The following is a 57,671-nucleotide window of genomic DNA, read 5'->3' as shown; positions in this document are numbered from 1 at the left end:
ACGGGTAATACTAATATCATAATATAACGTTGAGCCCATATATTTTTCCAATTAATTTTTCTTCTATTCCAGATTGAAGATTCCATAATTATATCTCCTTTCATTTGCAATATTGTTAGCATGAAAATAGATTAATTCTGTTTTTATTAATAGTCATACCTTGTTAAGCATGATTGGTAAATAAACATTGTTTTCTATAACCTCTGCCACAGACTGTGCTAATTTTCATGTTTGTTCCTCTAATGATTCTCTTACACCACCATATCTGCCATCTATAGTAGGACTAATTCCAACTTTGGGATAGTCTTCAACAAAACGTTTTTCGCCAATGTCAATTGTGTATTTATCATTTTTATTTTGCAAGTCATAACACCCTCTTTCATAAGGTATTTGAGATATTTGATGTTAGATTTGCTTGCGCTGCTAAGGAACTACATGAAAAATCTTTCTCGATCCACTTTTTTTAAATCTCATTCTCTTTAACTGCCCGAGATGTGTGTCACTCTCACGAAACGTTTTATATTTAACTTAAACACAACATTTGTTTTTCTATTTAAAATTATAATCAATCATTTTTTAAAAGTCAAGCATATTTTATAATTTGTTATTAAAAAATTCTATCTTGCAGTTTTGTCATAACGCTATTTATATAAATAATTAACTTTTGTTTTGATGAATTGCCCAAAAGCATAAAATTTATTGTTGAGAATTATTGCTTAAATTATAAAATTCAAAAAAATTCAAACGCCTTTTATTTTTTTACAGCATAAACATAACTGTCTATGACTTCCCCTATTTTATCTAATATTAGCTCGGTCGCACCATTTTTTAAATCTTTTTTTCTCATCTTTTGGTACTGATAGGGAAAATACTGACTAATAAGCCAAGGTGGAATTTTAACATTCTCTAAATTTCCAATAAGAGAATAAACAGCACTTTTCACACTCTCGTTTTCAAAATAGTATCTCCATCTGTCAAGATAGCTATATAGAAGCTTTAACTTAATTAATTTATCATTTTCATCAAAATATTTACTCCAGTGATCTTTGCATGTTAGCATAGTATTCAATAAAACTTCTCTAAACCTTGACAGTTTCTCCTTTTCATTGCAATAAATTTCTTCTTCAATATGACTAAGGGCTACTAATGCCTCACGCAACGCAAATGTTAGAGCAGGACCAACCTTTAAAATTACAATACCACATTCGACCATTCTTTTTAAGTTTTCCTTTGTCTGATAATCTGTAGAATGCCCTTCAAATACTATATTGTACTTTCCCAAAAGCTCTTTTAGCGGCCTTACTTTTTCCATATCAAAATCAACAATTTCATCGCTCCCAAATTCGACTCCAAAATTTGCAACAACGGCAACTACATAATCGAATATATGTTCAATTCCTTCCTTTTTAAATGCTTCTTTGAAATATTCTAAACTTCTTTCTAATTCCTCTTTAGTAGTAATTGTTTGACAGATAGAAGACTCTCCGCCGGGAGGTGGTACATCAGCTCCTATCACATAAACAGGTCTTGTAATATGAGTATTGTTTATAGAAATCTTCTCAAAACACTCCTCCGCAATCCTGCAGAGCACAGCAGTTCTTTTAGCAATTATTTCATCATCTATGCTGTTTTCACCTTTTAAAGGCATACTTGTGTCAATGTGAATTTTGGTAAAACCTGCTTTTATGTATTCTTTTATCATTTGCTTAGCATACTCCATTGCAATTTCTGGTTCCTGGTCACGCCACACAAATGGTCCAAGATGGTCCCCACCAAGAATTATTCTGTCAGGTGGAAAATCAACTTTTTGAGCAATTTTGATAACCTTTTTTTTAAACTGAGATGGTGTAAGCCCAGAATATCCACCAAATTGATTTACCTGGTTTGCGGTAGACTCAATAATAATTGGTAGATTTGTATCCTTCATTCTTTTCAAAACTGCTTCTAAGACTATTTCATTTGAAGAACAAACTGAAATAATACCCTTAAATCCTTTTTCCCTATTTTTAAATAAATCTAACAATAGATTTTGAGGACTCATCTAAAATTCGCCTCTTTTTTATCTATTCATCACTTCTTTTAATCTTTCATAGATTTCTAAATATTGCTCATAATATCTCGAATAAAGCTTATAATTATCAAAGGATGGTGAATAAATTGCCTTTGACTTCACTATTTCTTTTATAGTCTTAAAGATATCTTTAAATATTCCTATACCGTATCCTGCTAATACTGCTGCACCGAGTGTTGTTGCATTATCCGATATTGGCACCTCAATGATTTTGCCAGTTACATCAGATTTTATCTGACACCACAGTTTGCTATTTGCTGCTCCTCCAACAGCATAAAGCCTATTAATTTTAACGCCACTCTCTTCTGCAACTTCTAAATTATGTCTCAGCGCATATGCACACCCTTCCATAATGGACCTTACAAAATGAGCCTTCGTTTTTTTATAACTCACTCCATAGAAAATACCCTTTGCGTTTCTGTCCCAGATAGGAGACCTCTCCCCTGCCATATATGGCAAGAATATAAGGCCTTCTGCTCCACAAGGAATCCGTTCTGCTTTTTCATCCATGATAGCAAATGGACTTTTATTTTCTCTTTTCGCAGTTTCTGTTTCTTCATAACCAAACTGCTCATAAAACCATCTTAAGCTTCCACCACCAACAGTTCCACCTTGCAAAAGCCATCTTCCCGGTACAACATGGTATGATAAGATAAGCTTTGGATTTGAAACTGGTCTGTCAAGACATATACTCATGCCACCTGCTTGCCCACCTTGTTCTTGCGTTTGCCCCACTTCAACAACACCAGCACCTAAGGTGCAGCAAGCTGCATCTAACCCTCCTGCAACAACAGGTGTGCCTTCCTTTAAACCTGTTATCTCTGCAGCTTCTTTTGATACATACCCTACTACCTGGTGACATGGATAGATTTGTGGTAAAAGTTCAAGGTCAATGCTAAACATATCAGCAGCTTTTTCATCATAGCAGCCTTTTTCCATATTGAAGAAATGATATCCATACCCTTGCGATAAGTCCTGAGAAAAAGAATCTGTAAGTTTAAAAACAATAAAGCTGTTGCTCTGTAAAAACTTATAGGTATTTTTATAAACATCAGGTTTGTTTTCTTTGAACCATAAAATCTTGAGTGTTGAATATGTGGGATTGAGAGGATTTTTGCTCACATCAAAAATGTATTTCTCATCAATTTTTTCTCGAATTTTTTCCAAAATATAAGAAGAACGAGTGTCCATCCAAATTGGTGTATTAGATAAGACATTCCCATTTTTGTCAACAGGAATGCAGGACCAACTCTGCCCTGCAATTCCTATTGATTTTATTTCATCTGGTCTGATATTACTTTTTGCAAACATCTCATTAATTGCGTTGACAACAGCATCCCACCACTCATTGGGATCTTGTTCTACAAACCCTTCTTGAGGAAAGTAAATATTATATGGTTTTGAAGTATCAAAAATGACATTCCCTTCTCTATCAAATACGCTTAGTTTGCAGGCAGAGGTTCCAATATCTATACCCAAAAGCAATTCTCTCATACCCACTTACTCCTTTTTAGTCTCTAAACGATTTTAAATAAAGCTCTTCAAGATCCTTTTCGTCAGGAATTCTTGGATTTACCCTGTTATCAGGAAATTCTATTGCATGTTTTACCAAATCCTTAACGTCTTCTTTCTTTATTCCAAAATCCTCCATTGTGTAATACAGGTTGATTGATTTTAAAAATGAAACAATTTCCTGTTTCAAAGCATAGGCTGCTTCTTTGTCAGATACTTTCTCAAGCTCAGGATTAAAAATTCTTGCCACTTTTGCAAACCTTTCTATAGCCCAGTCCACTGTATAATCTAAAAATGCAGGGTAAACCACTGCCAAGCTCTGACCATGACTTACATGCGGGAAATGACCGCCAATTGCCTGACCTAAGGCATGTGGAATTGTCGTCCCAACATTTGCCAAACAACATCCTGCTAAAGTATCTGCCCAGGCCATCTTTGTTCTTGCCACAAGGTCACCTGGATTGTCATAAGCTTTTTTCAAATATTTAATAACAATTTCAATTGCCTCAAGTGCCAACATATCTACATATGGCTGATTATTTACATTTATGTATGACTCAAAGCAATGTGTAAACACATCAAACCCTGTTGATGCAGTGACAGCAGGAGGAACAGTTAAAGTAAGCTCTGGATCTACAATTGCAACCTTGCATATTATATTGTCACTTGCAATTGCTGATTTGCATTTTTCTTCTGTGTTTGTCAACACAGAGACTCTTGATGTTTGCGTGCCTGTTCCTGCTGTTGTTGGAACTCCAATTATAGGCAGTGTTTTTTCTGTAGGTTCTTTTTTAAAATAAAGATAATCCCATGCAGTTCCTTCATGGGTTGCTGCAACTGCTATTGCTTTTGCTGTGTCAATTGCACTTCCCCCACCAATGCCTATTACAAAATCAACTTTCTCTTTTTTTGCAACCTCTGCACCTTCTTGGATTGAGTCAAGCGTGGGATTTGGAATAACATGATCAAATACAATGGTTTCAATACATTCGGAATGAAGGCTATCTAACATCTCTTGACACTGCTGAGACAAAAACTTTTCTACATTCGGATCAACAACAACTAAAACCTTTTTCCCAAAACGTTTCGCCCAAATACCAAGCTCTTTTCGTCTGCCCACTCCAAATATTATTCTGGTGGGCTGATAGTAATTAAAACTTTTGATCATTTTATATTCCTCCTTATATAATTTTTTGAATATATTAACTTAAAATAATTACTTTGCCTTTCACATTCTCCGGACTTTTAAATAACTCAAATGCTTCTTTGATATCTTTTAGATGAAAGGTTTTGTATATCAACTTATTGCTGAACTTCAAGCGTTTATCTGAAAAATACTGTGAGGTCAACTCCCATTCAATGCCTGGAAAAGGGGCACTATATGACATCCAAGAACCTGTAAGATGAAACTCTTTTCTATTAATTTTTTCAAATAGATGAGGTGAGAAAACAACATCCTTTGTAGGTGTACCAATAAGACAAACACAACCTTTATTTGAAACAAATTCGAAAGAGAATTTTATTGTCTCAGTACTACCTGCTGTTTCAAATACATATCCAAAACCTCTGCCTTTTGTGAGTTCACTTATCTTTTCTGTAAACTTTTCTTCAGTTGCATTTACCACAAAATCTGCTCCAAACTCTTCTGCAAGTTTTAATCTTTCATCTTTGATATCAACAACACAGATGCGTCTTGCTCCCATTATTCTTGCCCACTGTAACGTAAAAATCCCAATTGTTCCAGCACCTAAAACTAAAACATCTTCGCCACCTTTAAAATCAACACACCTAAGTCCATGTAAAGCTACAGTTGATGGTTCAAAAAAGACAGCCTGTTCAAAAGGGATACTTTCATCAAATTTTATAGCATTTCTTGCAGGAATCGCTATGTATTCGGCAAAACTCCCTTGCCTTCTTGATCCAATAAAACTGTAGTTTTTGCATTGCGAATACCAACCCTTTTGACAATCACTGCACTTAAAACATGGCAATAACGGAGCACCCACCACTCTGTCGCCAATTTTAAGATTTTTAACGTTTTTGCCAACCTCTACAATTTCACCAGAAAATTCATGTCCTAATATGATAGGATAAAAATGTGCCGCATCACCCAATACTCTTGGAATGTCAGACCCACATATGCCACTTGCCCTCACTTTTACAAGAACCTCATCCTCAGTTATTTTAGGAACTTCAACCTCTTCATATCTGATATCACCTTTTGCGTGTAAAACTGCCGCTTTCATTTTTAAAACATTCGCTCCTTTTTGTTGACTTTTTCATAAATTTTATTGTGAAATACTAATACTATTAATTGTGTTCTTTACATATGCCTTTATCTCATCAATTGAACTGTCCATAATTGGCCTTATATCTGGTTTAGATAAATTTTCTAATGATTTTTTTATTGCATTTATCTGTGTTAGCATTACTTCTGTGCCAAAATTCAACTTTTTAATTCCACTTTGAATAGACTTCCTTAACTGTTCAGCTGTAAGCCCGCTGCAACCATGCATAACAAGTTTTGATTTAATTGAATTAGAAATTTCATTGATAAGATCATACCTTAAGGAGGGCGTTCCCTCATAAAGTCCATGCTTTGTCCCAACACTAACCGCTAAAAAATCAACCTCAGTCTCTTCTGAAAACTTCTTGGCATCCTCTACTTTTGTGTATACAATAGCACTTGTGGGGCCATCTTCTTCCTTCCCATATATAGCATTTATTTCGCCCTCAACTGTAATCCCATATCTGTGAGCTTTTTTTACAACTTCGTAAGTTTTCTTAATATTTTCATCAAAAGAGAGTGATGAACCATCAAACATTACTGAAGAAAAACCTAAATTAATTGCTTTTTCAACAAGCTCAATATTCTTTGCATGGTCTAAATGAATGACAAACGGAGTATGCAGCTTTTCAGCTTTTGATTTTGCTAAGTTGAACATTACCTCAAGTCCATATTTTAAAGCAGTTTTTTGAGAAATCATTAAAACAACAGGAGTTTGAAGCTCATCAGCAGCAGCTACAATTCCATACAATTGTTCGACATTTACAAAGTTGAAAGAACAAATTGCTGTTTTTACAAAACCATAGTCAAAAGCATCTTTCAAAGAGATAATAGCCACTTCTTTTCACTTCCTTTTTTAATGAATAATCAATAACTAAACGTTTTACTTTTAATAAATACAAAACGATAAACGTTTAGCTTTATATTAGAATAACATTAAACAAATATATCTGTCAATACCCAAAAAGGATTTTAAAAAAACCAGCCTCATTTGATTAAATCCAAAAGGAACAGAATTATTAGCCTATTTTTTTGATTGAATTCTTTATCAAAACTTGTGCATTCAACTTTTTTTGCAAAGGAAAATCACTTTTATCCCCTTTTAATCTCTTCAATAGCAATCTTGCAACAGACTCTCCTATCTCTTCCATTGGCTGGACCACAAGAGATAATGATGGCTTTACTATCCTTGCCATTTCTAAATTATCAAAGCCTATAACTGACAGCTCATCAGGGACTTTTATATCTTTTTCATTTATAGCAATAATAGCACCAAGAGTCATCTCATAATTTGTAACAAAAACAGCAGAAGGAGGATTTTGGATTTCAAGTAATTCAATCATTTTTTTATAACCTGATTCCATATTATGAAATTCTCCAAACTTTATATATTCTTCATTTAGAGGTATGTTAAAATTAGTATGAGCTTGCACATAGCCATTCAACCTTTCTTGAGCAGTATAGATATTCTGCGGCCCACATATTATTCCAATTTTTTTGTGCCCCATTAAAATCAACTTTTCAACTGCTTGATATGAAACTTCAAAATTGTTCACAAGTATTGTATCACACTCAAAGTCTTCAATTGGTCTGTCCACTGCTACAATTGGAATGTCCCTTTTTATAATCTTTTTAATATCGCTTCCTTTCAAATATGTGGGAACAACCACTAATGCATCAACTCTTTTTTTATAAAGAAAATCTAACCTTTCCTTTTCTAACTTTTTATCATCTCTGTAATCACATACAACAACACTATAACCAGTTTCAAGCAAGACATTTTCTAACGAAGATACAATTGTATTAAAGAAAACTTCAAAAACAGGAATCAAAACTCCAATTGTCATTGTCTTGTTAGTTCTGAGTCCTCTTGCAATTTCATTCACTTCAAAATCCAACGCTTTTATTGCCTCTTCAATAAGAATCCTATTTTTTTCTAACACATTACCACCATTGAGATACTTTGATATAGTTGCTATTGAAAGTCCTGTATACCTTGCTATATCTTTTATTGTAGCTGGAATCTTAACCACCCCTCTCGTACTGAATTTTCGGCCATATTCTTTATTGTTTATTTTACCATCTTGTCTTTACTCTTTTCAATAATGAGGCAAGTTGTACTTTGTAAAAAAGAGACTTGTCAAGAATTTTGTATTTCCAATTTATAACGTAAGTTGTAAAGTTGGGTTATGTTATCAATGCATTTTCTAATACTGGGAACTCCATTTTTCCATTTTGTACGGCGTAAGTTCTCTCGCTGTAAGTAAATATTAATTTCTAAGACTTCAACAGACTGAAAGTATCCACCTGAATTTACTCTAATCTTTTCAATCATGCTGTTTACACTTTCAACGGCGTTTGTGATAAGAATATGCTTTCTTAATTCCTCGGGGTATTTCATATGGGCAAGATAAAACTCTGCTTTTTCTGATATTGCTTTAATAAATCGAGGATATTTTGCAAAGTATTCATCACAAAGTTCTTTAAATTTCAATACAGCTTCATCAAAATCAGAAGAAGAGATTTTGATTTTGTCCAAACTCTTGTTAAAAGCTGAAGCATCATCTTTTGTCATATGTTTTCTGACATTACGTTGGAGGTGGACAAAAGCAAGCTAAAGGTCAGCAAGAGGGTAAGAAAGTTTGACAGCATCTATAATACCAGGAAAGTCATCGCTTATAACAATTAAAACTTCTTTAAGACCTCTTATAATTAAGTCGTCAAAAACTTTCATCCAATCAGCCTTGTTTTCTTTGCCGAAGAAAGTGTAGACACCGAAAATGTCTTTTTTACCTTCTAAGTCGATACCAAGGCTGGCATAGCAAGTAGCTTGTTTAACTTTAGAATTGTCCTTAACTTCACTTCTGAATAACCGTCGATGATAAGAGCAAAAGCACTTGTAGGCAATTCTCTTTGTTTGAATAATTGAAGTTCATTTTTGAGGTCTTCTTTGATTTTTAGGATTTCGTTTTCGGAATAAGGAAGATTTAAGTTTTTCAAAGTTTGAACAAGGGAATGCTCAAGAATAACCATTGACATACTTGCGACATAAGAAGGTCGGTGTACGAACTATCAACTCTTTTGTAGCGGTCAGGGAGGATAGAAGGTCGGAAATTACCAGTACGTGTGCGAGGGACAGAGATTTCGAGACGTTAGGCAGGTGTTGCAAGTTTTACTTCAATAAAAACCATTGCCTTTGTCATTGTCATTTTTAGCAAGGTACACTGATCTTTCCGATAACATAAAGCAATCGAGCAAGTTTTACTTTCAGTTGCTTTAGAGCTGTGCGGTTAGGGTCATCTTTGGAGCAATACATATTTAATACTTGCTCTACAGCCATGTTTTTAGCAGTTTCGTAAATTTCGTTTTTATTCATTCTCAGTGACCCCCTTTGATGATTATTTCAATACTAATTATACAGTGGACACAATTTTATTTTAACTCCCGTTTTAGGTATTAACATTGAAGGATATAAGGATGTTTTAGGGATATGGATTGGAGAGAGTGAAAGCTCCAAGTTTTGGTTGGGTGTTTTAAATGACTTAAAAACAAGAGGAGTAGAAGAGGTACTACTGTTTTGTGTTGACGGCTTGACAGGTTTAAAGGAAGCAATAGAAGCAGTGTTCCCTAAAAGCGATGTTCAAAGGTGTATTATTCATCAACTAAGAAATTAATTCAAGTATGTTTCATACAAGCATATAAAAGAATTTTCAAAGGATTTTAAGAAAGTGTATCAGGCAACTAATGAAGAAGAAGCGCTGGAGAATTTTTATCAGGTAAGAGAAAAGTGTGGGAAACAGTATCCTTATGCGTTCAGAAGCTGGGAAAACAACTGGGAGCTACTAACATCGTTTTTTAAGTTTCCCCCGCAGAATAAGGAAGATAATTTATACCACAAACATCATAGAAGGAATTCACAGACAGTTTAGGAAAGTGACAAAGACAAAATCAGTGTTTCCAAATGATATAGCATTAGAGAAGATGCTTTATCTTGCAACAAAAAATGTTGTAAGAAAGTGGACACAGAGGTACAGAAATTGGGATATAATATTAAATCAGCTTTTGATAATGTATCCTGAGCGTTTGAGAGAGTATATAAAGTAGATAGCGATTACCAGTTCGCATTTTAAACTGCTTCCATGGAAGCAGTTTAAAACAACAAATAAAAAACAGAGTATTATAACCCAGTATTAAATTTTGTCCAGGATTTTAAAAATTTATGCATAAAAATTTTTAAAATGGTAATACTAAAAAATAGAAGGTAGACAAGCTTATCCTTGAATGATTTCTTACCAAGAAGGTTGGTTTAATTTAAATACACAAAATTATTTACAGACCCTATTGTAAAGCTGCAATATATTGTAACTACATTTTTAAGAATAGGTACTCCGTTTTTCCACTTGCCCCGACGCAAGTTTTCTCTTTGTAAATAGATGTTTATTTCTAAAACTTCTACAGACTGAAAATAACCCCCTGAGTTTATTCTTATTTTTTCAATTATACTGTTAACACTTTCTACTGCATTGGTAGTATAGATATGCTTTCTTAAATCTTCTGGATACTTCATATGTGCAAGATAAAACTCCGCTTTTTCATAAATTCCCTTTATAAAACGGGGATATTTTGAGGAATACTGATTACAAAGGAGTTTGAACTTTGAAACAGCTTCGTCAAAATCAGAAGAGGAAACTCTTATTTTATCTAATTCTTTGTTAAATCCAGATGCATCCTCTTTTGCCATATGCTTTTTGACGTTACGCTGAAGGTGAACAAAACACAGCTGATGATCAGCATAGGGGTAAGCGAGTTTAACAGCGTCAATGATTCCAGGGAAATCATCGCTTACAACTATTAAGACTTTTTTGAGTCCTCTTGTAATTAAATCATCGAACACTTTCATCCAATCGGCTTTGTTTTCTTTGCCGAAGAAAGTGTAGAGCTCAAAGATGTCTTTTTTGCCCTCTAAATCAATGCCAAGTACAATATAACAGGTAGCTTGTTTAACTTTGGAGTTATCTTTAATTTCGCAGTGATAGCCGTCAATAATGAGGGCAAGAGCACAGCCATCGAAGTTCTTTTTCTTTAAAGAGTTGAAGTTCATTTTTGAGGTCGTTTTTGATTTTTGTAATTTCCTCTTCAGAATAAGGCAAATTCATGCTTTTAAGAGTTTGGATTAAAGAACTTTCAGAATAGCCGTTGGCAACCAAGAACATAAGGAGGTTGGTATAAGAGCTGTCGACTCTTTTGTATGGCTCAGGGAGGATGGAAGGTCTAAAAGAAGCTGAGCGTGTGCGAGGAACGGAGAGCTCAAGGTTGCCAACAGAAGTTGCAAGTTTTCTCTCATAAAAGCCATTGCCTTTGTCATTTTGGTTTTTTGCAAGATAAACTGATCTTTCTGAGAGCATGATGCATTAAAGTAAGTTTTCTAAAAGTTGTTTTAGAGCTGGACGAGTGGGGTCGTCCTTGGAACAATACATATTTAACACTTGTTCTATAGCCATATTTTTAGCAGTCTCAAAAATTTCTTTTTTCTCCATAATCGTGAACCCCCTTTGTTGATTATTTCAATGCTAATTATACAGTGGACACAATTTTATTTTAACTCCCGAGAAACTTAAAGCTCAGCAGAGAGAAGAATTGGAAGTAATGTTTTTATATGCACCGGAATTAAGGATAGCTCACAGGTTGAAAGAGGAATTTAACAAAGTATTAGAAAGTAAGACATCTGATGAAGCAAAAGAGAAGCTCAAGAAATGGATAGAGATGGCAGAATCAAGTAATGTAGAAGAATTCCAAAGGTGTGTGCAGGTATTTAGGAATTGGTTTTCAGAAATAGTGGAATCATTTGAGGTACCATATACAAATAGTTTGACAGAAGGATTTAACAACAAGATAAAGGTATTAAAGAGGAAAGCATATGGATTTAGGAATTTCGAGAGGTTTAGGAAGAGGATACTGTATAGTTGTACACATTAAGAATATTGGAGAAGCAAATATTTAAGAGTTCCCCTTTTTAATAGGGGATAGAAGGTGTTGATGAATTTTTGTAATCAAATAGTTATAATTGCTATTGTTGTAATTAAATACATACTCAATAAAATTGAAAGGTGGGCATTCAGAACACCCACCCCAACTCTTGACAAAGAGCCATTTTATAAAAGGATCTTATTCAACTATAAACGGCAAGAGCGCCAAGATTCTTGCGCGCTTGATAGCTCGTGTTAGCTGTCTTTGATGTCTTGCGCAGTTGCCAGTTGTTCTTCTTGGCATTATTTTGCCTCTTTCTGTGAGGAATTTCTTGAGCCTGTTCACATCCTTGTAATCTATCTCATATATTCTCTCAACACAGAATGAACAAACTCTCTTTTTCTTTTTCTGTCTCGAGCTAACTCTTTCCACTGTTTGAGTAGCTTGAGCTTGCTGCTGATTTTGATTGTTGTTCAAACCTTTTCCCTCCTTTTTCTTAAATTTCCACTTTATCTAAAATGGCAGGTCGTCTTCTATACCCTCATCAACATCATTGTTTTTTGATGGAATTTTTACATCCTCTTCAAAAAACTTTTCAAGTTCACTATCATCAATTGTCTCTTCATCTAAGTCAGGCAAAATAATGTCTTCTTTTACCTCTGCTTCGCTGTCAACCGGCACATCCTTAGGTTTTGGTTCTGCAAAGTAAATCTCTTCCGCCACAACCTCGGTGATGTAGTGACGCCTATTTGCCTCATCATCCCACGTGCGAAGCTGAAGCCTTCCTATTACCACAACTTGCCTTCCTTTTTTTAGATAGTTTTTTGAGAACTCGGCAAGCCTGCTCCACGCAACAATGGGAATAAAATCGGCATCCTGGTCATTTTCGCGTTTAAAACGTCTGTTGACAGCAAGCGTGAAGTTTGCAACGGGGGTATTGTTGGCAGTAAGCCTAAACTCTGGGTCGCGCGTGAGGCGACCCATTAAAATAACCTTATTCAAAAAAGCCGCCCCCTCTTATTTTTCAAGCTTTACAATCAAGAACCTAATAACCCCGTCTGTAATTCTGTAAACCCTCTCAAGCTCGCGTGGGAACTCAGGCTTGCTTATAAATTGCATCAGCACATAATAACCTTCTGCGTGCTTGTCTATCTTGTATGCAAGCCTTCTTTTCCCCCACTCTTCAACTGTAAGAAGCTGGCCATTGCTTGAGATAAGGTTTTTGAACTTTTCGATAAGGCTATTTCTTGCCTCATCGTCAAGTGTGGGGCTTATAATAAATACTGTTTCATACTTTCTCTCAACCACAGCTTTCACCTCCCTTATAGACATATGGCCCCCAAATCACCTTTTGGGAGCAAGGGAAGAAAGAATTTTTATCTTCCCACAACATGCAGTATTTTATCATAAAATGCACTTTAAAGTAAATAACCTATTTTTATTTTGAAAAATATGCGTGAACCTCTTTTAGGATCTCTCTTATTGGAAGGTTCTGTGGACATTTTGTCTCGCAAACACCACACTCAACACAATTTTCTGCTCTTTCTTTTTCTTTCTTTGCATAATCATTTTTCATCTCCTGATACATGTTATACATGCTTGCCTGATTGTAAATGCTAAAATTCCATGGGATATTAACACCCTGTGGACATGGCATACAGTATTTGCACTCTGTACAGTTGACTTTTCTCAGTTCATTATACTTTTGCGCAACCTTTTCAATAAGCTCAAGTTCCTCATCAGTTAAACTTCCCACTTCATATTTGCTTGCATATTCAATATTTTCTTTTACCTGATCAAGAGTGCTCATACCGCTTAGCACAACTGATACCTCTTTTTGGTTCCAGAGCCACGAAAGTGCCCACTCAACAGGTGTTCTTTTAACCGTTGCCTTCTCCCAAAGCTGTCTTATCTCTTGAGGCGGCTCTTTTGCAAGCCTTCCACCCAAAAGCGGTTCCATAATGACAACTGCCAATCCTTTTGCAGCTGCATATTTGAGACCCTCTTCTCCTGCCTGATAGTTTCGGTTGAGGATGTTGTACTGTATCTGGCAGAACGTCCAGGGGTAGCTGTCAACAATCTCTTTGAATGTACCTACATCGTCATGGAACGAAAACCCAATATATTTTATTTTACCCTCAAGAAGCACCTTTTCAATCCACTTGAAGATGTTCATCCCTTTTAGCTTCTTCCAGTGGTCTTTGTTGAGAGCATGCAAAAGATAAAAGTCAATATAGCTTGTATCAAGTCTTTTTAGCTGCTCATCCAAAATTCTGTCAGCATCATCAAAATTATTTACCTGCCAAACAGGAAGTTTTGTTGCAATCTTAACCTTTTCTCTATATCCCCCTTTCAAAGCTTTACCAACAACAACCTCGCTGTTGCCACCATGGTACACATACGCTGTGTCAATGTAATTGATTCCATTGTCGATTGCAAAATGCAGCATTTGGGTTGCTTTTTCTTCATCAATCTTCGAATAGTCACCATCCAAGATTGGTAACCTCATTGCACCAAATCCAAGAGCAGATACCATAAAGCCTGTTTTCCCAAAGGGTCTGTACTTCATTTCAAAAACCCCTCCAGTGTATGGTTTATTTAAAAATGTGTTATGTTAATATTTTACCTTATTTAAGAGAGATTATAAACACAAAAAAGCTGCAGAAAATTCTCTGCAGCTTTTAGATATTTTCACAAATAATTTTTCCCATCTGCTTTGTTCCAACAAGTTTGCAATTTTCTGTGTAGATATCTCTTGTTCTATACCCTTCTTTGAGAGCAATCTTCACAGCATTTTCTATAGCCTTTGCAGCATCTTCCATGTCAAAGCTGTAACGCAGCATCATCGCAGAAGACAAAATTGTTGCAATCGGATTTGCCAAATCTTGTCCTGCAATGTCCGGTGCTGTGCCGTGAATTGGCTCGTAAAGCCCCACCTTGTTGTCGCCAAGTGAGGCAGAGGCAAGCATCCCAATCGACCCTACAATCATTGATGCCTCATCAGACAAAATGTCACCGAACATGTTGGAAGTAAGTATAACATCAAACTGCGATGGGTCTTTTACAAGCTGCATTGATGCATTGTCAACATACATGTGATTTAGCGCAACATCAGGATAATCTTTTGCAACCTCTTCAACAGTTTCTCTCCAGAGCCTTGAAGACTCCAAGATGTTTGCCTTGTCAACAGAGGTTACCTTTTTCCTTCTCTTTCTGGCAGCTTCAAACGCAACCTTTGCAATTCTTCTAACTTCACTTTTTGAATACACCTCTGTGTCATAAGCCACTTCATCGCCATTTTTTACTTCTCTTCCCTTTGGACCAAAGTACATGCCACCAATTAGCTCTCTGACAACCAGAATATCAATGCCTCTTGATACAATCTCTTTTTTGAGAGGGGATGAATCTTTTAACTCATCATACAGCACAGCAGGTCGCAGGTTTGCATAAACTTTTAGTCCCCCTCTGAGTTTTAAAAGAGCCTGTTCAGGTCGTAAATTCCCTGGGAGACCATCCCATTTTGGTCCTCCAACAGCACCCAAGAGTGTTGCCTCACATTTTTTTACCAGTTCCAAATCTTCATCTTTAATTGGCACACCATACTTGTCAATTGCACATCCGCCAGCGTCAATGAAGATATACTCAAATTTAACTCCAAACTTTGAAGATACCTTGTCAAGAACAAGTAGTGCTTGCTCGATTACCTCAGGACCTATTCCATCACCAGGAATTACAGCTATCCTATGCATCTTTTTTCAACTCTCCTTTTACAAACTCTATAAGCCCGCCTGCTTTCATGATATTTTGCATGAACTCAGGAAACGGCTTTGCCTTGAACTCTTTGTTCTTTGTAAGATTTTTTATGCTACCTGTTACAAGGTCAACTTCAACCTCATCACCAGCTTCTATTCCATCTACTGCCTCTTCGCACTCAACAATTGGAAGACCAATGTTTATAGCATTTCTGTAAAATATCCTTGCAAACGACTTTGCAATAACACAAGATACTCCACATGCTTTTATTGCAATTGGCGCATGCTCTCTTGACGAACCACAGCCAAAGTTCTTACCTGCAACCAAAATGTCACCTTTTTGAACCTTGTTCACAAACTCTTTGTCTAAATCCTCCAAACAGTGTTTTGCAAGTTCAGCCGGGTCAGATGTGTTAAGATATCTTGCAGGAATAATAACGTCTGTGTCAATGTTATCATAATACTTGTGAGCTTTTCCTTTGAAAATCATTGTTCTTCATCTCCCTTCATACCAAGCTCTTCAGGTGAGCCAATGTAGCCTAAAACTGCTGATGCTGCTGCAATTGCAGGCGATGACAGATAAACCTCACTATTTGGATGACCCATCCTGCCAACAAAGTTTCTATTTGTTGTAGCAAGAGCCTTCTCACCATCTGCCAAAATTCCCATGTGTCCGCCAAGACATGGACCGCAAGTGGGTGTTGAAACAACACATCCAGCGTCAATAAATATCTCAATGAGCCCCTCTTTTAATGCCTGTTTGTATATATTCTGTGTTGCGGGGAATATGATACATCTGAGCCCTTTTTTAACCTTTCTTCCTTTTAAGATTTTTGCTGCAATCCTCAAATCTTCAATTCTGCCGTTTGTACAAGAGCCAATCACAACTTGGTCAATATAAATCTTTTCTGTTATCTCATCTATTGTTTTTGTGTTCTCTGGAAGGTGTGGGAAGGCAACTGTGGGTCTAATTTTTGAAATATCAATCTCAAAGACCTGTGAATACTCTGCATCCTCGTCTGCCTTGAATATCTTATAAGGTTTTGTAGAGTGCTGTTTTACATACTCAATTGTCTTTTCATCAACCTCAAATATGCCATTTTTCGCACCTGCTTCAATTGCCATGTTAGCGATAGTGAACCTGTCATCCATCGAAAGTGATTTTAAACCTTCACCCGTGTATTCCATTGACTTGTAAAGTGCACCATCAACACCTATCATACCGATAATGTGAAGGATGATATCTTTGCCTGATGTCCAGCCAGTTTTCTTGCCGTAGAGGACAAACTTGATGGCCTCTGGAACTTTGAACCAGCACTTGCCTGTTGCCATTGCACATGCCATGTCAGTCGAACCAATTCCTGTTGAGAAACTGCCAAGAGCACCATATGTGCATGTATGAGAGTCTGCACCAATAACCAAATCACCCGGCACAACAAGTCCTTTTTCTGGCAAGAGTGCATGTTCAATGCCCATCTCGCCAACTTCAAAGTAATTTGTAATCTCATACTTTTTAGCAAACTCTCGAACCATCTTGCACTGCTGAGCAGACTTTATGTCTTTGTTTGGAGTAAAATGGTCGGGAACTATTGCAATTTTATCTTTGTCAAAAACCTTGTCAATCCCTATCTTTTCAAACTCCTTTATTGCAACAGGTGTTGTAACGTCATTCCCCAGAACAAGGTCAACATTTGCAAAAATCAAATCACCCGGCTCAACATATTCTTTTCCTGCATGATACGCCAAAATCTTCTGGGACATTGTCATCGGTTTTGCCATTTTCTATTTTCACCTCATACTACAGTTTTTTATTTATTATACTTCCTCTTTTCACCTTTTTCTTCACAAAATTTGTTTTCATCATAATTTCAATTAACGATTTTTTCAGCAGTTTTCATTCCAAATTCTATTATTATTGAGTTTTGTCCATTGACTTTATCAAGCCTGATATTTCCTTCAAACTTTGATGTGAAAAACTTTAAGACAATCAAAAACATTGCAAGATTTTCATCTATACTGTCTGAAATAGGAATTGTAATAACAAATTTATTATTCTCTTCATTGCAACTGACCATTAGCTTGATGGTTTCTACTATATTGTTCTTTCCTATCCATTCAATGATTTCTCCAACTGTAAATAATATTATGCTATACCAACTTTCGAAAATTATATTTCGACAATTGGAATCTATGTTAATAACAATACTGTTGAGCATTTTATCAGGCTTAGATAAATCTTTCTCGAGGTCTTTTTTTAATCTTGTTGGAGAAAACTTTTCAGTTGATATTGGCATAATGAGTATAAACCTTGACAATAAATTTTTTGCATTCAACATGACATCTATTAAATTATCAATACTTTTCTGCGTTTTACATAGTTGAATAAAAAAAGAAATTATCGAATTGATGATTTCACGTAAAATTTCGTTATTATTGTTAATCTCTTGCATTTTGTTGTTGATGGTTTTAAGCAAATTCTGATACATCTCATTTCTCTTTTCTAATGCCTTTGTAAGTTGTTCCTTTTCTTCTTGAATCTTATAATATTCTAACGCCTGATTTATGGCAACTTTCAGTTCATCTTCTATACTCCAGGGCTTGGTTATAAACCTGTATATATCTGCTTGATTTATAGCTGCTAATACCTGAGGCAGATGAGTAAAGCCTGAAAGAACTACTCTAACAACTTTTGGATACTTTTGCTTGACAATTTTGAGAAGAGTAAGTCCATCCATTTCTGGCATTTTCATGTCGGCAACAATTACATTCACTTTTTCTTTTTCAAGTATTTGCAAAGCTTCATTACCACTATTTGCAAAAAGACATCTGTATTCCTCATCCATAAGTGCTCTTTTTATTGAACGTAAAATATTTTCCTCATCATCCACAAACAGCACTGTATACTGACCCATGCTTTAACACACCCTTTACACTTAGTCTTCTTGCTTGTTAAACAAACTTTTACACAGCTGTTTTAAATCTACCCAACTCTCACAGTTAAATTTTAGAAACTCCTTACTATAATTTACATATTCCTCGGATTGTTTGACTCCAGCCAAGTCCCAGGCCAAATAACACGCTATATTTACTGCACATACAACTTCTCTGTTTATTATATTGCTACTATCAGGTCTGTGATGGTAAAATGCTGCTTCGACCACCGGCAAAGGGATATCCCACCAACTTAATAACACTGCACCAAGTTCTGTGTGAGTAAAACCAAAGATTTCTTTTTCTAACTCCTCAAAGTCTATATACTGGTCTGAATATATTAACCTTTTTCTATACTCTTTATATTTTTGCGGGAAAAGTTTTAAAAGAAGTATCTGACCAATTCCGTGCAAAAGTCCTGCAGATGCAAACGAATCCTGAACTTTTTTCCCAAGTATCCTTTCATAGATATAATAGAAAATCTTATTAGCAAGATTTGCATGCTCCCAAAGCAAAGCCTTATAATCACTTTCGCCAAGACATTCAAATACAGCTGCATTTAACACTATGTTTCTGACATTTACCAGCCCTAAATAAACAACAGCTTGCTTCACAGATGCAGTTTTCAGATTGTAGAAAGCCGAGTTTGCAATCTGCAAAATCTTGGAAGCTATTGCTGGGTCTTGTTCGATACTCTTTACTACTTTATTGATATCATCCTCATTTTCGATGACTTTGCAAATCGTGTTGTAAAGATTTTTAAGGGTTGGTAGATAATCAATATTATTAATTATTTCTAAACATCTTTTTTCTCTCATTTTGTCTTCTAATTCACTAACATTTACAATAATCTCTTTTAATTTATCATTATTCCACGGTTTTAAGATATAAACCTTTGCAACATTTGTCTGCAGAGCCTTAAAGACAATATTTTCATCTGCGTATCCACTTAAAATAATTCTTATTACCTGAGGATATTTTTCTTTAACAATCTTCAGCAGGTCATAACCAGACATCCCAGGCATTCTAAAGTCAGTTATTATAATATTTATATCATTGGATTCTAAAACATCCAATGCCTCTTTAGCATTTTCTGCAAAGAACAGGTTGTAATCCTCTTCACAAAAGACTCTATAAAGTGCTTTTAATATATTCTTTTCATCGTCAACAAATAAAATTGACTTTCTCATAAATACCACCACTTTTTTAATTTTCACTTTTCTCTGGAATCTGAACATTTATAGGTATCTTGAAAATAAAATTTGCTCCTTTGCCTTCTTCACTCTCTGCCCAAATACTTCCACCATGTTTGTTAACAATGATATCATAGGATATACTCAAACCAAGTCCTGTACCTTTGCCAACATCTTTTGTAGTGAAAAACGGTTCAAAAATTCTTGAAAGATATATCTTCTTAATCCCTGGACCATCATCTTTTATAGAACAGTAAACATACTCAGAGTCACACCACGTTTTTATGTAAATATGTCCTTTTTCTGTTCTGTTTTGCTGACCTTTTATAGCCTGAGCTGCATTCATCAAAATATTTAACACCACCTGTCCTATCTCTCCACGGTTGACATACGCATGACAATTTTCACCATACTCTTTAATTACCTCAACATCGTATTTTAGCTCGTTTCTGGCAATCAGCAAGGTTTCTTCTATAATATCGTTCAAATCTTCAAACGTCTTTTTATTCTCAAGACCACTGCGTGCAAATCTTTTGAGCGATTGAACAATCTGCGACACCCTTTGCAGTCCTTCCTGTGTCTCTTTCAGAAGCTGAGGTATATCTTCTAAAATGAATTCAATTCTGTATTTCTTTTTTAAATCTTCTACCTCATTGATGAGATTTCCTATTGAACTGACTTGTGTTTTAGGGTCATTCAGGATCTGGATAAATTTGTTATATCTGTTTACTATATCGACAATCTTGTCAAAGTATTTTTGGAGAACCTCTATATTGGTAATTACAAAGCCCAAAGGATTGTTAATCTCATGGGCAACACCGGCTGCAAGTTGACCAATGGCTGACATCTTTTCGCTTTGGACCAAAAAATCCTGGGTTTGTTTTAACTTAGCAGTAAGTTCGATAAGCTGGTTGTTCTTTTCTTTTAAATCTTCAAGTGACATTTTATAGAGGTATTGATAATTTTTCATTCTAACAATAGCCCTAAGCCGTGATGACAACTCAATAGGTTTGATAGGTTTTCTGATAAAGTCATTAGCGCCACGGTTAAAACTTTCTTCCAACACCTCATCGCTTTCAAGCGATGTCATAACAATCACAAAAACTTCACCGTAATCTTTGACTCTTCTTATAAATTTGAGAACCTCTAACCCATTTATATCAGGTAAAACAATGTCCAACAACACTAAATCAAACTCGTTTTGACTTACCATCTCAATAGCTTTCTCACCATTTTCAGCAGCAAATATATCACATTTCATCTCCATAGACTTAATAATACCTTCTATTTGCTTAACAATGAAAGGTGAGTCATCTACAATCAATATTCTCATCTTTTCTCACCTCTTAAAAAATAAACAAAAAAATAGAGTGAGGCGCTAAGTTTTCCCTCACTCTATATATACCCTTTATGAATTTTTTATAAACTCCTGTATATTTTCTTCCTCTTCCATTGTAAGCACATTTTTAAGGTCAAGAATGATAATCATATCATCTCCCACACGCGCAATTGAGTCAATGAATTTTCGCTTGATTCCCCTGATGCTCTCACTTGCCTTTTCAATCTTGTCATCTTCAATTTTGAGTATCTCAGAGACATCATCAACCAAAAAACCAAGCTGGAATTTAGAAAGCTCTACAATGATGATTTTCTGCGACTCTACTTTTGAGTCAATCTCAAGCCGTTTTGCAAGGTTGTAAACCGGGACAGATGTGCCTCTCACATCAATGATGCCTTCGACATGCTGAGGCATACTTGGTACCTTTACAATCTTGTTTGGCTTTATAATCTCAACAATCTCAAGTATGTCAACCCCAAAGCTGTAGTCTCCTACATTGAAAATGACATACTGCCTCACGCTACTTCCTCCTCGTTTCTAAATTTCTTGAGGTACGCATTTATGAAGACATCTATCTCACCGTCCATTACTGCCTCAACATTCCCTACTTCTGCTTCTGTCCTGTGGTCTTTTACCAAAGTATACGGGCAAAATACATAAGACCTTATTTGATTTCCCCAGCCAATTTCTGTCTGTTCCCCTTTTAGTTTTTGAATCTTCTCTCTTCTTTCCTTTTCTTTGAGCTCTAAAAGTTTTGCTTTTAAGATTTTGAGAGCAATTTCCCTATTCTTGTGCTGGGACCTCTCATTCTGGCACGTCACAACAATACCTGTTGGAATGTGCTTTATTCTAACAGCCGACTCTGTCTTGTTAACATGCTGGCCACCTGCCCCAGATGCTCTGAACGTGTCTATCTCAAGGTCTTCTTCCTTTATCTCAATGTCGGTGTCATCTTCAACCTCGGGCAGGACCTCAACCGCTGCAAAGGAAGTATGTCTTCTTCCTGCTGCATCAAACGGCGAAATCCTCACAAGCCTGTGAACTCCTTTTTCAGCTTTCAGATACCCATAGGCATTCTCACCAACTATGCGAACTGTGACACTTTTAATGCCTGCCTCTTCCCCCGGCAGAATGTCTAAAGTTTCAACCTTGTAGCCTTTTTTTGCTGCCCAGCGGGTGTACATCCTAAGCAGCATCTCTGCCCAGTCCTGAGCTTCTGTGCCACCTGCACCCGCATGAATTGAGAGTATTGCATTGTTTTTGTCATATGGACCGTTTAAAAGGACCTCTATCTTGAAATCCTCTATTTTCCTCTCAAGGTCCAAAAGCTCTTTTTCAAGCTCTTCTGCCATCTCATGGTTTCCTTCATCCAAGCTCAGCTCTGTCAGCACTTTTAAGTCTTCACACTGCGAATATAGTTTTTGGAACCTCTCTATTTTGTCCTTTAGCCTTTTTATTTTCTGTAAAACTTTTTGAGAGTTCTCTAAATCCTGCCAGAAATCAGGACTCGAAGTCTCACTCTCCAACGATTTTAGCTCACTTTCCAGCCTGTCGATGTCAAAGAGAAACCCTCATTTCCTTGAGGTCTTCTTCTGCCTTCTCTAACCTCTGCAAAATTTCTTCAAGCAAAAGCATATTTTAAGACCACTCCTCTCACTAATGATTTTTAAAAAAAATCACACTGCACCGCAGCATTTTTTGTATTTTTTGCCGCTCCCGCAAGGACATGGGTCGTTTCTTCCAACCTTCTGTGTTTTCACAACAGGTTTTCTCACAGGTGTGTCTGATGGCGCATTTTCATACATCTCTTTAACAACTCTTTCTCTTTGAGGCATATTTTCAACATTTGCATGAAGTATAATCTTTATTGTTTCCTCCTGGATTCTCTTTATCATTTCATCAAACATTTCAAACGCTTCGAACCTGAACTCAACTATTGGGTCTTTTTGACCAATCGCGCGAAGAGATATGCCTTCTCTCAGCTGTTCTACTGCATCTATGTGTTCCATCCAGTGCATGTCAACAACTCGCAAAAGCACAACCCTTTCAAGCTCGCGCATAAGCTCGCCAACTTCTTGTTCTTTCTTCTCATATTTTTCTTTTGCAATTGAGATGAGCTTTTCTTTTAGCTCCTGTTTTGTCATATTTTTTGCATCCTGCTCAGAAAGCTCACTATCCAAGAATATAAACTTCAAATCCTGCAAAAGACCTTTTATATCCCAGTCTTCAGGATGAGGACTTTCGCCTGTGTACACCTTTATCTTGTAATCCACAAGCTCATCTATCATGCCAAGGATAGAATCCCTTAAGTTCTCGCCTTCTAAAACCTTGCGCCTTTGTGAGTATATTATCTCTCTTTGCTTGTTCAAAACATCGTCAAATTGCAAAAGATGTTTTCGTATCTCAAAGTTTCGTGCTTCAACCCTCTTTTGCGCCTTTTCAATGGCATCAGACAAGAGCTTGTGTTCAATCGGCTGGTCATCAGGCAAGCCCAGCGACTCAACAAGGTTTTTAATCCTCTCAGACCCGAAAAGTCTCATCAAATCGTCCTCAAGCGATACATAAAACCTTGACTCGCCTGGGTCACCCTGACGGCCGGCTCTTCCTCGGAGCTGGTTGTCTATTCGCCTGCTCTCATGCCTCTCTGTACCAATTACTTTCAGCCCGCCAAGCTCAGCAACACCTTCGCCTAAAACAATGTCTGTTCCACGGCCTGCCATGTTGGTTGCAATTGTCACAGCACCTTTTTGACCAGCCTTTGCAATTATCATAGCCTCTTTTTCGTGGTGTTTTGCGTTTAAAACCTCATGTTTTATACCATGTTTTTTGAGCATCTCGCTCAGCATCTCAGACTTCTCAATTGACACTGTGCCAACCAAAACAGGCTGACCTTTTTTGTGAGTCTCAACAATCTCCTGAACAATCGCCTCAAACTTTGCCTTTTCTGTCTTGTAAACCTTGTCAGGATGGTCAATTCTTATCATTGGTTTGTGCGTAGGAATTTCTATGACATCAAGCTTATAGATTTCTCTAAACTCCTGCTCTTCTGTCTTTGCAGTACCTGTCATACCAGCAAGTTTTTTGTACAGCCTGAAATAGTTCTGGAAGGTAATTGTTGCCAAGGTTTTGCTTTCTCTTTCTATCCTCACGCCTTCTTTTGCTTCAATGGCCTGGTGAAGCCCTTCCGAAAACCTTCGGCCGTACATCAATCTTCCTGTGAACTCATCAACGATGATTACTTGGCCATCTTTTACAACATAGTCCCTGTCTCTTTTCATGAGCGCGTGAGCTTTTAGTGCCTGGATAATGTGGTGGTGAAGGGTTGCATTTTCCGGGTCAGCCAAGTTTGTGACACCAAAATATTTCTCGGCTTTCTTGATACCCTCTTCTGTGAGCGAAACTGTGTGTCTTTTCTCGTTTACTATATAGTCATAGCCAGTGGTATCTGGCATTTGCTTGTCATCATCACTGTTATAATAAAGAGGTTTTAGTCTTCTTACGAAATTGTCTGCTCTTTTGTAAAGGTCTGTTGACTTTTCAGCAGGACCTGAGATGATAAGAGGCGTTCTTGCCTCGTCAATCAAGATTGAGTCAACCTCGTCGATTATTGCATAGTTTAGCTCTCTTTGCACAAGTTCTTCTTTGTAAATTGCCATGTTGTCACGCAAGTAATCAAACCCAAACTCGTTGTTTGTACCATAGGTAATATCACAGCTATAAGCTTTTTTCCTCTCTTCATGTGTCAGGCCATGGACTATAACACCAACAGAAAGTCCCAAGAAATTGTAAATAGGTCCCATCCACTCAGCGTCTCTTTTTGCCAAGTAGTCATTAACAGTTACTATATGAACACCCTTGCCCTCTAAAGCGTTCAAGTACGCAGGTAGAGTTGCCACAAGGGTTTTACCTTCACCAGTTTTCATCTCTGCAATCCTGCCCTGGTGCAAAACTATTCCACCAATTAACTGAACTCTGAAATGGCGCATCTTTAAAGTCCGCCAAGCAGCCTCTCGCACAGCTGCAAACGCTTCTGGCAGGATATCGTCCAAAGTCTCGCCGTTTTTTAACCTCTGTTTGAATATGTCTGTCTTTTGCCTCAGCTCTGCATCTGTTAATCTCTCATATTCCGATGCAAGTGATTCTATCTTATCAACTATTGGCAAGATTTTTTTTATCTCTCTTTCGCTGTAGCTTCCTATCAGCTTTTCAATTATTTTTAACATGTTTCCACCCTCGATTTTTTCAAAAATTTTTGGACAGTTCAAATAATTATTTTATCACTTCTTGAAGATATATTCAAACAAAAATCCGCTCAAGACAAATTCTTGCCTTGAGCGGGGGCAGTGATGCTCTTAATTTTTTCTTTTGTTTAAAAAAACTTTTAATATTCAGGTTCAATTAAACCATACGCACCGTCGTTTCTTTTATACACCACATTCACCTTATCTGTGTCCTGATTCAAAAATACAAAGAAGTTATGACCAAGCAAATTCATCTGCAAAATAGCCTCTTCCACGCTCATTGGCTTTATTGGAAACCTCTTTGTCTTGGCAATTCTAAACTCACCATTTTCTTCTCCAGCTTCTTTTTCAGGCTCTTCTAATTCGAATGTCATGTATCGCAAAGACTCTGCATCTTTTGCCCTTTTTGCTATCTTTGTTTTGAACTTTCGAATTTGCCTTTCCAAGGTGTCAACAACCAAATCTATGGCACTGTACATATCGTTGCTTCTCTCTTCAGCTCTCAAAATCATTCCATGGAATGGTATTGTCACTTCAACTATGTGTGAAATCTTCTCAACACTCAAAGTTACATGAACATCAGTGTTAAGTTTGATATACCTCTCAAGTTTTGAAAGTTTCTTTTCAATCCTCTCTTTTAGTGCATCTGTTACTTCAATGTTCTTGCCACTGATAATAAAGTTCATCATATTGACCATCCTTTCTATGTAGAAGGTTTTGTTTTGATATTATATATATACCACCAAATTCGACTTATTTACACAAAAATTTTTTCCACAAAACTATCCACAATTCACAATAGCCAAATATCCATTCTGTTAAAACTTAAGCTGTGGATAATGTGGATAACTCTGTGGATATGTTATTTCCCAAGCTTCTCAGGGTGTTGAAAAGTTACTTTCTATTTTTTAAGCAAACAAAAAAGGCACACACATCTTCTTTAACATGCATGTGCCCTGAGCATGAATATTTTCTATAAATTTTGTTTTAAAAACTCAACAATCTCGTTTGACTTTGGAGGACATCCAAGTTTGCACACATTAAAAGCTTTTGTGCAGCTTCCAATTCCTATTCCATCCATAGCTTTTCCTTTATAGCCCTGGCCAATATACAGTTTTTTTGAAAGTTTTTTCAAAAGCCCTTGCTCATCAAGTCTCATAAGGCTACTTATTAAATTTGCATAGCAGACTGAACATGCATCTTTTTCTTCAATATACTTCGCGTATCTTGAAACAATAGAGGACCTCTTTGAAAATCCGGTTGGTTTTTTCTCAGGATTTATTTCTATGATATTATACTCACCGGCTTTTCCAACTCCCAATTTTTCTGCCAAGCTTATGTATTCAATGTCATATGGGTTGTATCCCAGATGCTCGGCGGCAAAGCTGTCAATCAGAACCGGGTCAAAGCCAAGGACTATAAAATCCTTCTCAACAGGATTTCCTCCCTCTTCAAAGTCAGGGTCTGGCATAATACTGTCTACCACTACAAGATGGGTCTTTATTGCTTTGTTCAAATATGCAATTGGTTTGTGAAGACCAAGTGTATGAAACCTTCTCTTTTCACTGTCAGGAATGAGCCCTTTGAGATTTTTCAAAGCACAGGTAAGTTGTGTCTGGCAGTGCCCTTTCAAAAGCGGAACGTTTATTAAAAAGTCATATTCATAAACCTTGCTACAAATGTTAAGTTCAAACCCATCAACATTTACCTTCAAAGGCCTATCGTCTTTTGTGTCAATGAGCTTTACACCATACTTTTTTGCAATCTCAGTATACCCACAAACTTCAAACGCCCTTTTTGTGGAAGCGCCAAGCCATGCACCCTCTAAAATTGCAATGTTTTCAAACCCATTTTCCCTCAAGTACTCTATGATTCCTTCAACAATGTATGGGTTTGTTGTCGCACCTGAGGTGTACGGCTTTGCAACAACCAAGTTGGGTTTTATAGCAATTTTGCTCTTTATAGGAATATATCTTTCCACATCGGCATACTCAAGAAGCTGTTTTGTCATAGATTTAGCATCTTTACCGTAGATAATGTAAATGTTGTTGTTCATATCGCTTCTTCCTTTCACTCTTTTACAGTAATCTCTGTGTCAGGAAAGATGTCCTTGAGCTTGTTTATTATATCCTGGTCAGATACAGCATCTTCCTTCAAAGGCTTTTCCTTTTCAACCTCAACAGAGACCTCACCTTCATATCCTACAATTCTTTTCAAAACCGATTTAAAATACTCTATGTTTCTGCTCAAAACATCTGCAAACACACTATCTTCCTGCTTGAAACATACCTTCACACCATTTTCAAACCTCAGGCTGGCATTTTGAAGAACATGTGAAAGTCCCGGCTTTTCCTCCTTGATAGCCTCTTTTATCTCCTGCCACCTTCTTAAAATCTCAGACCACGAAAAAGATGCACTGCTATCTACACCTTCTGCGCTTTTGTCAGCTGTATGCGCTGTCTTTTGCTCTTGTTTTGTGGATGAAGCCTTGTCAAGCTTTACAGCTTCAAAAGCTTTGGGATTTTCGGCAAGCTGTGATAGCCTTGTCTCAAGTTTTCGCACTCTCTCAATGAGCGTTTCAAATGAGGTGTCAAACTGGCTGTCGCAAAGCTTTATTGTGTTTATTTCAAGCAAAACCTTTGGAAATCTTGTCCAGCGTACCTGGTTGGCAGTGTCAATAAGCATCTTTATAATTGATACAAGCCTGTTTGAATCAATAAGGTTTGAGATGTTCATGACAAAATCTTTATCACTTTCAAGCATGTCAACTAAAACATCTTTTGCGCCAAGTCGCAAAATAAGTGCACTTCTCAAAAGCTTCACAGCCTCTTCTAAAAAGGTATTGACATCCATTCCTTCATCCCAAAGCCTGTTTACCACTTTAAGTCCTTTGTTTGAATCATTTTCTACAATAGAAGCAATAAACTCTTTTACTATCTCGGTTGATGTAACACCCAAAAGGTTTGCAACAAACTTGTAGGTTATATGTTCATCAGATGTATTTATGCACCTTTCTAATATGGTCAAAGCATCCCTCAGAGCACCTTCTGCCTTTTGTGAAATCAAATACAGGGCATTATCGTCAATTGATATATTTTCCATCTGAACAATCTTTTTTAGCCTTTCATATATGTCTTTTACAGAAATCCTTTTGAAATCAAACCTTTGACACCTGGACAAGATGGTTGCAGGCACTTTCTGGATATCTGTGGTTGCCAGAATAAAAAGTGCATGGGAAGGGGGCTCTTCAAGGGTTTTTAAAAGCGCGTTGAAAGCCCCCGTTGAGAGCATGTGAACCTCGTCTATTATATACACTTTCTTTTTGCACATAGAAGGTGGGTATCTGACCTCGTCTCTGATTTGCCTCACGTCATTGACACTTGTGTTTGATGCAGCGTCAATCTCCAAAACGTCAAGCGTCTTTTCGTCCAAGATACTCCTGCAAACTTCGCATTCGTTGCATGGATTTCCATCCTTGGGATTCAAACAGTTCACAGCTCTTGACATTATCTTTGCGGTTGTTGTCTTGCCAGTACCTCGCGGGCCGCAAAAGATGTACGCGTGTGCCACTTTGTCCTGTTTTATCTGGTTTTTTAATGTTTTGGTTATATGCTCCTGAGCAACCACATCTTCAAACACTTTTGGTCTGTATTTTCTGTAAAGTGCTATGTGCATACTCATCACCCTTTTCCTACATTTTGAGTTTTTCCACAACAGCAAACTCTATTTGTCTGAGTGGCACATTAGCGTCAATTAACATTACTTTGACCCTGTCACCAATTTTGTATACCTTTTTTGACCTTTCACCTATCAGCTGATATGTCTTTTCATTGAAGACATAATAATCATCTTCTAAAGAACTGACTCTTACCAAGCCTTCGATTGTGTTTTCAAGCTCAACAAAAAATCCAAAAGGCGTGACATTAGAAATAATTCCTTCAAAGACCTGACCAATCTTGTCCTGCATAAATTCAACCTTCTTGAGGTCAATCGTTTCACGTTCTGCTTCTTCTGCAACTCTTTCTCTCTGTGATGTCCACTTTGCAATCTCTGGCATTTTGAGTTTGAGCCTCTGAATCTTTTTCTCTGTCATTTTACCTTTTAAAACATCCTTCATAATCCTGTGTATCACAAGGTCAGGATATCTTCTTATTGGAGAAGTAAAGTGACAGTAGTATTCTGTTGAAAGACCAAAGTGACCAAGGTTTTCTTCACAGTACCTTGCTTTTTTGAGCGACCTCAAACACAGTGTATGAATAACCCTCTCTTCTGGCGTGCCACGGCTTTGCTCTAAAACTGCCTGTAAAGCTTTGGGATGTACCTTGTTCGAAATACCTTTTAGAACATAACCCATGTTGTATATAAACTCTGCAAACTGGTAAATTTTCTCAATATCAGGCTCTTCATGAACCCTGTACAAAAATGGAACATTTAGCCAGTAGAAGTGATTAGCAACTGTCTCGTTGCAAATTAGCATAAACTCTTCAATTATTTTATTAGAGATTGTAAGCTCATATCGCACAACATCTATAGGTTTGCCGTTTTTATCAAGTATGACCTTTGTCTCATCAAAATCAAAGTCTAATGCCCCTCTTTTCATTCTCTTTTCTCGCAGGATAAGTGCAAGCTCTCGCATTAGCTCCAAGTCTTCTCTTATGTGCTCATACCTCTTCAAAAGATCTTTGTCTTCTTCTTTGAGAATCTTTGTCACATTTGTGTAAGTCATTCTCTCCTTGCTTCTGATCACACTTTCAAAGATATCATGTTTCACAACATTTCCCTGCTTGTCAATCTCCATCAAAACTGAAAATGTCAGCCTGTCAACATTGGGGTTGAGAGAACAGATGCCATTTGAAAGCTTAAACGGAAGCATTGGGATGACCCTGTCAACAAGATACACAGACGTTCCGCGCCTGTAGGCTTCCTTGTCAAGATGGGTGTTTGGCTTTACATAGTGGCTCACATCTGCAATGTGAACACCTAAAAGATAGTTCCCGTTTGGAAGTTTTTTGATAGACACTGCATCATCAAAGTCTTTTGCATCTTCACCATCGATTGTAAAGATTGTCCAGTCGCGCAGGTCAACCCTTCCTTCTAAATCCTCTTCTGTCACCTCATCTGGAATATTCTCAACTTCTTTTAGTACCTCTTTTGGAAATTCCTCGTCAAGCTCATATTTCTTGATTATTGAGAGAATGTCAACACCTTTGGCATTTTCATACCCCAAAATCTCAACAATTTTCCCTTCAGGATTTCTTCTTTTTTCAGGATACCTTGTAATTTCAACAACAACCTTCTGACCTGTCTTTGCTTTATTCTTACCGCTCTTTGGAATATAGATATCGTATGTTATTCTCTGATCATCTGGAATGACAAAACCAAAGTTTTTGCTATCCTCATACCTTCCAACAACCTTGGTAATACCTCTTTGCAAAATCCTCTCAACAAAGCCTTCTACCTTTTTGCCCTCAACAGGCGGCAGAGAAAGGGCTTTTACAAGCACCCTGTCGCCATGCATAGCACCGTTCATGTTCTCAGGAGAGATATAAATGTCAGGTATATTGGGATTGTCAGGAATCAAAAAACCATAGCCGCGCGGGTTTACCTCAAGCACTCCTGCAAACAGGTTCATCTCCTCGGCAAGACCGAACCTGCCACGTTTTGTCCTTACAATCTTTCCTTCCTGCTCAAGTTCATCAAGAATCTTTTTGAGCAGCTTTTCATCCTTTTCCTGCCAGTTTAAAATCTCTAAAATCTCTGAAAATGTCATGGGATGATAGCTTTCTTCCTGAAAAAGATTTAAAACCTCCTGTTTTTTCTCTTCAAATCTTGCTTTTTTCACAGGCCTCTCACATCCTTTTGTCTTTTACTCTTACAAGCCAAGCTCATTAGATATTTTTTGCATTGCAGAAAGAGATATTCTCAAAAACTCTTCAAGTTCAAGCCCAAGCTCAGAACATGCTTTCATCTGCTCCCTGTTCGCACCCTTTGCAAAGCTTTTTTCATTGAATCTGTTTAGCAGAAACGGCACAGTCACATCCGAAAGTTTTTTTGATGGTAGAATCAGCGCACCTGCAACAATGAAGCCAGATGTTGGGTCAACACAGTAAAGTGCCTTGTCCAAAAGAGAAAGCCTTGGAAGACCATGCGCGTCGTTGTGAACCTTCACAGCATACACAATGTCCTTGTCAAACCCCAAATCCTCCAAAATTTTTGCGCCAACCAAGCTGTGCGCACTTGGGTCGTTTTTTGTATCCTCATAATCTATGTCGTGGACAAGTCCGCAGATCCCCCACTTGTCCATGTCCTGTTCAAAATAACATGCAAGCTCGCGCATAATAGCCTCGCAAGCCAAACAGTGTTTGAAAAGATTCTGTGTCTTTATTCTCTTTTTGAGCTCCTCCAGTGCAACTTCACGTGTGACGCTCATTTCAAAATTTTCCTCCTTTTGTATTTAGTGTTTTGTAAGATATTGTGAATATTTCTGATTAAAATAAAAACCCAAGGTTGACATTCAACCTCAGGTTTTACTTTATTACAAAGAACAAAACTATTGATACAACAAAGAAAGCTGCTGCAATTATCCATGTGTATCTTCCAAGCATAGCATCAAGAGTTCTTCCCTTATACTTTCCAAAAAATGTCTCAGCACCACCTGCAATTGAACCAGAAAGTCCTGCACTCTTGCCAGACTGCAAAAGCACAACAATTATAAGTGCAATTGCTAAAAGAAGCTCTAAAACGGTTAGAATTATCTTTGCCATTGTGTTTTAAAACCTCCTAAAAATTTAGTATTGACTGCCAAAACTACAGGTCAACTTCCCTGCACTTTGTCTCAACAAGTTTGATAGCACCTTCTTTGTCTTCACCCAAAAGCAAATCGCACATCTCTTTTGCCTTAGCGTTTGTGAGAAAGATATCTTCTACCTTTCTTCCATCTTTGTATTCAATCTTAACATAGAAGACTTTCAATGCATTCACCTTCCTTGCAAAAAGCCATAAAAACCATATTAAAATTATACCACAAGCTAAGAAAAATTCAATCAAAATGATGAGCTTCACTCTAAATATTCCCCAACAAAAACCTCCTCGGCAGGTCCTGTCATGAATACTGTGCCATCATCCTGCCACTCTATTTCAAGCGTGCCAAAATAAAGGTGAACGTTTACCTTTCTTTCTGTAAAGCTGTTTAAGTTAGATGCAATCACAGATGCGCAAGAGCCTGTGCCGCACGCAAATGTTGCACCAGCTCCTCTTTCCCAAGTTCTCACCTTTATATTATTTTTGTCAATCACCTGAACAAAATTGACATTTGTTTTCCTTGGAAATACCTCATGCCTTTCTATTTTAGGACCTAAAGTATAAATGTCAACCTTTTCTACATCATCAACAAACAACACTGTGTGAGGAACACCCATCAACAGAGATGTAATCTTATACTCTTTACCATCAACCTCTATTGATGTATTTATAGCATCGCTTTCTGGGTCGCCTTGCATAGGAATATCCTTTCTTTTAAAGCTTGGTTTTCCCATGTTGACCTTTACCTTCTCCACAAGCCCATATTCATTTAAAATAAGCTCTGGTTCTATTATTCCTGCCAATGTCTCAACCTTGAATTTGTCTTTTTTTACTATTCCTCTTTCAAACACATATTTAGAAAAGCACCGAATTCCATTTCCACACATCTCAGCCTCAGACCCGTCTGAGTTTATAATTCTCATCCTGATATCAGCAAGCTTCGAATCTAAAACAAGCAGCAGTCCGTCTGCTCCAACACCAATGTGTCTGTGGCACATCCTCTTTGCAAGAGAGTTGTAATCAATATCCTCTTTGCCTCTTGCATCTATTACAATAAAGTCATTACCAAGTCCGTGCATCTTGGAAAAAAGCATTTTTTGTACCTCCTTTTCAAAATTTTTAGTTTCTAAGCGAAATTATAGGTGGTGGAACTCTTCCTCCACGTTCAATCAACCTTTTTGGTGAGCTTCTATTTATTTTCATCACTTTTGAACCTCCCAAAAGCCCACCAAAGTTAACCTCGTCGCCTTCCTTTTTGCCGTATGCAGGAATCACACGCACAGCTGTTGTTTTGTTGTTGTAAACACCAATTGCAATCTCATCTGCAATCATAGCAGAGATAACTTCAGCTTCTACATCGCCCGGCACAACTATCATGTCAAGCCCGACAGAACACACACTTGTCATTGCCTCAAGTTTTCCTAAAGAAAGTGCTCCTGCCTCGACAGCTCTTACCATCCCAGAGTCTTCTGATACAGGTATAAACGCGCCTGAAAGTCCACCTGTGAAACTTGCTGCCATTGCTCCACCCTTTTTTACAGCATCATTCAAAAGCGCTAAAGCAAATGTGGTGCCATACCCGCCTACCTTCTCAACTCCTATCTCTTCAAGTATCTCTGCAATGCTATCACCAACTTTTGGTGTTGGCGCTAAAGACAGGTCTACAATCCCGGCTGGAATTTTAAGCTTTTTGCTTGCATACTGCAAAACAAGCTGACCGGCCCTTGTTATTTTAAATGCCATCTTTTTTATTGTCTCATAAATCTCATCAATTGAAGCGTCTTTCTTCTCTTCCAATGCTCTTTTCACAACACCAGGGCCTGAGATTCCAACATTGATGCTGCAATCTCCCTCGCCTGTCCCATGAAACGCACCTGCCATAAATGGATTGTCATCTGGTGCGTTTGCAAACACAACAAACCTTGCACATCCGAAACTGTCTTTGTCTTTAGTTTTTTGTGCAATCTCTTTTATTATAAACCCAAGATGGGCAATCACATCAAGGTTAATACCCGACCTTGTTGTCCCAACATCAACCGAAGAACACAGCCTATCTGTTGATGCCAACGCATCTGGGATAGAAGATATAAATTTCCTTGTATTTTCATCATAGTTTTTGTGAACAGCAGCAGAGTAACCACCTATCAGGTCAACCTCAAGTTCTTTGGCAATATCATCAATGGCAGTTGCAACCTTTATGAGGTCTTCATATGAATAAGAAAAGGTCAAAAGAGAAATAGGTGTTAGCGCAACCCTTCTGTTGACAATTGGAAGTCCAAACATATCCTCAATCTCATTTGCCACATTTTTGAGATTCCCCGCATATTTTATAATCTTTTTTCTCATGTTATCAATAAACCTTTGGGGAATGTCAGAGCTACAATCAAAAAGGCTTATCCCCACTGTGATTGTTCGAATATCTAAATTGCTTTGCTTCACCATATTGATGGTTTCAATTATCTCCTGCGATGTAAACATTCTGCTTTCATCTCCTCAAAAAAGTAAAATTACTATATCCTGTTTATGCTATTGAAAAGGTCTTCGTGCTGCATATTTACATCAACGCCTATTTCCTGCCCTTTTTTTATGAGAAGATCTTTCAGTTCAGAAAACTTCAATTTGCAATCTTGAAGGTCAACAAGCATTATCATTGTAAAAAATCCCTGCATAATTGTCTGGCTTATATCAAGAATATTTACATTGTTCTGGGCAAGTAAGCTCGAGATTGCCGCAATTATGCCAACTTTATCTTTACCCACAACCGTTATTATTGCTCTCATAATTCTTTCCCCCAAAAAATTTTTTAATAAAGGGCTTTTTGAACTTCAAAGCCTTTCTAAAACTTGAGTGTACTCAGGAATTGCAGGAATAGCACCTTTTTTGGTTGCACAGAGAGCCCCTGCTATGTTTGCCTTTCTTACAATTTTAATAATTTCATCTTCTGAAAGATTTTCAACTGGCAAAAACTTTGAAATTTCGTACAAAACCATGCCGACAAAGCAGTCTCCACATCCTGTTGTGTCAACCACATCAACTTTTATTGTATCAACAAAATATGACTTCTCCTTAAAGAAAACCATACTACCTTTTTCGCCAAATGTCACAAGAAAAATCTTTACCTTATCTTTTATTCTATTATAAAAGTTATTTACGTCCTTTTCATATAGCAAAACCTCTTCCTCAGACATCTTCAGAATATCAACAAACCCACTCTCAACAGGTTCAATCATGGTATCCAAAGCCTTTTTTTGGCTTTCCCAAAGGCTACTTCTGTAATTTGGGTCATATGAGATGACGCTGCCACTTTGTCTTGCAATCTTTAAAAGCTCTAAGGTGGTTCTTTTGTTTTGTTCATATGTCATTGTAAGTGAGCCAAAGTGAAATATATCAGCTGACTTTACGATATTCATATCAATATCTTCCACTCTCAGGTAAACATCTGCACCATATTTTCTTGAGAACGAAAAAGACCTCTCGCCCCTGCTATCAAGTTTTACAAACGCAAGTGTTGTAAAATACTCATCTGTCATTTTAACATTTGAAATATCAACACCACAGACAGAAAGGCTATCTATAATCATTTTTCCAAACATGTCATTCCCAACCTGTGAGATTAAATAGGATTTTCCTCCAAACTTTGCAACTGCTGCTGCTACATTTGCAGGAGCACCGCCCGGGTTTGCTTCAAACAGGTTATCTTTTACATTCAAAAAATCTATCAAAACCTCACCATAGCAGACAACTTTCAAAGACCAATAACCTCCTTTTTTCGGGTATAACATTATTATAGAACATTTAATATTCAGAAGTGAAGAAGAATAGGGTAAAATATAATATATCATCTACTCTTTAGAATAGAGGGATAAACAAATGTTTGAACTTAATAGAGATGTTCAGCTATTTTTAGATATCCTTAGTCAAAAAAAAGAAAAATTGGACTCCTTAAGACCTCTTCCTGAAAATTCCATAAAGAGTTTGAAAGAAAAACTTATTCTTGACTGGACATACCATTCCAATGCAATAGAAGGAAATACATTAACAATTTATGAAACAAAAGTTGTTCTGGAAAATGGCATAACAGTTGCTGGAAAAACATTAAAAGAACACTTAGAAGTTATTAATCATAAGGAAGCAATTTTATATTTAGAAGAGCTGATAAAAAACAACACATCTCTTTCAGAATGGGAAATAAAGAGTTTGCACAAGTTAATTCTCAAAGGAATTGACGACAAAAATGCTGGCGTCTATAGAAAAGAGAATGTATATATATCTGGAGCAAGTTTCACCCCTCCTGACTACACACAAGTACCTTATTTGATGAGCCAGTTGGTTGAAAGAATAAATAATCTCGAAGCACACCCGGTAGTAAAAGCTTCTATTCTTCATGCAGACTTTGTAAAAATACATCCTTTTATTGACGGGAACGGGCGGACAGCAAGACTTTTGATGAACTTAGAGCTTATGAGGAATGGATATCCTATTGCAATAATACCAAAAGAAATACGTGCATATTATTATCAAGCATTAGATAAAGCTTGCAGCGAAGAAGTTTATGATGACTTTATAATTCTGGTATGCGAAAGAATAAACAAAACCTTTGATCTGTACTTTGGTCTCTTAAGAGAGGCTTGAGAGAACTGAACAATAAAAAAATTGGTGCACAGAAAAGTTGTCTGTGCACCAAAAATATTTTTATTTAAGTAAAGGGGGTCTTTCTGTTAAATATTTTTCCCTTTTTGTATTCTTTCATACATCAAAAACCTCAAAATGTAATACAATTTAAAAAGGCATATCCTCCTTATAGAGTTCCCAGTTCCACATCCCTTCAAAACTTTAACACTACCTTCTATACCATCAACAAAAAGGAGGTATTATTACAGGTTTGCTACCTTGACAGGTTGTTCGAACAAACCTCTTTTTACCTCTGTAGTTGTCATGTGGCTTGCTTTGAGCATCTCTGTGATGTAGTTGCAAGCTTGCCATGGGTCAACTCTCTCGCCGCATGTAAATACGTCAACTGCTGCATAGCCAAGCTCTGGCCATGTGTGAATTGTCAGGTGTGACTCAGAAATCACAACCACGCCACTTACACCCTGTGGTGAAAACTTATGAAACGCAACCTCTCTTACCTCTGCACCTGCTTTGAGCGCTGACTCTACCATTATCTTCTCAATCAGCTCGCGATTGTTGAGCACTTCTTTGTCACACCCGTACAGCTCTGCTATTATGTGCCTGCCCAATGCGTGCATCTTCTCTACCTCCTTCTTGGAATTTACTCTTTTCAAATAACAGAATTTATTTTAGCAGATTTGTCTCAAAAGTCAATATATTTTTTTAAAAAATATCATTTTCCTTTAAATTTTTAAATTAGCCCTCGTTTTCTTATCAACTTATCGGTTTTTCTCTTTCTTATGCTATTATATGAGTGAAAACTTAAAAATGGACATTGAATACTTTTTCAATTGCCTCAGCAAACCCGCTCTCATCACAGCTTGCTACTACAAAATTAGCAGCACTTTTCAAGCTTTCTGTGGCATTTCCAACGGCAACGCCCACGCCTGCATATTCAATCATTGAAATGTCATTGTCACCATCTCCAATTGCCATGACCTCTTCTCTTTTTAAATCGTAGTACTCTGTCAAAAACTTAAGAGCATTCCCTTTTGAAACATTGATATCTGTAAATTCCAAAAAGAAGGGCTTTGAAAACATTATGTTAAACTTCTTTGAAAAATCCTTGGGAAGCCTTTCTTTTAAAGCTTTCAATCTTTCATGCTCATCAAAAAACAAAACCTTTGTGACAGGCCTGTCTATAAATTCAAGAAAGTTCTCAACCCTGTGGGGTTCAAGCTTAGTAAGGTTTTTGTAATACTCTGTCTTTTCGTTCATCACTTCAACATACCATATATTGTCAATGTAAATGTGAACATGAATTCCTTCATCTTTGGCAAGCCTTACAAGTTCTTTTGCGTCCTCTGGCTTAATTTCACAGCCATAAAGCTTTTTGTCATTTTTCGGGTCATAAACAAGTGCGCCCTGGTATGTTATCATTGGGTAAAAATTTTGAAGGTCATATGCCACCTTTTTCACAGATGGATAGGGCCTTCCTGAAGCTAAAATCAAAATTATGCTGTTTTGCTTTAAAAATTCTATAGCCTTGAGATTTTTCTCGGTTACCGTCAAATCCTTTGATAAAAGTGTATCGTCAAGGTCTGTTGCAACAAGCTTTATCATCTTTTACGCTTTCTCCTTTCTCTTTTTTTGAACATAAAATACAAAAAACGGTTTGGACATTGAAACCTAAACTAATATGCCCAGGTATCAATATCCAAACCACTGACATTTTTAAAAGCTATTGTTCACTTTTGATGAACAAATATAACATTTCCTGTCATGAGCTTTGGATAAAAGTAGGTTGACTTTTGTGGCATTTTTTCGCCACTCAAAGACACTTCTTTTAACTCTTCAACAAGTGTTGGGTTTAGAATAAATCCGTATTTAGCTCCTTTATTTACAATTTCAATCAATTCTCTGTCCGACTTTGTGTATTTTAGATTTCTCTGATGCAGTATATCTTCATCTGTAATCTCAAGTACTTTATTTAAAATGAGCTTCTGCAGAACAACAACATCAAGGTTCTTGTAAGCCCTACTCCCTTCCACATCCTTTAGAGCATTTTCAGGGTCTTTTAGTGTTATCAAATAAAAGTTTTTGTTGTATGTGTACACTACAAACGCATATTTCTTTTTCTCTTCTAACTTTTTTTTCAGAACCTCGTACTCTCCCGTTTCGATATCAAAATCCACTTTTAGCTTTTCAACAAAAATATCCTCTTCAATGCTTGAGGAAAGCACAATCCTGTGCGTCGGTAAAATCACAATTCCCTCATCTTCCAAGGCAGTGAGTGTTATCATTATGTAGTTGTAATCTGCATCCTGTCTTATGCCTTCCTTTTGCTGCATCTCTTTTTTGAACTCAAGTGCAGTTTCATACCTGTGATGACCATCTGCGATGAATATCTTCTTGTCGCTAAATAGTTTTTTCAAATTATCTATGATATCCTCATCAGAAACAACCCACATTCTTTCATATGTGCCAATACCATTGTAAGCAACATCTTCTTTTTTAGATTTTATTGAATCCAAAATGCTCTTTACATCTTTTGTCTTGTCCTCATAAAGCCCAAATATGCTGCTTATATTTGCTCTTGTGTGCCTCAAAAGTTCAAGTCTTTCCTGTTTTGGCTTTGAAAGTGTAAACTCGTGGGGAATTACAATTCCCTTTTCAAACTCGACAAGCTCAAGAAGTACTATCAAACCTGTTCTTTTATACTTCTTTCCCTCAACTTCAAACTCCTGTTCAATAACATATACGCTCTCTTGAGGGTCAAATTTCAATATACCATTCTGAATCCAGCTACTTAGATACTCTTTTGCACGTGTAAACTTGTTGTTAGCTTCATCATCACCTTCAAACTCTTTTCCAAACTCCACTCTTACGATGTTATATTCGCATCTTTTATAAAGCTCTTCTCTCTCATCCTCAGAAATTATGTCATAAGGCGGACATATACATCTGTCAAGCTCAACTTCTTCTGAATATCTCAAACCTCTAAAACCTTTGATGTTAGCCATCTTATACCATAATCCTTTCTATTTTGTAATTTTTGGCTTTTTAAAATGCAACTCTTACAGTTTTGCCATCGTAACTCTCAAAATTCCATCTGTATTTTTAAGTTTTTCCACAGCCTCATCAGGCAAAGCACCGTCTATCTCGCATACCATAACAGCTTTTTCACCTTTTTTGTTGCGCGAAACCTGCATTGTAGCAATGTTAATTCCATACTCTCCAACAATAGTACCAATTCTGCCAATCATACCTGGTTTGTCTATGTTCTGGATAAGGAGCATGTACTTTTCTGGCTTGAAATCAACCTTGTAACCAAAGAAATCTATGATTCTACCTTCATTGTTGTAAACTGTTCCAGAAAGCTCTAAAACTTTCTCGCTGGTTGTAAACCTTGCGGTTATCATGTTCTTGAACTTTCCGCTTTCTTCTTTTTTGCTCTCAATAACTTCAATTCCCTGTTCTTTTGCCAAAAGCTGGGAATTTACATAGTTGACAGTGTCCTGTACCGAAAATTCAAGATAGCCTTTTAAAAGTGCACGTGTGAGCCATGTTGTTGCTTTCTCATCTATCTGACCGCTGTACACAATTTCTATTTTATTGGCAAAAGTTCTTTCTGCCTGGATAAAAATCTTGCCCATTGCCTCAGCAAGCTCCAAATATGGCATAATCTCTTCAAGCTTTTCCTTTTCAAATGCAGGAAGATTGACAGCATTTTTAGCAATGCCGCCTTTTAACACCGCTGCAACCTCTTTTGCAACAGATACAGCCACATTTACCTGAGCTTCCTGTGTCGATGCTCCAAGATGAGGTGTGATTACCACATTGTCAAGCTCTAAAAGCGGGTTGTAGTAGTCTTGCTTTTCAAGCTCAAAATTAGGTTCTTTTTCAAGGACGTCAAGTGCTGCTGCTGCGACTATACCCTCTTTTATCGCATTGTAAAGGTCATTTTCGTTTATAACACCGCCGCGCGCACAGTTTACAATCCTGACACCTTTTTTCATCTTTTTGAACTCTTTTTCTGAAATGAGGTTGTACGTCTCTTTTGTCTTTGGTGTGTGAATGGTAATAAGGTCAGACTCCTTCAAGAGCGTGTCAAAGTCAACCTTTTCAACACCGTATTTTTTAAACTTTTCGTCAGAAACGTATGGGTCGTATGCAATAACCCTCATCCCGCAAGCTTTGAGACGCTCTGCAACAAGCGCTCCTATCTTGCCAAACCCGATAATTCCCGCTGTCTTTTCATAAAGCTCAACACCTTTGAACTTGTTTCTTCTAAAATCACCCTGCTTACAAGACATGTACGCCTGTGGGATGTACCTGAATATGCTAAATATAAGACCAATTGTGAGCTCGGCAGCTGCCATAATGTTGCCATCTGGAGCATTCACAACAATAATCCCCTGTTTTGTTGCTGCCTCTACATCCACATTGTCAATACCAACACCGGCTCTCGCAATCACTTTTAAGTTCTTGCCACATTTTATCATCTCTTCGTTTACTTTTGTTGCACTTCTGACAATCAGAGCATCATACTCGCCGATTATATTGCAAATCTCCTCATGCGAAAGCCCAAGCCTTTCATCAACCTCAATTCCTTCATTTCTCAAAATCTCTATACCTTCTTTTGCAATCCTCTCAGTCACCAAAACCTTCATTTTAACTGTTTACCCCCTTAGCAATTTCCTGAAGCACAGCTTTTGTAGCCTCTCCAACCTCAAAGTTTTTATAGCCGCATTCCAAGAGTGCAAGCTCAAAGCACTCAATGGTCTTCAGAAGGTCAAACTCGTCAACATATCCCATGTGACCTATTCTTATAATCTTTCCTTTGAGTGTTGCCTGTCCTCCTGTTACCATTATATCATATTTCTGATTCATTATCTTTCTTACCTTTTCTATATCCACACCCTCTGGTGACTTGATTGCAGTGATGACTGCAGATGAGTATTCTTTCTTTGGCAGAAGCTCTAAGTTTAGTTTTTCAGCTGCAAGCTGGGTAAGATGTGCAAGTCTTGTGTGTCTTTTGAAATTGTTCTCAAGTCCATAGTCCAGAATAAGTTTTAGTCCCACATCAACAGCCCTAATTAAAGTAACTGCAGGCGTGAACGGAGTGTCCTGGCTCTCTTTTAAGAGGTTGTCCTGATACTTTTTAAAGTCCCAGTAAAATTTTCTTAGCTGAGACTTTTTGTAAAACTCCCATGCCTTTTCTGATACAGAGACAAAAGCAAGTCCTGGCGGGGACATCAAAGCTTTCTGAGAGCCTGTAACAACAACATCAACGCCCCACTCATCAGTCTTTAAATCAATTGCACCAAGTGAGCTTACTGCATCAACAATTAAAATCTTGTCTGTATTTTTGAGATACCTTGCAAGCTTTTCAATAGGATTTGTAACACCTGTTGATGTCTCGTTGTGTGTTATAAACACACCTTTTATATCCTTGTTAGATTCAATAATTTCAATTACCTCATCAATATTTGCTACATCACCATAAGGATATTTCTTTTCAATTACATTTAGGCCAAATGTCTTGCATATATTTATAAACCTATCCCCAAAAACCCCCACTGACACAACTAAAACAGTGTCGCCTTCAGAAAAGAAGTTGACAGCGCTTGCCTCCATCGCACCTGTCCCAGACGCAGCAAATGTAAGAACATTGTTCTTTGTCTGGAACACCTTTTTTAAATTTTCATTCACTCTTGAAAAGATTTCCCCAAACTCTTTTGTGCGATGGTGAATAATCTGCTGTGACATGGCAGCAATAACCTCAGGTGGAAGCGGAGTTGGACCAGGTGTCATCAAAAGCTTTGGTTTTCTCATATTTAAACTCTACCCCTTTCAAGCAAACTCAATGTGTTTTAAGTTGATTATATCCAATGTATCAGACAATGTCAATAATTTGACAATCTTATTATTATACATTTTGAACACATAAAAATAGAATATTTTTGTCTATTTAAAACAACTTCTCATGGCAAAAACTTGTAATATAAACAAAAAGCCGGCAAGAAGCACCGGCCAAAACCTTCTTTTGCAGAATCTCTATTTATCTTTTTTGTTCTCATCGTCCTCTTCATCTTCATATTCCTCATCGTACTCTTCATCGTCAAACTCTTCTTCAAGTTCGTCAAGATATATCACTTCGTTGCAGTTCGGGCATTCAATCTCGTCCTCGTTTAAGTACTCGTCTTCTTCTAAATAAAACGTCACTTTACAGTTTGGACAGGTCACTTCCACCAAGTCCTCGTCATCTTCCTCATCATAGTAGTCATCATAGTCCTCATCATAGTTTTCATACACTTCATCTTCTAACTTTTCCAAATCCTCATCAATTGAGTCAACAACATCTTCAAGCTCTGCTTGCTTGACATCAAGTTCGTTTATCGCATCTGCAAACTCGTCAAGCACATCAATGATGCTCAGAAGCAGCCTGCCTTCTTTTGAATCCTCATTTATGCCCAGACCCTCTGCAAGCCCTCTCAAATATGCAACCTTTTCATACAAATTTTCCATTAAAGTATCCTCCTAAAAAACAGAATAACCTTGTCTATACATAATATTTACCCATAAAAAATAGTTTATACACAAAGCATATAATTGAAAAAATGTCAAATCAATTACACTCGCGACAGATACTCTTCTGTTGATGTGTCAATCTTTATCTTGTCACCAATATTGATGAAAAGAGGCACTTGAATTACAGCGCCTGTTTCAACCTTTGCGGGTTTGGTTGCACCTGTCTGAGTATCACCTTTAAAGCCTGGTTCTGTGTCAATTACCTCAAGTTCAACAAATCTTGGCGGCTCGACACCGAACACGCTACCATTGTGCGAAAGTACAGTCACTGTCATGTTCTCTTTCACAAACTTTAGAGCATCGCCAACCATCTCTTGATTTAGCGCAATTTGCTCGTATGTCTGTGTGTCCATGAAATAGTAAAGCTCGCCGTCGTTGTAAAGATACTGCATCTCTCTTCTTTCAATGTGAGCAAGAGGCATTCTCTCATCCGGTCTAAACGTCTTTTCAATCACAGCACCTGTCTTTATATTTTTAAGTTTTGTTCTAACAAAAGCTGCGCCCTTGCCAGGTTTTACGTGCAAAAATTCAATTACCTGAAATATCTGACCATCATACTCTATTGTTAATCCTCTTCGAAAATCGCCTGCCTCAACCATCAGCTTCCCTCCGATTTAAAATTTTGCTCTTCTATTTTATCAAAAAAAACATATTTTTTTCAACCAAATTAACACTCTTTCACATCCTCTTTATCAACCTCATACACATCCAAAATCTTTCCTTTTGAAAGTGTTCCATACACCTTTTCAACCTTTGCATAGATGTACTTGCCAACAAGGTCAGATGCATCATCAAGCTCTATCTTGTTCTGGTTCACATACCCAACCGCATTTTTTGGATTGAACCTGTCTTCCTCCTCAACAAACGCCAAAACCTCGTCCCCTTCACAAAGCCAACCACACAGCGCCATGTAATGGTCCTCATCCTTGACAGGGCATATGGTAAACTTATTTATGTGAATATTTGAAGATGCTTTTACATAGATTTTCTTTTTGTACTTCTGCTCAAGCTCTTTTATCCTGTCAATTTCACCCTTTCTCAAAATCTCACATACTTTTGTGTGTATCTCAACAAAGAACTTGTCTTCTACCTTGTTTTTGCAATACCACTCAATTTCTTTCAGCACCTTAAACGCAACACTTTCTGGAGATAAAATCTTGCCTGTGCCCTCACAGTAAGGACAGCTTGACTGCATCACACACGAAAGTCTTTGTCTTATCTTTTTCCTTGTCATCTCAACAAGCCCAAGAGGCGTTATGTCAACAACCACTGTTTTTGTCTTGTCTCTCTTGAGAGCCTCTTTCAAAGCATCTAAAACTATTTTCTGATGCTCTGGATTTTTCATGTCGATAAAGTCGATTATAATTATTCCACCAATGTCTCTGAGTCTTAGCTGCCTTGCAATCTCATGTGCAGCTTCAAGGTTTGTCTTTAAAATTGTCTCTGCAACATCTGTCTTGCCAACATATTTTCCTGTGTTAACATCAATGACAGTTAAAGCCTCTGTCTCGTCTATTACTATATACCCACCGCTTTTTAGCCACACTCTTTTAGAAAGAGCCTTTGCAAGCTTTTGCTCTATCTGAAAATATTCGAATATATTTGTTGCAAGGTTAAAATACTCAACTTTACTCTTGAGGCTTGGAGCATAAGATGATAAAAATTCCATTATTTTGTTATATTTTTTCCTATCATTTATTACAAACCTGTCAACCTGGTTGGTGAACATGTCTCTGACAGCTTTGAACACAAGGTCATAGTCCTTGTAAAGAAGTACTGGTGCGCTCTGGCAGCTTTTCTGTTTTATTCTCCCCCACATATTTTTTAAAAACTCAAGCTCACTTTTCAAAATCTCCTCGCTCTTGCCTTCTGCTGCAGTCCTGACAATAAGTCCCATTCCCTCTGGTTTTAGCCTGCATGCTATCTCTTTGAGTCTCTGTCTTTCTTCTTCACTCTCAATCCTCTTTGATACGCCAACATATTCTGTGCTCGGCAAGAGAACCAAGTACCTTCCCGGCAACGTTATATTTGTGGTAACCCGTGGGCCTTTCTGGTCATACCCTTCCTTTATTACCTGCACAACTATTTCCTGGCCACACCTTAGGGCAAGCGGATTTGTTTTTATCTCATAATACTCGTCGGTATCACCAAACTCAAGCCTGTTCACGTCTCCAAGGTACAAAAAAGCGTTTTTCTCCTGACCAATATTGACAAAAGCTGCATCCATACCAGGCAGGATGTTTTCAACAACCCCTTTGTAGATATTTCCTACTATACTTTGGCTGTCTTCCCTTTCGATGTAAATCTCGACAAGTTCTTTGTCTTCCAAAACAGCAACCCGGGTTTGGTTAAAACTTACATCCACTATAATCTCACTTTGCATTATATCACCCTTTTATAGTTAACTTTTACCCTTTCAACCCTCACAATCCTACATTCAATATTATACTCCTGACAAAATTCTCTTAATATATCTTCTGGTTTTATATAACTTCCATTCACAACATTTATATGAAAACTTATTTTTATATTCCCATCCACTTTTTCACATTCATAGCTCAAAAGAAAATCATAAATTTTCTTGACTGTTACCTTGCCTTCCTTCTCTTTCTTTATAGCAGGACTTTTTTTCATAAACTCATCAAAGTACTTGCAAAATTCTTCCTCAGCTTCAACAAAACATTGATAATACATATCACTTACTTGTATTTTATCAGTAGCCAGCTCAACTTTCAACATTTTTAATCCTTCTGGCAAGATTTTATTGAGATTCTCAATGATACTGCTTTCAAGTTCCTGCTCGCATTCAACTTCAAATATCTCTTCTTTCGAACAAAGTCCAACTGGCATTGGAAGAATAAAAACTATCTTGGGATGTGGGTTGAACCCCTGGGTGAACTTGAGCTTTACATCCAGCCTCCTGAATAACCTTTCAAATAACCTTGTCATGTCAAGATGGGATATAAACGCTGCAGGCAAATCACGCGAAAAGTAAAACCTGTACCTATTTGCCAACACAAATTCCCCCTCGAAAAGAAGCTACACCGCAACCTGTGCATCTTTCAAAACACGAACTTGTGGTTTTTGCTTCATATGCCAAAAGACATTCTTTTTTCAAAAACTCCTTGGTCACGCCTGTGTCAATAATGTCCCATGGCAAAATCTCGTCAAAACTTCTTTTTCGGTCAGAGTAAAACCTCCAATCGATGTTTTCTTGCTGGAATGCTCTTTCCCATTTCGAAAAGTCAAAAAACTCGCTCCAGTCGTCAAATTGACAGCCAAGCTCAACAGCTCTTTTAATTACCTTTGAAAGTCTTCTGTCACCTCGCGAAAGTACCGCTTCAAGTTTGCTAAGATAAAAGTCATGCCAGCTATACTCAACATCCTTTACCTTTTTGAGATTCTCCTTTAAAAGTTTCATCTTTCTTTGCATGTTTTCAATGCTATCCTGTGCCTCCCACTGAAACGGCGTGTGTGGTTTTGGCACAAAAAATGAAGTTGATACTGGTATTCTGACCCTCTTTTTAAGTCCAAGCTCTTTGTAAATTTCTCTTATATTCTTTGCTATTGTATATATCCCCAGAACATCCTCATCTTCTTCAAGAGGAAGACCAAGCATGAAATAGAGTTTTATATTCTGAAACCCTCTTTCAAACGCAAGCTTGACTGTAGAGTATATATCCTCTTCTTTTATATTCTTGTTTATAACATCTCTGAGCCTCTGCGTTCCTGCCTCGGGCGCAAACGTCAGTGTAGGTTTTCTTACCTTTTCAACCTCCTTTAAAAGGTCTAAAGATGTTGAGTCAAGTCTCAACGATGGAAGAGAAATGTTTACTTTTTTGTTCTCTGCAAACTTCAAAATTTCCCTTGCAAGCTCATCTATATTCGGATAATCGCTTGTGCTAAGGGACACAAGCGATATCTCATTGCAACCACAATTTTCAACAAGCTCTTTTGCATACTGCAAAACCTTTTTGCTACTTCTGAACCTGACAGGTCTGTATATCACACCTGCCTGGCAAAACCTGCACCCTCTTGCGCATCCCCTGAAAATCTCCAAGGTTATTCTGTCATGTACAACTTCTATAAGAGGAGTTATCATTCTTGTTGGAAAATAACTTGTATCCAGATTTTTTACAATTCTCTTTTTTACTTTTGCTGGTACACTTTCTGATACAGGTACTATAGATTTTATAGTGCCATCTTGATTGTATTTAACATTGTAAAGAGAAGGAACATAACACCCTTGAATAGATGCACATTCAAATAAAAACTCATCTTTTGTCATACTGGAAAACTTATATTTTTTATAAAGGTCTATAAATTCCAAAATAACCTCTTCGCCTTCACCAATCACAAACACATCCACAAACTCCCAGAGAGGTTCAGGATTATAAGTGCATGGACCACCTGCAATTATAATAGGCATACCTTTTTCTCTCTTTTTACTTTCAAGAGGAAGTCCACAAAGCTCAAGCATTTTGAGAAGATTTGTATAGCTCATCTCATATGAAAGAGAAAAACCTATTATGTCAAACTTGTCAAGCTCGGTAAAAGTCTCGAGTGAAAAAAGTTTTATTCCCTCTTTTTTCATTTGCTGCTGCATATCAACCCATGGCATAAAAGCTCTTTCGCAGTACACATCTTCTCTTTCGTTCAAAAGATGATACAGAATTTTCAGTCCCAGGTTAGACATGCCAATTTCATAAACGTCTGGAAAACAAAATGCAAATCTAACATCTACCTTTGCAGGGTCTTTTTTTACCATATTTATCTCGTTGCCGATATATCTTCCCGGTTTTTCAACACCATAAAGCAGTTTGAACACCTTATCTTTTACACACACTTTTGTATTCTCACCTCGTCTCTTTAAAAATACAATAAGCTACAGGCTACCCTGTAGCTGAAAGAGTTTAAACCCTCAAATTTTATTATTCCTCAAAGAATATAAATGCAACCGTGCCAGGTCCCACATATGTGCCAATCACACTTCCAATCTGAGTGACAATAAGCTCGCCTGGTGAAAGCTCTTGCTTGACCATATTTGCATACTCGCTTGCTTCATCAAGAGACCCTGCATACGAAAGTCCGCAAAGCTGATTTTTAAGGTCAAGTCCTTTTTTCTTAACCTCTTCTATTATCCGCGGCAGTGCTCTTTTCATACCTCTTACCTTATCAAAAGGCTCAACAACTCCATCAACAAGATGAAGTATCGGCTTTATATTCAGAATATTTCCTATGGTAGCTTTTGCAGGTGAAATTCTGCCACCTTTTTTGAGATATTCCAAAGTCTCAACAGCAAAAAGATGCCTTATGGTATCTGTCTTTTTTGTAATTCTTTCTGCTATCTCTTTTGCGCTTTTGCCTTCATCTGCTAATCTTTTTGCCAAAATTGCCAAAATTCCAGTTCCAATTGACGCTGTTTTCCCATCAACAACAAAAATCTTGCTGCTGTCAAGCATATCCCTTGCAAGACATGCCGAGTTAAAAGTTCCTGACAGCTTTGATGAAAGATGAATTGATACAACCTCGTTACCATTCTCAAGCTCTTGTTTGAAGACATTTGCAAACTCTTCAGGGCTTGGCTGAGAAGTTCGAGGAAGCTCTGTAGCTTGAGTAAGCTTTTGATAAAAAGTTACAGGGTCAAGCTCAACCCAGTCCTTGTATACCTCTTCTCCAAAATACACGTTCAGCGGCACCATTTTGATGCCAAACTTCTTGAGCATCTGAGGACTCAAATCGCAGGTTGAGTCTGTAACTATCGTGACACCCATTCAAAAATCCCCCTTTTATTTCCCAATACTACACCAAGTTTGGAAAACCAAGCTGTCTTAATGCCTCATAAAGAACAATGGCAACCGAATTTGAAAGATTTAAAGACCTCACATCACTTATCATAGGTATTCTGTAAGTTCTGTGTATGTTCTGCTCAATCAACCACTGGGGAAGACCGGCTGTTTCTTTTCCGAACATAAGATAGCAATTGTCTTCATAAGGTGCCTGGGTATAATATTGTTTTCCTTTGGTAGAAAAATAGAAAATGTTTGCTCCTCTGTTCTTTTCAAAAAAGTCGTTTAAATCTTTGTATATTTTTACGTCTAAATACTGCCAGTAGTCAAGACCTGCTCTTTTTAAGTACTTGTCTTCTAATGAAAAACCCAGAGGTTCTATAAGATGGAGCTTGCTTCCTGTGCAAGCGCACGTTCTTGCAATGTTTCCTGTGTTGTATGGAATTTCAGGTTCATGAAGTACTATGTTTATTGGCATGCTGTGAGGAACAAATCCCCCTTTCGCTGTTTAGTTTTCCATGAACGCAACATCCATATCAATTTTATCACCGTTGTCAAGTAAAAGCGGCACACATATGTTGATCATCTTTGATGTACTGAGGGTCATGTTCTCGCCAATCAAAATTGAAGGGGGTGTTATCTCAACCTTTAGGCCTTTTTGTGAAAACAGTGTTGATGTATTTCCCATAATCATGTTTGCCATCTCTCCAATCGCACTTTTTGCAAGCTCATCAAAGTCTGATACAGGAAAACCTCCCATCATCATTGACGCAATGTTTTTTGCCGTCTCAATTGACATGCAAAAGTTGACCTGACCCTTTATATTGCCCGTCATGCCAATTATAACAACAACCTGGTCAACCTTATATGTGGGATCTTTAATGTATACTTTCCCAAGCTTAAAATCAATGTTTGCAACCTGTTTTAATACCTGCTGGCTTGCCTGGATAAATGGATTGATGTACTCAACATTTACACTTGTCATTGCCATTTGTCTTGTCACCCTGCCGCATTATTCTTGGCAGAATACAAGACTTTCCTCCTTTCATCATTTTAGTATCTTTTCGAACAAAACTGACCTTTTGATTTTTATAGCCTTTGCAGGACAAAGTTCGTGACAGCAATAACACCTTATACACTTTTTCAAATCAACATAAGCTTTTCTGCTCTTCATCTCAATAGCCTGAGCAGGACAAGCATTGAAACACTCTGCACAGCCTATACAGATATTTCTATCAAAAACTGGTTTTGGTGAAAGAAAACCATCCAAAAAACTTGCCAAAAAATGAGGAAGCCTTCCTTTCACAAAAGATATCTCTGGCCTTAAGACAAGTTCAAAACTCGATGGAGCAACATCTTCAATCCTCTCACCAACAATCTCAATCTTATCAGGATTTAAAAGCCCTTTCTCCTTTGCCACCTCCAAAAGAGGAACATCTTTTATATCAAGACCAATAATTTTGCAGGCAACATAATCTAACGCAAGAGCATCTTCAGATATTAGCAAAATCCCAAGCTTTTTGGGTCTTCCCGCCGACGGTCCTTCCCCCTCCATTGCAACAATTCCATCCATAATGTTTAGCATTGGTTTTGCTACCTTTAAAATTTCAAGCAACATCTCCATAAACCTTCTGACATCCTGGAACCTAAAATGCATCTCGGCTTTCTGCCCACCAGGGACAAGCCCAAATAGATTCTTCACAGCACCTGTGTACACTGCCATCTGATGAGTTTTGAGCTTTGGAAGATTTATAATTCCCTGACTTTCAAAGTATGGGGATATCAATGAAAGTTTCTTAAAAGTTGCACTTTCAACATTAAGGTCTTTGTAAGATGTATCATAGTTCAAAAAAACATTTTCAAGCTTTTCAAGCACTTTTATTCCTGCAGCATGGTATATACTCTCAAGCCTCTTTTTAGTGTACGGACCTCCTGGGCTGTCGGCTATTATAACCTTGTTTGCCTTTTCTTTTATGATTTCCACTGTCCCCTGAACAACAGCAGGGTGGGTGGTAACAGCATCCTCAGGTCTTTTTTTCATAAGAAGATTAGGTTTTACAAGCACGCATTCTTTTTTTGGAATTTCATACCCTATTAGATTAATACCCTTCAAAATTGCCTCTTTCACATCCTGCACTTCATATGTATCACACTTTACAATTGCTACTTTACACATTTACCGCTTCCCCCAGAACAAACTTTTCTATCGCTCTTGCCACCCCGTCATCTTCATGAGACTTTGTCACATAATCTGCTATCTCTTTAAGCTCTTCAATGGCATTCTCCATTGCAACACCAAGCCCGGCAAACTCTATCATCTGTAGGTCGTTTTCATTGTCACCTATTGCCATCACTTCCTCTGGCGCTATCCCCAAATAAGAACAAACAAATTCAAGCGCTCTCTTTTTGTTAACACCTTCTTTCATAACTTCCAAAATGTTGATGTCTGACTTTGTGGTCTCAACACCTGGAATCTCTCTTTCTATTATTTTTCTCACACGGTCTACCTTTTCTACATCTTTGTCAATAATAACAAATTTAGTTATCAAATCACCACAAGCTTTAAGGGTATTTTCAGAATTGTCAATTATGATATTAATTCTCTCTTCTTCAGGAAGCTCCTTATTCTTTTCATAGTAAAATTTAGATGAATAATCAAGCTTTCTTGCTATCATTGTGTCTTGAAAATAGTAATGATAATAGATGTCATTCTCTTCGCAAATTCTGGTAATTTCCAGACTTTTTTGGTTTTCAAGCCCAACATAATAGACATCTTTATCTTTCTTGAGGTCTCTTACTATTGCTCCGTTGCAGGCAACAACCACCTGGTCGCAAAGACCCAAAATCTTTGCAAAATACATCACGCCTTTGAGGATTCTTCCTGAGCACAGAACAATCTTCACACCTTTTTCCTTTGCAAGCTCAATAGCTTTTTTGTTCCTTAAAGAGATATTTTTGTTTCTGTCCAAAAGCGTCATGTCAAGGTCAATTGCAATAAGTTTGTACATCTTTCGCTTTCACCTTTTTTAATAGATTTTAAAAAGATTTTGTTACAATTTATTATATCAAAAAAAAATAAAGGCTGCCAATCATGGCAGCCTTTATTTTCGGAATTAGTACATATCAGGTGCTGGAGCTGGTGGATTCTTCTCCTTTTCTGGTTTTTCAGCAACAACTGCTTCTGTTGTCAGGAGCATTGCTGCAGCCGATGCAGCATTTTGAATAGCTGTTCTTGTAACCTTTGTTGGGTCAACAATACCTGCCTCAAACATGTCAACAAATCTCTCGTTGAGTGCGTCAAATCCAACACCAGCAGGGCTCTCTTTTACTTTGTTGACAATAACTGAACCGTCCAAACCTGCGTTTTCAGCGATTTGTCTGAGCGGCTCTTCAAGCGCCTTTCTTACAATCATTGCACCTGTCTTTTCATCGCCAGTGAGGCTTTCAATGAGCTTGTCAAGTGCCGGGATTGCATTAATCAGCGCTGTGCCACCGCCAGGAACAATTCCTTCTTCTACTGCAGCCTTTGTTGCAGCCAGAGCATCTTCAATTCTGAGTTTCTTTTCTTTGAGCTCGGTCTCAGTTGCAGCACCAACATGGATTACTGCAACGCCACCAGCAAGTTTTGCAAGTCTTTCTTGAAGTTTTTCTCTGTCAAAGTCGGATGTTGTCTCTTCAATCTGCTTCTTGATAGACTGAATTCTTGCTTTGATTTCGCTTGGGTCGCCTGCACCGTCAACAATGATTGTATTCTCTTTCTGAACCTTTACCTGTCTTGCACGACCAAGCTGGCTGAGTTTTACCTCTCTCAAGTCAAGACCAAGCTCTTCAGAGATTACCTGACCACCTGTGAGTATTGCAATGTCCTGGAGCATTGCTTTTCTCCTGTCACCAAATCCTGGTGCTTTTACCGCAACACACTGGAGTGTTCCTCTGAGCTTGTTTACAACAAGTGTTGCCAATGCTTCGCCTTCAACATCTTCAGCAATTATCAAAAGTTTTCTTCCCTGCTGAACTATCTGTTCAAGAAGCGGCAAGATGTCCTGGATTGTTGAGATTTTCTTATCTGTAATCAAGATGTATGGGTCGTCAAGCACTGCTTCCATTCTCTCTGTGTCTGTTACCATGTATGCAGAGATGTAACCTCTGTCAAACTGCATACCTTCAACTATCTCAAGAGTTGTCTCTGTTGTCTTCGACTCTTCAACAGTGATGACACCATCGTTTGTTACCTTTTCCATTGCATCTGCAACAAGTTTACCAATCTCTTCGTCACCTGCTGAGATTGAAGCAACATATGTGATGTCTTCTTTTCCTCTTACCTTCTTACTCATCTTTCTAATCTCTTCTACAACAACATCAACTGCTTTTTGGATACCCTTTCTGAGAATCATTGGGTTTGCACCAGCTGCAATGTTTTTAAGACCTTCTCTTATCATTGCCTGTGCCAGAACTGTTGCAGTTGTTGTACCGTCACCTGCAATGTCATTTGTCTTGGATGCAACCTCTCTTACAATCTGTGCACCCATGTTCTCAAATGGGTCTTCCAACTCAATCTCCTTTGCGATTGTAACACCGTCATTTACAATCTGTGGTGAACCAAATTTCTTTTCAAGAACAACGTTTCTTCCTTTTGGTCCAAGTGTAACTTTAACTGTATCTGCAAGTTTGTTAACACCACGCTCAAGCGCCCTTCTTGCCTCTTCATCAAACAATATCATCTTTGCTGCCATCTTTACATCTACCTCCTTTTCAATTCAAAATTAGTCTTCAATGATTGCCAAGACGTCATCTTGTCTGATTATTGTGTATTCTTCACCATCAATCTTGATTTCTGTACCAGCATATTTGCTTACAATTACCTTATCACCTTTCTTTACAACCATTTCAACCTTCTCACCATCAACAATTCCACCAGGACCAACCTCAATTACCTCAGCAATCTGTGGTTTTTCCTTCACAGTGTCTGGAAGAACTATACCGCTCTTTGTTACCTCTTCTCTTTCCTTGAACTTGATGAGTATTCTATCACCAATTGGTCTGATTTTCATTGAGCTTTCCCCTCCTTTTTCAAGTTTGTTAGCACTCACTTTCGATGAGTGCTAATCACAATAAATACTATAGTATATTCTTCCTTTTCTAATCAAGTTTGATTTTGCCCAAAAAAAGCGTACTATATTCAATTTTCACTGAATTTGATGGGAAAAGAATAAAATATCTTCTTCAAACTCTCATTTTCTCTTTATTGCTCATTTTTTTACGTCACATAGCTTACTCAAAATCCTGCAAAATCAGCTTACGATACTGGGTGGGACTCAGACCTGTGTACTTTTTGAAAATGTCGTTAAACCGCTGAAGTGATGAAAACCCACACATCATAGCAATATTGCTAATCTTTAGATTTGAGATGGAAAGATATTCTTTTGCCTTTTCTATCCTCTTTGAAAGCAGGTACTCTTTTGGCAAAACCCCAAAATGATTCTTGAATATTCTCGAGAGACTACTTTCAGACATGAAAAACCTCTTTGCAACATCACCCATTTTTATATCTTCCATGTAGTTATTGTCAATGTACTCTTTAATATGTTTTGCAATCAATGAATAGTCGTAATTTTTTATCATCTCAAGACTGTCAATTTCTCGGGTAATATATATGAAGAGCTCTAAACACTTTATATAAAGAAGAATACTATTTTTGTTTTCTTTTGCCTCATGAAGAATAGATTCTAAACAAAAGAAAATACTGCTTCTTTTTCTAACATGGAAAAAATAAAATCTATTTGTTATTCCTTCTAAAACTTTCAAAAACCCATAAATCTCCTTTAGTTCATCTACCTTTGCTTTACTCTCTGGTTTTAAATAAAATCCCATTACAACAAACTCAGCCTTGCTTGAGCTTGCAACCTCAAACTTGTGCTTTGTAAAAGGTTTTATTATCAAAAGGTCACCAGCTTTTAGTTCTATTTTTTCCCTTTCTACCCAAAAATCAATGTTTCCTTTTTTTACAAATATAAGTTCGTAGCTGTCATGGACATTGTAATCCATCTTCCAGCTATTATCATGAACTCTCTCAAGCGTCTTTACAATTACGGGCAGAATTTTATTAATTGCTTCTATCATCTTCCAACCCCGCTTGTTTTACTTATGGCTCTTATATACTGCCTCAAAAATCTCCTCATATGACATTGCTCTTGAAAATGTTACCTTTTTGCCTACCCAAAAGTCAGAAGCCAAATTTTTGTTCTTGAGAAACCTTTTAAACGACTCTCTGTCCTGGACAACTCCATTTTGGTAAAGAACATCTGCAAGGTTATCAATACTGTCAATATAAATGTCCACCGTATTATTGAAATTTGGTAAAACGTCTTTAGCACTTGAAATGGTGACAAAATACATCGCGCACACACCAAGTACCCATCCAACTCCTATCCCCAGCAGAAAAAACTTGTACCACTTCAGATGCTCTCCCTCCCAACTATCCTTATAGCAAGCTTTGCCTCACCCTTGCCAATATTTAAGCTCGATGCAATCTGTTCTACTGTATATCCCTGTTTGTAAAGCTCAACCGCTTTCTTATAAAGTTCTTCTTTAGAACGTTTTTTGTTCTCATCTTTCTGCATATCCTTGCCAGGTTCAATATAATCTTCTTTTCCTGCATAAGATTTTGTCTCAGCTGTCTTTTCAACTTTTTCCTCAGTCTTTAGATGTTCAGTATTTCCCTTAACTGGCGATGCTTCAATATCTAAAATCTCACTTTTTGCCCATTTTACCTTGTTTTCGATTCTTTCAATAATATATTCTCCAAAGCTATCCAATTCCTCAATTGTCTCAATGGCTCCATTCAAAAGCTGTGAAAGAGTTTTTTGAGCCTTTTCTGCCTCATGTAAAATCTTCTCGCCTCTTTCTATATCCCTTTTTATCGACCTGAATACCCACAATATTAAAATTAGTCCAAAAAATATAAACAAAATTACATAGGCATCCATTTTCTTCTTATCTTCTCCTCTACAGAACTTTATATTCTAATATCAAACCCTTTCTGTTGCTTTTTAGATTTTTTTGGTTCCTGTTTTTCTCTTTCTTGTTTTTGAGAAAGTCTAATCTCAGATGCATTGTCCTTTTCCCTTACTCTTCTCAAATCCTCATCTACTTTTGCCTGGTTTTTCTGGCTATTTATATGCCTTAGCATATTCTCTTTTTGCTGCTCACCAAGCACAACCTGCGACACCTCTGTCGATTTGGGATACAAAATCTTTACATCAATTGGTCTTATATTCATCTTCCACCATCTCCCTCTTATCTACAAAAGCAATAAAAATCCTTAGCTTCAAGCATACGGTGCTATCTTGATGTCAGCATCCTCCCGGTAAATCCTGCAGTATTTTACCGGCTCTTTTATGAGCTTGCACACATTTCCTATGGTTATCTTAACCCCAGGGTAAATGGTATCCTGAACCTTGACAACTCCCTCATTTCTCTCCTCAAGTCTTTTTTCAATCTCTTCAAATTCGCTCTGCAAAACCTTTAATCTTTCTGATGCCATAATCTTTGACCTTGTAAACTTTTGAAGCATCTCTCTTTTCTCGTCTGTCAAAAGACCTGCTGCCTCAACCCTTTTTAAAACTTCAATCCCTTGGTCACATTTTTTTATATTCTCTTTCAGCTCTGCCATCTCTTTTCTTATTTCTCTGTATCTTTCCACCATGAGAGGGTCAACCCCAACCTCTATCTCAGTAGTTGTGGAAAGATATGAACCTATCACTTTTGCTTCAACCTCTTTGCCAACCTTACAAGACCCACCGACAATGGAAGCTCTTCTTCCAACAAGAATAAGCTTATTTCCGCACTTTACATCGCTGTGAACAATTGCCTCTGCTTGAACATCCTCACCAGCAACAACAGTAGCGTTTTCAATGAACTTTGCAAAAACGCTCTTGCCTGCAACAACCTTGCCCTTGCCCATACCTGTAATTCCTTTGTGCAGCACAACGTTGCCTTTTGCCTCAATCTCAGCAGCCTCAACTATTCCATCAACCTCTACATTTCCTTCAGCAACAACTTTAAACCCAGAAAGCACACTTCCCTTTATATGGACATTGCCCACAAAGTTTATATTGCCTGTTGAATTGTCTATGTCAGAGTCAATTTCCAATGTGTTTAGAACTGTGACCTTGCCTTCAATGATGCACACCTGACCATCGCACGCAGCTTTTAATGTATGCCCGTCAGCATCTATGTATGTATTTTTGCCTCTCGGAAGATTTACCTTTCTTCCTTTTTGACCTCTTATCACCCCTCCAAAAACATCCCTACCATCTTCCCCGTCAACAGGGTCTATCATAGTAACAAGAACATCATCTTTTCGAACATTCTGGACAATTCCTAAGTCCTTGTAATCAACTCTTCCATCAGGAAGTTCTTTGGGTCTTATCTCACGCTTGATATCAAAATGATATATGAGCTTTCCATCAACAGGTTTGCCAGGAGGCTTTCCCTGTGCAACTACAACAGGTGTTCCAAAAGTAGGATTTTCAATAAGCTTTTTTATAGCTTCTTCATCTATCCCAAATGCAATTTTATTTT

At 37.4% G+C, this 57,671-nt stretch carries 55 protein-coding genes and 4 pseudogenes (2 of these 59 running past the window's edge); 3 read left to right on the top strand and 56 right to left on the bottom strand.

The features are described 5' to 3' along the window. The 9 genes and pseudogenes from OTK01_RS03240 to OTK01_RS03200 all read right to left on the bottom strand — a co-directional run. Positions 1-86, bottom strand: partial view of an ABC transporter permease gene (locus tag OTK01_RS03240; RefSeq protein ID WP_029229185.1) — the beginning only. 865 nt of this gene lie to the left of the window's left edge; the window shows 86 of its 951 coding nt (coding positions 1-86); it begins with the start codon at positions 84-86; the stop codon falls past the left edge of the window. 139 nt (positions 87-225) lie between these two features. After that, on the bottom strand, positions 226-363 hold the full coding sequence (locus OTK01_RS03235; protein WP_156844456.1) for a hypothetical protein: 138 nt from the start codon (positions 361-363) through the stop codon (positions 226-228). A gap of 388 nt (positions 364-751) precedes the next feature. Further along, entirely contained in the window at positions 752-2,041 is a 1,290-nt protein-coding gene (locus OTK01_RS03230; protein ID WP_029229186.1) for a class II D-tagatose-bisphosphate aldolase non-catalytic subunit, read from the bottom strand. Positions 2,042-2,059: 18 nt separating this feature from the next. Then, positions 2,060-3,565, bottom strand: a complete 1,506-nt coding sequence (locus tag OTK01_RS03225; protein WP_029229187.1) for a xylulokinase — start codon at positions 3,563-3,565, stop codon at positions 2,060-2,062. 16 nt (positions 3,566-3,581) lie between these two features. Beyond that, the gene (locus tag OTK01_RS03220) at positions 3,582-4,751 is read right to left on the bottom strand and encodes an iron-containing alcohol dehydrogenase (RefSeq protein ID WP_029672253.1); all 1,170 of its coding nucleotides are present in this window, start codon (positions 4,749-4,751) and stop codon (positions 3,582-3,584) included. Positions 4,752-4,785: 34 nt separating this feature from the next. Next, positions 4,786-5,829 (bottom strand): galactitol-1-phosphate 5-dehydrogenase, encoded by a 1,044-nt coding sequence (locus tag OTK01_RS03215; protein ID WP_029229189.1) that lies wholly within the window; start codon positions 5,827-5,829, stop codon positions 4,786-4,788. A 42-nt stretch (positions 5,830-5,871) separates the two neighbouring features. Beyond that, positions 5,872-6,708 (bottom strand): class II fructose-bisphosphate aldolase, encoded by an 837-nt coding sequence (locus tag OTK01_RS03210; protein WP_029229190.1) that lies wholly within the window; start codon positions 6,706-6,708, stop codon positions 5,872-5,874. A 181-nt stretch (positions 6,709-6,889) separates the two neighbouring features. Next, positions 6,890-7,903 carry a LacI family DNA-binding transcriptional regulator gene (locus OTK01_RS03205; protein ID WP_029229191.1) on the bottom strand — a complete coding sequence of 338 codons (1,014 nt, stop codon included), beginning with the start codon at positions 7,901-7,903 and terminating at the stop codon, positions 6,890-6,892. 107 nt (positions 7,904-8,010) lie between these two features. After that, positions 8,011-9,246, bottom strand: a pseudogene (locus OTK01_RS03200) (IS256 family transposase). A gap of 70 nt (positions 9,247-9,316) precedes the next feature. Between OTK01_RS03200 and OTK01_RS03195 the strand changes: the two are divergent. After that, positions 9,317-9,974, top strand: a pseudogene (locus OTK01_RS03195) (IS256 family transposase); the annotation flags it as partial. A 221-nt stretch (positions 9,975-10,195) separates the two neighbouring features. Here the strand turns inward: OTK01_RS03195 and OTK01_RS03190 are convergent. Then, positions 10,196-11,407, bottom strand: a pseudogene (locus OTK01_RS03190) (IS256 family transposase). A 70-nt stretch (positions 11,408-11,477) separates the two neighbouring features. Here OTK01_RS03190 and OTK01_RS03185 point away from each other — a divergent pair. After that, positions 11,478-11,846 (top strand): annotated as a pseudogene (locus tag OTK01_RS03185) (ISL3 family transposase); the annotation flags it as partial. Between the two features lie 189 nt (positions 11,847-12,035). On the opposite strand, the gene rpsR reads toward OTK01_RS03185, so the two are convergent. From rpsR to OTK01_RS03065, 24 genes are all read right to left on the bottom strand, one after another. Next, positions 12,036-12,269 (bottom strand): 30S ribosomal protein S18, encoded by a 234-nt coding sequence (gene rpsR, locus OTK01_RS03180; RefSeq protein WP_035168561.1) that lies wholly within the window; start codon positions 12,267-12,269, stop codon positions 12,036-12,038. A gap of 81 nt (positions 12,270-12,350) precedes the next feature. Further along, complete coding sequence (locus tag OTK01_RS03175) at positions 12,351-12,839, bottom strand: single-stranded DNA-binding protein (RefSeq protein WP_014043005.1); 489 nt, start codon at positions 12,837-12,839, stop codon at positions 12,351-12,353. Between the two features lie 15 nt (positions 12,840-12,854). Continuing rightward, on the bottom strand, positions 12,855-13,145 hold the full coding sequence (rpsF, locus tag OTK01_RS03170) for a 30S ribosomal protein S6 (protein ID WP_029228837.1): 291 nt from the start codon (positions 13,143-13,145) through the stop codon (positions 12,855-12,857). Positions 13,146-13,275: 130 nt separating this feature from the next. Then, on the bottom strand, positions 13,276-14,406 hold the full coding sequence (locus tag OTK01_RS03165; protein ID WP_029228836.1) for an aldo/keto reductase: 1,131 nt from the start codon (positions 14,404-14,406) through the stop codon (positions 13,276-13,278). Positions 14,407-14,518: 112 nt separating this feature from the next. Continuing rightward, positions 14,519-15,586: a 3-isopropylmalate dehydrogenase gene (gene leuB, locus OTK01_RS03160; protein ID WP_029228835.1), complete on the bottom strand. Its 1,068-nt coding sequence runs from the start codon at positions 15,584-15,586 to the stop codon at positions 14,519-14,521. Beyond that, a complete protein-coding gene (gene leuD / locus OTK01_RS03155) occupies positions 15,579-16,079 on the bottom strand; it encodes a 3-isopropylmalate dehydratase small subunit (protein WP_013431873.1) in 501 nt (166 codons plus the stop codon). The genes leuB and leuD overlap by 8 nt, the downstream gene beginning before the upstream one ends. Beyond that, a complete protein-coding gene (leuC, locus tag OTK01_RS03150) occupies positions 16,076-17,368 on the bottom strand; it encodes a 3-isopropylmalate dehydratase large subunit (RefSeq protein WP_029228834.1) in 1,293 nt (430 codons plus the stop codon). Before leuC ends, leuD begins: the two co-directional genes overlap by 4 nt. Positions 17,369-17,457: 89 nt before the next feature. Continuing rightward, positions 17,458-18,501, bottom strand: coding sequence for a response regulator (locus OTK01_RS03145; protein WP_029228833.1), 1,044 nt, complete (start codon positions 18,499-18,501; stop codon positions 17,458-17,460). A gap of 21 nt (positions 18,502-18,522) precedes the next feature. After that, a complete protein-coding gene (locus tag OTK01_RS03140; protein WP_029228832.1) occupies positions 18,523-19,710 on the bottom strand; it encodes a response regulator in 1,188 nt (395 codons plus the stop codon). Between the two features lie 16 nt (positions 19,711-19,726). After that, on the bottom strand, positions 19,727-21,046 hold the full coding sequence (locus tag OTK01_RS03135; protein WP_029228831.1) for a sensor histidine kinase: 1,320 nt from the start codon (positions 21,044-21,046) through the stop codon (positions 19,727-19,729). Positions 21,047-21,121: 75 nt separating this feature from the next. Further along, a complete protein-coding gene (locus tag OTK01_RS03130) occupies positions 21,122-21,571 on the bottom strand; it encodes a chemotaxis protein CheW (RefSeq protein WP_029228830.1) in 450 nt (149 codons plus the stop codon). Further along, positions 21,568-22,687, bottom strand: a protein-coding gene (prfB, locus tag OTK01_RS03125; protein WP_156844452.1) for a peptide chain release factor 2 whose coding sequence is annotated in 2 segments (ribosomal slippage) — positions 21,568-22,611 and positions 22,613-22,687 — 1,119 coding nt in all. Because the reading frame shifts where the segments join, the coding sequence is not laid out codon by codon here. Before prfB ends, OTK01_RS03130 begins: the two co-directional genes overlap by 4 nt. Positions 22,688-22,728: 41 nt before the next feature. Further along, positions 22,729-25,275, bottom strand: coding sequence for a preprotein translocase subunit SecA (secA, locus tag OTK01_RS03120; protein ID WP_029228829.1), 2,547 nt, complete (start codon positions 25,273-25,275; stop codon positions 22,729-22,731). A 158-nt stretch (positions 25,276-25,433) separates the two neighbouring features. Further along, positions 25,434-25,979 (bottom strand): ribosome hibernation-promoting factor, HPF/YfiA family, encoded by a 546-nt coding sequence (gene hpf / locus OTK01_RS03115; RefSeq protein ID WP_029228828.1) that lies wholly within the window; start codon positions 25,977-25,979, stop codon positions 25,434-25,436. Positions 25,980-26,266: 287 nt separating this feature from the next. Next, positions 26,267-27,349, bottom strand: coding sequence for a DUF362 domain-containing protein (locus OTK01_RS03110; protein WP_029228827.1), 1,083 nt, complete (start codon positions 27,347-27,349; stop codon positions 26,267-26,269). A gap of 14 nt (positions 27,350-27,363) precedes the next feature. Continuing rightward, complete coding sequence (dnaX, locus tag OTK01_RS03105) at positions 27,364-28,968, bottom strand: DNA polymerase III subunit gamma/tau (protein ID WP_029228826.1); 1,605 nt, start codon at positions 28,966-28,968, stop codon at positions 27,364-27,366. 16 nt (positions 28,969-28,984) lie between these two features. Next, a complete protein-coding gene (gene rnr, locus OTK01_RS03100) occupies positions 28,985-31,135 on the bottom strand; it encodes a ribonuclease R (RefSeq protein WP_013431862.1) in 2,151 nt (716 codons plus the stop codon). 30 nt (positions 31,136-31,165) lie between these two features. Further along, entirely contained in the window at positions 31,166-31,723 is a 558-nt protein-coding gene (locus tag OTK01_RS03095) for an HDIG domain-containing metalloprotein (protein ID WP_013431861.1), read from the bottom strand. Between the two features lie 97 nt (positions 31,724-31,820). Further along, positions 31,821-32,057: a preprotein translocase subunit SecG gene (secG, locus tag OTK01_RS03090; RefSeq protein ID WP_013291153.1), complete on the bottom strand. Its 237-nt coding sequence runs from the start codon at positions 32,055-32,057 to the stop codon at positions 31,821-31,823. Between the two features lie 43 nt (positions 32,058-32,100). Beyond that, positions 32,101-32,355: a hypothetical protein gene (locus OTK01_RS03085; protein WP_232841700.1), complete on the bottom strand. Its 255-nt coding sequence runs from the start codon at positions 32,353-32,355 to the stop codon at positions 32,101-32,103. Then, positions 32,352-33,188, bottom strand: coding sequence for a diaminopimelate epimerase (dapF, locus tag OTK01_RS03080; protein WP_029228824.1), 837 nt, complete (start codon positions 33,186-33,188; stop codon positions 32,352-32,354). The genes OTK01_RS03085 and dapF overlap by 4 nt, the downstream gene beginning before the upstream one ends. A gap of 25 nt (positions 33,189-33,213) precedes the next feature. Further along, the gene (locus OTK01_RS03075; RefSeq protein ID WP_029228823.1) at positions 33,214-34,572 is read right to left on the bottom strand and encodes a PFL family protein; all 1,359 of its coding nucleotides are present in this window, start codon (positions 34,570-34,572) and stop codon (positions 33,214-33,216) included. A gap of 32 nt (positions 34,573-34,604) precedes the next feature. Further along, positions 34,605-34,874, bottom strand: coding sequence for an ACT domain-containing protein (locus tag OTK01_RS03070; protein ID WP_029228822.1), 270 nt, complete (start codon positions 34,872-34,874; stop codon positions 34,605-34,607). Between the two features lie 45 nt (positions 34,875-34,919). Further along, positions 34,920-35,843 carry a carbohydrate kinase family protein gene (locus OTK01_RS03065; protein WP_029228821.1) on the bottom strand — a complete coding sequence of 308 codons (924 nt, stop codon included), beginning with the start codon at positions 35,841-35,843 and terminating at the stop codon, positions 34,920-34,922. 121 nt (positions 35,844-35,964) lie between these two features. Here OTK01_RS03065 and OTK01_RS03060 point away from each other — a divergent pair, with 121 nt between their 5' ends. Then, positions 35,965-36,726 carry a Fic family protein gene (locus OTK01_RS03060; protein ID WP_029228820.1) on the top strand — a complete coding sequence of 254 codons (762 nt, stop codon included), beginning with the start codon at positions 35,965-35,967 and terminating at the stop codon, positions 36,724-36,726. A gap of 242 nt (positions 36,727-36,968) precedes the next feature. Here the strand turns inward: OTK01_RS03060 and speD are convergent, their stop codons facing one another. From speD to OTK01_RS02950, 22 genes are all read right to left on the bottom strand, one after another. Beyond that, positions 36,969-37,343, bottom strand: coding sequence for an adenosylmethionine decarboxylase (gene speD / locus OTK01_RS03055; RefSeq protein WP_011916845.1), 375 nt, complete (start codon positions 37,341-37,343; stop codon positions 36,969-36,971). Between the two features lie 184 nt (positions 37,344-37,527). Further along, the gene (locus OTK01_RS03050; RefSeq protein WP_014043031.1) at positions 37,528-38,328 is read right to left on the bottom strand and encodes a Cof-type HAD-IIB family hydrolase; all 801 of its coding nucleotides are present in this window, start codon (positions 38,326-38,328) and stop codon (positions 37,528-37,530) included. A gap of 125 nt (positions 38,329-38,453) precedes the next feature. Beyond that, positions 38,454-39,728 (bottom strand): DUF1015 domain-containing protein, encoded by a 1,275-nt coding sequence (locus OTK01_RS03045; RefSeq protein WP_029228819.1) that lies wholly within the window; start codon positions 39,726-39,728, stop codon positions 38,454-38,456. 54 nt (positions 39,729-39,782) lie between these two features. Next, the gene (gene serA, locus OTK01_RS03040; RefSeq protein ID WP_029228818.1) at positions 39,783-41,378 is read right to left on the bottom strand and encodes a phosphoglycerate dehydrogenase; all 1,596 of its coding nucleotides are present in this window, start codon (positions 41,376-41,378) and stop codon (positions 39,783-39,785) included. A gap of 1 nt (position 41,379) precedes the next feature. Further along, positions 41,380-42,543 (bottom strand): pyridoxal-phosphate-dependent aminotransferase family protein, encoded by a 1,164-nt coding sequence (locus tag OTK01_RS03035; protein WP_029228817.1) that lies wholly within the window; start codon positions 42,541-42,543, stop codon positions 41,380-41,382. Between the two features lie 222 nt (positions 42,544-42,765). Continuing rightward, the gene (locus tag OTK01_RS03030; RefSeq protein ID WP_013431845.1) at positions 42,766-43,236 is read right to left on the bottom strand and encodes a CD1247 N-terminal domain-containing protein; all 471 of its coding nucleotides are present in this window, start codon (positions 43,234-43,236) and stop codon (positions 42,766-42,768) included. A gap of 104 nt (positions 43,237-43,340) precedes the next feature. Next, positions 43,341-43,898: an elongation factor P gene (efp, locus tag OTK01_RS03025; RefSeq protein ID WP_029228816.1), complete on the bottom strand. Its 558-nt coding sequence runs from the start codon at positions 43,896-43,898 to the stop codon at positions 43,341-43,343. A gap of 68 nt (positions 43,899-43,966) precedes the next feature. Further along, positions 43,967-45,682, bottom strand: a complete 1,716-nt coding sequence (locus tag OTK01_RS03020) for an Rne/Rng family ribonuclease (RefSeq protein ID WP_013431844.1) — start codon at positions 45,680-45,682, stop codon at positions 43,967-43,969. Continuing rightward, positions 45,682-46,317 carry a TIGR03936 family radical SAM-associated protein gene (locus tag OTK01_RS03015; RefSeq protein ID WP_029228815.1) on the bottom strand — a complete coding sequence of 212 codons (636 nt, stop codon included), beginning with the start codon at positions 46,315-46,317 and terminating at the stop codon, positions 45,682-45,684. Before OTK01_RS03015 ends, OTK01_RS03020 begins: the two co-directional genes overlap by 1 nt. Next, positions 46,304-48,145: a TIGR03960 family B12-binding radical SAM protein gene (locus OTK01_RS03010; RefSeq protein WP_029228814.1), complete on the bottom strand. Its 1,842-nt coding sequence runs from the start codon at positions 48,143-48,145 to the stop codon at positions 46,304-46,306. Before OTK01_RS03010 ends, OTK01_RS03015 begins: the two co-directional genes overlap by 14 nt. 85 nt (positions 48,146-48,230) lie before the next feature. Beyond that, the gene (locus OTK01_RS03005; RefSeq protein ID WP_029228813.1) at positions 48,231-49,073 is read right to left on the bottom strand and encodes a DegV family protein; all 843 of its coding nucleotides are present in this window, start codon (positions 49,071-49,073) and stop codon (positions 48,231-48,233) included. A 28-nt stretch (positions 49,074-49,101) separates the two neighbouring features. Continuing rightward, on the bottom strand, positions 49,102-49,566 hold the full coding sequence (trmL, locus tag OTK01_RS03000; protein ID WP_013429555.1) for a tRNA (uridine(34)/cytosine(34)/5-carboxymethylaminomethyluridine(34)-2'-O)-methyltransferase TrmL: 465 nt from the start codon (positions 49,564-49,566) through the stop codon (positions 49,102-49,104). 30 nt (positions 49,567-49,596) lie between these two features. Then, positions 49,597-50,073 (bottom strand): chemotaxis protein CheX, encoded by a 477-nt coding sequence (locus OTK01_RS02995; RefSeq protein ID WP_029228812.1) that lies wholly within the window; start codon positions 50,071-50,073, stop codon positions 49,597-49,599. A gap of 63 nt (positions 50,074-50,136) precedes the next feature. After that, positions 50,137-51,264 carry a DUF362 domain-containing protein gene (locus tag OTK01_RS02990; RefSeq protein WP_029228811.1) on the bottom strand — a complete coding sequence of 376 codons (1,128 nt, stop codon included), beginning with the start codon at positions 51,262-51,264 and terminating at the stop codon, positions 50,137-50,139. Further along, entirely contained in the window at positions 51,257-52,096 is an 840-nt protein-coding gene (locus tag OTK01_RS02985) for a Cof-type HAD-IIB family hydrolase (protein ID WP_029228810.1), read from the bottom strand. The genes OTK01_RS02990 and OTK01_RS02985 overlap by 8 nt, the downstream gene beginning before the upstream one ends. A 105-nt stretch (positions 52,097-52,201) precedes the next feature. Then, a complete protein-coding gene (gene groL / locus OTK01_RS02980) occupies positions 52,202-53,821 on the bottom strand; it encodes a chaperonin GroEL (RefSeq protein ID WP_013402565.1) in 1,620 nt (539 codons plus the stop codon). Between the two features lie 30 nt (positions 53,822-53,851). After that, positions 53,852-54,139 (bottom strand): co-chaperone GroES, encoded by a 288-nt coding sequence (locus OTK01_RS02975; RefSeq protein WP_011916829.1) that lies wholly within the window; start codon positions 54,137-54,139, stop codon positions 53,852-53,854. 220 nt (positions 54,140-54,359) lie between these two features. Then, complete coding sequence (locus OTK01_RS02970; RefSeq protein WP_014043045.1) at positions 54,360-55,208, bottom strand: AraC family transcriptional regulator; 849 nt, start codon at positions 55,206-55,208, stop codon at positions 54,360-54,362. Positions 55,209-55,226: 18 nt separating this feature from the next. Next, positions 55,227-55,493 (bottom strand): hypothetical protein, encoded by a 267-nt coding sequence (locus OTK01_RS02965; RefSeq protein ID WP_029228809.1) that lies wholly within the window; start codon positions 55,491-55,493, stop codon positions 55,227-55,229. Between the two features lie 50 nt (positions 55,494-55,543). Beyond that, positions 55,544-56,074 (bottom strand): DUF6115 domain-containing protein, encoded by a 531-nt coding sequence (locus tag OTK01_RS02960; RefSeq protein WP_029228808.1) that lies wholly within the window; start codon positions 56,072-56,074, stop codon positions 55,544-55,546. 29 nt (positions 56,075-56,103) lie between these two features. Beyond that, on the bottom strand, positions 56,104-56,367 hold the full coding sequence (locus tag OTK01_RS02955) for a hypothetical protein (RefSeq protein WP_015908484.1): 264 nt from the start codon (positions 56,365-56,367) through the stop codon (positions 56,104-56,106). Positions 56,368-56,415: 48 nt separating this feature from the next. Continuing rightward, a protein-coding gene (locus OTK01_RS02950; RefSeq protein ID WP_029228807.1) for a DUF342 domain-containing protein crosses the window boundary here: on the bottom strand, positions 56,416-57,671 show its 3' portion. It continues 130 nt past the right edge of the window; 1,256 of the gene's 1,386 nt are visible here — the last part of the coding sequence; the start codon falls outside the window, past its right edge; its stop codon occupies positions 56,416-56,418.

Origin of the sequence: Caldicellulosiruptor acetigenus (assembly GCF_026914305.1) — a bacterium.
GTDB classification, from domain to species: domain Bacteria; phylum Bacillota; class Thermoanaerobacteria; order Caldicellulosiruptorales; family Caldicellulosiruptoraceae; genus Caldicellulosiruptor; species Caldicellulosiruptor acetigenus.
Note: the sequence above shows the minus strand (reverse complement) of the source record. Positions and strands in the feature narration are given on the sequence as shown.

Excerpts from the sequence above, each read along its gene's own strand:
- OTK01_RS03030 (WP_013431845.1), bottom strand. The coding sequence starts at position 43,236 with ATGGAAAATTTGTATGAAAAGGTTGCATATTTGAGAGGGCTTGCAGAG.
- OTK01_RS03220 (WP_029672253.1), bottom strand. The coding sequence starts at position 4,751 with ATGATCAAAAGTTTTAATTACTATCAGCCCACCAGAATAATATTTGGA.
- secA (WP_029228829.1), bottom strand. The coding sequence starts at position 25,275 with ATGTTAAAAATAATTGAAAAGCTGATAGGAAGCTACAGCGAAAGAGAG.
- OTK01_RS02955 (WP_015908484.1), bottom strand. The coding sequence starts at position 56,367 with ATGAATATAAGACCAATTGATGTAAAGATTTTGTATCCCAAATCGACA.
- OTK01_RS02995 (WP_029228812.1), bottom strand. The coding sequence starts at position 50,073 with ATGACAAGTGTAAATGTTGAGTACATCAATCCATTTATCCAGGCAAGC.
- dnaX (WP_029228826.1), bottom strand. The coding sequence starts at position 28,968 with ATGCACATAGCACTTTACAGAAAATACAGACCAAAAGTGTTTGAAGAT.
- OTK01_RS03215 (WP_029229189.1), bottom strand. The coding sequence starts at position 5,829 with ATGAAAGCGGCAGTTTTACACGCAAAAGGTGATATCAGATATGAAGAG.
- speD (WP_011916845.1), bottom strand. The coding sequence starts at position 37,343 with ATGCACGCATTGGGCAGGCACATAATAGCAGAGCTGTACGGGTGTGAC.
- OTK01_RS03050 (WP_014043031.1), bottom strand. The coding sequence starts at position 38,328 with ATGATAAAGCTTGTTGCAACAGACCTTGACGATACACTTTTATCAAAG.
- OTK01_RS03140 (WP_029228832.1), bottom strand. The coding sequence starts at position 19,710 with ATGAGAAAGTCAATTTTATTTGTTGACGATGAAAAGAATATATTAAAA.
- OTK01_RS03035 (WP_029228817.1), bottom strand. The coding sequence starts at position 42,543 with ATGAGAAAACCAAAGCTTTTGATGACACCTGGTCCAACTCCGCTTCCA.
- OTK01_RS03070 (WP_029228822.1), bottom strand. The coding sequence starts at position 34,874 with ATGAGAGCAATAATAACGGTTGTGGGTAAAGATAAAGTTGGCATAATT.
- OTK01_RS03225 (WP_029229187.1), bottom strand. The coding sequence starts at position 3,565 with ATGAGAGAATTGCTTTTGGGTATAGATATTGGAACCTCTGCCTGCAAA.
- OTK01_RS02960 (WP_029228808.1), bottom strand. The coding sequence starts at position 56,074 with ATGGATGCCTATGTAATTTTGTTTATATTTTTTGGACTAATTTTAATA.
- OTK01_RS02970 (WP_014043045.1), bottom strand. The coding sequence starts at position 55,208 with ATGATAGAAGCAATTAATAAAATTCTGCCCGTAATTGTAAAGACGCTT.
- groL (WP_013402565.1), bottom strand. The coding sequence starts at position 53,821 with ATGGCAGCAAAGATGATATTGTTTGATGAAGAGGCAAGAAGGGCGCTT.
- serA (WP_029228818.1), bottom strand. The coding sequence starts at position 41,378 with ATGAAGGTTTTGGTGACTGAGAGGATTGCAAAAGAAGGTATAGAGATT.
- secG (WP_013291153.1), bottom strand. The coding sequence starts at position 32,057 with ATGGCAAAGATAATTCTAACCGTTTTAGAGCTTCTTTTAGCAATTGCA.
- OTK01_RS03165 (WP_029228836.1), bottom strand. The coding sequence starts at position 14,406 with ATGAAGTACAGACCCTTTGGGAAAACAGGCTTTATGGTATCTGCTCTT.
- OTK01_RS03020 (WP_013431844.1), bottom strand. The coding sequence starts at position 45,682 with ATGCAAAGTGAGATTATAGTGGATGTAAGTTTTAACCAAACCCGGGTT.
- OTK01_RS03075 (WP_029228823.1), bottom strand. The coding sequence starts at position 34,572 with ATGTTTACATCGCAGGAGATAATTGAAACCATCAATATGGTGAAGCAA.
- leuC (WP_029228834.1), bottom strand. The coding sequence starts at position 17,368 with ATGGCAAAACCGATGACAATGTCCCAGAAGATTTTGGCGTATCATGCA.
- leuB (WP_029228835.1), bottom strand. The coding sequence starts at position 15,586 with ATGCATAGGATAGCTGTAATTCCTGGTGATGGAATAGGTCCTGAGGTA.
- OTK01_RS03045 (WP_029228819.1), bottom strand. The coding sequence starts at position 39,728 with ATGGCTAACATCAAAGGTTTTAGAGGTTTGAGATATTCAGAAGAAGTT.
- leuD (WP_013431873.1), bottom strand. The coding sequence starts at position 16,079 with ATGATTTTCAAAGGAAAAGCTCACAAGTATTATGATAACATTGACACA.
- OTK01_RS03145 (WP_029228833.1), bottom strand. The coding sequence starts at position 18,501 with ATGGGTCAGTATACAGTGCTGTTTGTGGATGATGAGGAAAATATTTTA.
- OTK01_RS02985 (WP_029228810.1), bottom strand. The coding sequence starts at position 52,096 with ATGTACAAACTTATTGCAATTGACCTTGACATGACGCTTTTGGACAGA.
- OTK01_RS03060 (WP_029228820.1), top strand. The coding sequence starts at position 35,965 with ATGTTTGAACTTAATAGAGATGTTCAGCTATTTTTAGATATCCTTAGT.
- OTK01_RS03135 (WP_029228831.1), bottom strand. The coding sequence starts at position 21,046 with ATGAGAATATTGATTGTAGATGACTCACCTTTCATTGTTAAGCAAATA.
- efp (WP_029228816.1), bottom strand. The coding sequence starts at position 43,898 with ATGGTTGAGGCAGGCGATTTTCGAAGAGGATTAACAATAGAGTATGAT.
- OTK01_RS03005 (WP_029228813.1), bottom strand. The coding sequence starts at position 49,073 with ATGGGTGTCACGATAGTTACAGACTCAACCTGCGATTTGAGTCCTCAG.
- hpf (WP_029228828.1), bottom strand. The coding sequence starts at position 25,979 with ATGAACTTTATTATCAGTGGCAAGAACATTGAAGTAACAGATGCACTA.
- dapF (WP_029228824.1), bottom strand. The coding sequence starts at position 33,188 with ATGCTTTTTTCCAAGATGCACGGACTTGGTAATGACTTTATTGTAATA.
- trmL (WP_013429555.1), bottom strand. The coding sequence starts at position 49,566 with ATGCCAATAAACATAGTACTTCATGAACCTGAAATTCCATACAACACA.
- OTK01_RS02975 (WP_011916829.1), bottom strand. The coding sequence starts at position 54,139 with ATGAAAATCAGACCAATTGGTGATAGAATACTCATCAAGTTCAAGGAA.
- OTK01_RS02990 (WP_029228811.1), bottom strand. The coding sequence starts at position 51,264 with ATGTGTAAAGTAGCAATTGTAAAGTGTGATACATATGAAGTGCAGGAT.
- OTK01_RS03095 (WP_013431861.1), bottom strand. The coding sequence starts at position 31,723 with ATGAGCGTCACACGTGAAGTTGCACTGGAGGAGCTCAAAAAGAGAATA.
- OTK01_RS03230 (WP_029229186.1), bottom strand. The coding sequence starts at position 2,041 with ATGAGTCCTCAAAATCTATTGTTAGATTTATTTAAAAATAGGGAAAAA.
- OTK01_RS03110 (WP_029228827.1), bottom strand. The coding sequence starts at position 27,349 with ATGAACAACAACATTTACATTATCTACGGTAAAGATGCTAAATCTATG.